Source organism: Paucibacter sp. B51 (assembly GCF_027863535.1).
In the GTDB taxonomy this organism is placed as follows: Bacteria; Pseudomonadota; Gammaproteobacteria; order Burkholderiales; family Burkholderiaceae_C; genus Paucibacter_A; species Paucibacter_A aquatilis.
Genome location: NZ_JAPIVN010000001.1, coordinates 3,231,955 through 3,286,370 on the forward strand (window position 1 = coordinate 3,231,955; position 54,416 = coordinate 3,286,370).

Annotated in this window: 56 protein-coding genes and 1 pseudogene (2 of these 57 only partly in view); 32 read left to right on the plus strand and 25 right to left on the minus strand. The window is 66.0% G+C overall.

All coding sequences use genetic code 11. The features are described from left to right. From glgX to OOB33_RS13900, 7 genes are all read left to right on the plus strand, one after another. On the plus strand, positions 1–711 hold the 3' end of the coding sequence (gene glgX, locus OOB33_RS13870; RefSeq protein WP_271009111.1) for a glycogen debranching protein GlgX. The gene continues 1,431 nt to the left of window position 1, outside the view; only the last 711 of its 2,142 coding nucleotides appear in the window; its start codon lies beyond the left edge, outside the window; its stop codon occupies positions 709–711. Between the two features lie 31 nt (positions 712–742). Then, positions 743–2,266 carry a 4-alpha-glucanotransferase gene (gene malQ, locus OOB33_RS13875; RefSeq protein WP_271009112.1) on the plus strand — a complete coding sequence of 508 codons (1,524 nt, stop codon included), beginning with the start codon at positions 743–745 and terminating at the stop codon, positions 2,264–2,266. A gap of 959 nt (positions 2,267–3,225) precedes the next feature. Next, positions 3,226–4,041, plus strand: a complete 816-nt coding sequence (locus OOB33_RS13880; protein WP_271009113.1) for a hypothetical protein — start codon at positions 3,226–3,228, stop codon at positions 4,039–4,041. 68 nt (positions 4,042–4,109) lie between these two features. Continuing rightward, complete coding sequence (locus tag OOB33_RS13885; RefSeq protein WP_207796053.1) at positions 4,110–4,601, plus strand: DUF7000 family protein; 492 nt, start codon at positions 4,110–4,112, stop codon at positions 4,599–4,601. 428 nt (positions 4,602–5,029) lie between these two features. Further along, on the plus strand, positions 5,030–5,230 hold the full coding sequence (locus OOB33_RS13890; protein WP_102770040.1) for a hypothetical protein: 201 nt from the start codon (positions 5,030–5,032) through the stop codon (positions 5,228–5,230). Between the two features lie 181 nt (positions 5,231–5,411). Further along, complete coding sequence (locus OOB33_RS13895) at positions 5,412–6,092, plus strand: PEP-CTERM sorting domain-containing protein (RefSeq protein WP_223696540.1); 681 nt, start codon at positions 5,412–5,414, stop codon at positions 6,090–6,092. 215 nt (positions 6,093–6,307) lie between these two features. Next, entirely contained in the window at positions 6,308–7,507 is a 1,200-nt protein-coding gene (locus OOB33_RS13900) for a cation:proton antiporter (protein ID WP_271009114.1), read from the plus strand. Between the two features lie 28 nt (positions 7,508–7,535). Here OOB33_RS13900 and OOB33_RS13905 read toward each other — a convergent pair whose 3' ends face one another. Both OOB33_RS13905 and OOB33_RS13910 read right to left on the minus strand, forming a co-directional pair. Beyond that, positions 7,536–9,395: a glycoside hydrolase family 13 protein gene (locus OOB33_RS13905; RefSeq protein ID WP_271009115.1), complete on the minus strand. Its 1,860-nt coding sequence runs from the start codon at positions 9,393–9,395 to the stop codon at positions 7,536–7,538. Next, positions 9,392–10,939 carry an alpha-amylase family glycosyl hydrolase gene (locus tag OOB33_RS13910; RefSeq protein ID WP_271009116.1) on the minus strand — a complete coding sequence of 516 codons (1,548 nt, stop codon included), beginning with the start codon at positions 10,937–10,939 and terminating at the stop codon, positions 9,392–9,394. Before OOB33_RS13910 ends, OOB33_RS13905 begins: the two co-directional genes overlap by 4 nt. Before the next feature lie 285 nt (positions 10,940–11,224). On the opposite strand from OOB33_RS13910, the gene OOB33_RS13915 reads away from it, so the two are divergent. Further along, positions 11,225–14,026, plus strand: a complete 2,802-nt coding sequence (locus OOB33_RS13915) for an alpha-1,6-glucosidase domain-containing protein (protein ID WP_271009117.1) — start codon at positions 11,225–11,227, stop codon at positions 14,024–14,026. A 12-nt stretch (positions 14,027–14,038) separates the two neighbouring features. Here OOB33_RS13915 and OOB33_RS13920 read toward each other — a convergent pair whose 3' ends face one another. Next, the gene (locus OOB33_RS13920) at positions 14,039–14,410 is read right to left on the minus strand and encodes a methylglyoxal synthase (RefSeq protein ID WP_102770422.1); all 372 of its coding nucleotides are present in this window, start codon (positions 14,408–14,410) and stop codon (positions 14,039–14,041) included. A gap of 77 nt (positions 14,411–14,487) precedes the next feature. On the opposite strand from OOB33_RS13920, the gene otnI reads away from it, so the two are divergent. Both otnI and OOB33_RS13930 read left to right on the plus strand, forming a co-directional pair. After that, complete coding sequence (otnI, locus tag OOB33_RS13925) at positions 14,488–15,285, plus strand: 2-oxo-tetronate isomerase (RefSeq protein ID WP_271009118.1); 798 nt, start codon at positions 14,488–14,490, stop codon at positions 15,283–15,285. Positions 15,286–15,399: 114 nt separating this feature from the next. Then, positions 15,400–16,581: a tetratricopeptide repeat protein gene (locus tag OOB33_RS13930; protein ID WP_271009119.1), complete on the plus strand. Its 1,182-nt coding sequence runs from the start codon at positions 15,400–15,402 to the stop codon at positions 16,579–16,581. 16 nt (positions 16,582–16,597) lie between these two features. Here OOB33_RS13930 and OOB33_RS13935 read toward each other — a convergent pair whose 3' ends face one another. The 3 genes from OOB33_RS13935 to OOB33_RS13945 form a co-directional block, all read right to left on the minus strand. Further along, entirely contained in the window at positions 16,598–16,978 is a 381-nt protein-coding gene (locus OOB33_RS13935; protein ID WP_171826027.1) for a YkgJ family cysteine cluster protein, read from the minus strand. Between the two features lie 52 nt (positions 16,979–17,030). Further along, entirely contained in the window at positions 17,031–18,506 is a 1,476-nt protein-coding gene (locus OOB33_RS13940; protein ID WP_333780330.1) for a bifunctional serine/threonine-protein kinase/universal stress protein, read from the minus strand. A gap of 79 nt (positions 18,507–18,585) precedes the next feature. Further along, positions 18,586–19,329, minus strand: a complete 744-nt coding sequence (locus tag OOB33_RS13945; protein WP_102770050.1) for a metallophosphoesterase family protein — start codon at positions 19,327–19,329, stop codon at positions 18,586–18,588. A gap of 365 nt (positions 19,330–19,694) precedes the next feature. Here OOB33_RS13945 and OOB33_RS13950 point away from each other — a divergent pair, with 365 nt between their 5' ends. Further along, on the plus strand, positions 19,695–20,489 hold the full coding sequence (locus OOB33_RS13950) for a substrate-binding periplasmic protein (protein WP_102770051.1): 795 nt from the start codon (positions 19,695–19,697) through the stop codon (positions 20,487–20,489). Between the two features lie 411 nt (positions 20,490–20,900). Here OOB33_RS13950 and argF read toward each other — a convergent pair whose 3' ends face one another. Next, a complete protein-coding gene (gene argF / locus OOB33_RS13955) occupies positions 20,901–21,863 on the minus strand; it encodes an ornithine carbamoyltransferase (RefSeq protein WP_171826031.1) in 963 nt (320 codons plus the stop codon). Beyond that, positions 21,860–23,080, minus strand: a complete 1,221-nt coding sequence (locus tag OOB33_RS13960; RefSeq protein ID WP_165794729.1) for an aspartate aminotransferase family protein — start codon at positions 23,078–23,080, stop codon at positions 21,860–21,862. Before OOB33_RS13960 ends, argF begins: the two co-directional genes overlap by 4 nt. A 246-nt stretch (positions 23,081–23,326) precedes the next feature. On the opposite strand from OOB33_RS13960, the gene OOB33_RS13965 reads away from it, so the two are divergent. Continuing rightward, entirely contained in the window at positions 23,327–23,686 is a 360-nt protein-coding gene (locus OOB33_RS13965) for a DUF3579 domain-containing protein (RefSeq protein WP_102770054.1), read from the plus strand. A 53-nt stretch (positions 23,687–23,739) separates the two neighbouring features. Here OOB33_RS13965 and OOB33_RS13970 read toward each other — a convergent pair whose 3' ends face one another. Continuing rightward, positions 23,740–23,898, minus strand: coding sequence for a hypothetical protein (locus OOB33_RS13970; RefSeq protein ID WP_165794730.1), 159 nt, complete (start codon positions 23,896–23,898; stop codon positions 23,740–23,742). 180 nt (positions 23,899–24,078) lie between these two features. Between OOB33_RS13970 and OOB33_RS13975 the strand changes: the two genes are divergently transcribed. Together OOB33_RS13975 and OOB33_RS13980 are read left to right on the plus strand one after the other, a co-directional pair. Beyond that, a complete protein-coding gene (locus OOB33_RS13975) occupies positions 24,079–25,149 on the plus strand; it encodes a M14 family zinc carboxypeptidase (protein ID WP_243392915.1) in 1,071 nt (356 codons plus the stop codon). Further along, positions 25,146–26,024: an alpha/beta fold hydrolase gene (locus tag OOB33_RS13980; protein ID WP_271009120.1), complete on the plus strand. Its 879-nt coding sequence runs from the start codon at positions 25,146–25,148 to the stop codon at positions 26,022–26,024. The genes OOB33_RS13975 and OOB33_RS13980 overlap by 4 nt, the downstream gene beginning before the upstream one ends. A gap of 123 nt (positions 26,025–26,147) precedes the next feature. Here the strand turns inward: OOB33_RS13980 and rpsT are convergent, their stop codons facing one another. Then, complete coding sequence (rpsT, locus tag OOB33_RS13985) at positions 26,148–26,441, minus strand: 30S ribosomal protein S20 (protein ID WP_102770057.1); 294 nt, start codon at positions 26,439–26,441, stop codon at positions 26,148–26,150. Positions 26,442–26,785: 344 nt separating this feature from the next. Between rpsT and murJ the strand changes: the two genes are divergently transcribed. The 7 genes from murJ (at position 26,786) to OOB33_RS14020 (ending at position 33,286) form a co-directional block, all read left to right on the plus strand. Further along, positions 26,786–28,348, plus strand: coding sequence for a murein biosynthesis integral membrane protein MurJ (gene murJ / locus OOB33_RS13990; RefSeq protein WP_271009121.1), 1,563 nt, complete (start codon positions 26,786–26,788; stop codon positions 28,346–28,348). 9 nt (positions 28,349–28,357) lie between these two features. Further along, the gene (locus OOB33_RS13995; RefSeq protein WP_271009122.1) at positions 28,358–29,227 is read left to right on the plus strand and encodes a SirB1 family protein; all 870 of its coding nucleotides are present in this window, start codon (positions 28,358–28,360) and stop codon (positions 29,225–29,227) included. Positions 29,228–29,400: 173 nt separating this feature from the next. Then, on the plus strand, positions 29,401–30,084 hold the full coding sequence (gene hda / locus OOB33_RS14000; RefSeq protein WP_102770060.1) for a DnaA regulatory inactivator Hda: 684 nt from the start codon (positions 29,401–29,403) through the stop codon (positions 30,082–30,084). Beyond that, the gene (locus tag OOB33_RS14005; RefSeq protein ID WP_271009123.1) at positions 30,081–30,767 is read left to right on the plus strand and encodes an HAD family hydrolase; all 687 of its coding nucleotides are present in this window, start codon (positions 30,081–30,083) and stop codon (positions 30,765–30,767) included. The genes hda and OOB33_RS14005 overlap by 4 nt, the downstream gene beginning before the upstream one ends. Continuing rightward, positions 30,764–32,395 (plus strand): polynucleotide adenylyltransferase PcnB, encoded by a 1,632-nt coding sequence (gene pcnB / locus OOB33_RS14010; protein WP_271009124.1) that lies wholly within the window; start codon positions 30,764–30,766, stop codon positions 32,393–32,395. Before OOB33_RS14005 ends, pcnB begins: the two co-directional genes overlap by 4 nt. A gap of 19 nt (positions 32,396–32,414) precedes the next feature. Beyond that, entirely contained in the window at positions 32,415–32,936 is a 522-nt protein-coding gene (folK, locus tag OOB33_RS14015) for a 2-amino-4-hydroxy-6-hydroxymethyldihydropteridine diphosphokinase (RefSeq protein WP_442953045.1), read from the plus strand. Continuing rightward, entirely contained in the window at positions 32,930–33,286 is a 357-nt protein-coding gene (locus OOB33_RS14020) for a DMT family protein (RefSeq protein WP_171826038.1), read from the plus strand. The genes folK and OOB33_RS14020 overlap by 7 nt, the downstream gene beginning before the upstream one ends. Positions 33,287–33,307: 21 nt before the next feature. Here the strand turns inward: OOB33_RS14020 and OOB33_RS14025 are convergent, their stop codons facing one another. Beyond that, positions 33,308–33,811 (minus strand): TM2 domain-containing protein, encoded by a 504-nt coding sequence (locus OOB33_RS14025; RefSeq protein WP_271009126.1) that lies wholly within the window; start codon positions 33,809–33,811, stop codon positions 33,308–33,310. Then, entirely contained in the window at positions 33,808–34,362 is a 555-nt protein-coding gene (locus tag OOB33_RS14030; RefSeq protein WP_271009127.1) for a GNAT family N-acetyltransferase, read from the minus strand. Before OOB33_RS14030 ends, OOB33_RS14025 begins: the two co-directional genes overlap by 4 nt. A 318-nt stretch (positions 34,363–34,680) precedes the next feature. Between OOB33_RS14030 and rpsP the strand changes: the two genes are divergently transcribed. The 7 genes from rpsP to OOB33_RS14065 all read left to right on the plus strand — a co-directional run bounded on the left by rpsP (position 34,681) and on the right by OOB33_RS14065 (position 39,865). Beyond that, complete coding sequence (rpsP, locus tag OOB33_RS14035) at positions 34,681–34,932, plus strand: 30S ribosomal protein S16 (protein ID WP_171826041.1); 252 nt, start codon at positions 34,681–34,683, stop codon at positions 34,930–34,932. Continuing rightward, entirely contained in the window at positions 34,933–35,559 is a 627-nt protein-coding gene (rimM, locus tag OOB33_RS14040) for a ribosome maturation factor RimM (protein ID WP_102770068.1), read from the plus strand. 89 nt (positions 35,560–35,648) lie between these two features. Then, complete coding sequence (gene trmD / locus OOB33_RS14045; RefSeq protein ID WP_271009128.1) at positions 35,649–36,446, plus strand: tRNA (guanosine(37)-N1)-methyltransferase TrmD; 798 nt, start codon at positions 35,649–35,651, stop codon at positions 36,444–36,446. 301 nt (positions 36,447–36,747) lie between these two features. Then, a complete protein-coding gene (gene rplS, locus OOB33_RS14050; protein WP_102770423.1) occupies positions 36,748–37,101 on the plus strand; it encodes a 50S ribosomal protein L19 in 354 nt (117 codons plus the stop codon). Between the two features lie 126 nt (positions 37,102–37,227). Next, on the plus strand, positions 37,228–37,920 hold the full coding sequence (locus OOB33_RS14055; RefSeq protein WP_271009129.1) for a CoA pyrophosphatase: 693 nt from the start codon (positions 37,228–37,230) through the stop codon (positions 37,918–37,920). A 28-nt stretch (positions 37,921–37,948) separates the two neighbouring features. Beyond that, on the plus strand, positions 37,949–38,938 hold the full coding sequence (locus OOB33_RS14060) for a CobD/CbiB family protein (protein WP_102770071.1): 990 nt from the start codon (positions 37,949–37,951) through the stop codon (positions 38,936–38,938). Positions 38,939–39,187: 249 nt separating this feature from the next. Beyond that, positions 39,188–39,865, plus strand: a complete 678-nt coding sequence (locus OOB33_RS14065; RefSeq protein WP_271009130.1) for a hypothetical protein — start codon at positions 39,188–39,190, stop codon at positions 39,863–39,865. 64 nt (positions 39,866–39,929) lie between these two features. Here OOB33_RS14065 and OOB33_RS14070 read toward each other — a convergent pair whose 3' ends face one another. From OOB33_RS14070 to OOB33_RS14095, 6 genes are read right to left on the minus strand one after another with little or no spacing between them, the layout of a single operon-like run. Next, positions 39,930–40,892: a Tim44 domain-containing protein gene (locus tag OOB33_RS14070; protein WP_271009131.1), complete on the minus strand. Its 963-nt coding sequence runs from the start codon at positions 40,890–40,892 to the stop codon at positions 39,930–39,932. A 59-nt stretch (positions 40,893–40,951) separates the two neighbouring features. Further along, positions 40,952–41,722: an SDR family NAD(P)-dependent oxidoreductase gene (locus OOB33_RS14075; protein ID WP_271009132.1), complete on the minus strand. Its 771-nt coding sequence runs from the start codon at positions 41,720–41,722 to the stop codon at positions 40,952–40,954. Positions 41,723–41,746: 24 nt separating this feature from the next. Then, positions 41,747–42,367 carry a DUF938 domain-containing protein gene (locus tag OOB33_RS14080; RefSeq protein ID WP_271009133.1) on the minus strand — a complete coding sequence of 207 codons (621 nt, stop codon included), beginning with the start codon at positions 42,365–42,367 and terminating at the stop codon, positions 41,747–41,749. Further along, positions 42,367–42,999, minus strand: coding sequence for a pseudouridine synthase (locus tag OOB33_RS14085; RefSeq protein WP_442953015.1), 633 nt, complete (start codon positions 42,997–42,999; stop codon positions 42,367–42,369). The genes OOB33_RS14080 and OOB33_RS14085 overlap by 1 nt, the downstream gene beginning before the upstream one ends. Before the next feature lie 2 nt (positions 43,000–43,001). After that, the gene (locus tag OOB33_RS14090) at positions 43,002–43,487 is read right to left on the minus strand and encodes a protein-tyrosine phosphatase family protein (RefSeq protein WP_102770075.1); all 486 of its coding nucleotides are present in this window, start codon (positions 43,485–43,487) and stop codon (positions 43,002–43,004) included. 12 nt (positions 43,488–43,499) lie between these two features. Continuing rightward, complete coding sequence (locus OOB33_RS14095) at positions 43,500–44,228, minus strand: creatininase family protein (RefSeq protein WP_271009134.1); 729 nt, start codon at positions 44,226–44,228, stop codon at positions 43,500–43,502. Positions 44,229–44,381: 153 nt separating this feature from the next. Between OOB33_RS14095 and OOB33_RS14100 the strand changes: the two genes are divergently transcribed. Further along, positions 44,382–45,662 (plus strand): MFS transporter, encoded by a 1,281-nt coding sequence (locus OOB33_RS14100; RefSeq protein ID WP_271009135.1) that lies wholly within the window; start codon positions 44,382–44,384, stop codon positions 45,660–45,662. Here OOB33_RS14100 and OOB33_RS14105 read toward each other — a convergent pair. The 7 genes from OOB33_RS14105 to OOB33_RS14135 all read right to left on the minus strand — a co-directional run bounded on the left by OOB33_RS14105 (position 45,647) and on the right by OOB33_RS14135 (position 52,273). Further along, the gene (locus tag OOB33_RS14105; protein ID WP_223696558.1) at positions 45,647–46,126 is read right to left on the minus strand and encodes a thioesterase family protein; all 480 of its coding nucleotides are present in this window, start codon (positions 46,124–46,126) and stop codon (positions 45,647–45,649) included. The genes OOB33_RS14100 and OOB33_RS14105 overlap by 16 nt on opposite strands. Before the next feature lie 39 nt (positions 46,127–46,165). After that, a complete protein-coding gene (locus OOB33_RS14110) occupies positions 46,166–46,711 on the minus strand; it encodes a PAS and helix-turn-helix domain-containing protein (RefSeq protein ID WP_271009136.1) in 546 nt (181 codons plus the stop codon). 87 nt (positions 46,712–46,798) lie between these two features. Next, entirely contained in the window at positions 46,799–48,034 is a 1,236-nt protein-coding gene (locus OOB33_RS14115; protein WP_271009137.1) for a substrate-binding periplasmic protein, read from the minus strand. Between the two features lie 12 nt (positions 48,035–48,046). Then, positions 48,047–49,372, minus strand: a complete 1,326-nt coding sequence (locus OOB33_RS14120) for a hypothetical protein (protein WP_133155327.1) — start codon at positions 49,370–49,372, stop codon at positions 48,047–48,049. Continuing rightward, complete coding sequence (locus OOB33_RS14125; RefSeq protein ID WP_102770082.1) at positions 49,369–49,803, minus strand: PaaI family thioesterase; 435 nt, start codon at positions 49,801–49,803, stop codon at positions 49,369–49,371. The genes OOB33_RS14120 and OOB33_RS14125 overlap by 4 nt, the downstream gene beginning before the upstream one ends. A gap of 9 nt (positions 49,804–49,812) precedes the next feature. Next, positions 49,813–50,982, minus strand: a complete 1,170-nt coding sequence (locus OOB33_RS14130; protein ID WP_271009138.1) for a substrate-binding periplasmic protein — start codon at positions 50,980–50,982, stop codon at positions 49,813–49,815. A gap of 13 nt (positions 50,983–50,995) precedes the next feature. Next, entirely contained in the window at positions 50,996–52,273 is a 1,278-nt protein-coding gene (locus tag OOB33_RS14135) for a hypothetical protein (protein ID WP_271009139.1), read from the minus strand. Between the two features lie 117 nt (positions 52,274–52,390). On the opposite strand from OOB33_RS14135, the gene OOB33_RS14140 reads away from it, so the two are divergent. From OOB33_RS14140 to OOB33_RS24565, 3 genes and pseudogenes are all read left to right on the plus strand, one after another. Further along, the gene (locus OOB33_RS14140; protein WP_102770085.1) at positions 52,391–53,095 is read left to right on the plus strand and encodes a CoA transferase subunit A; all 705 of its coding nucleotides are present in this window, start codon (positions 52,391–52,393) and stop codon (positions 53,093–53,095) included. Between the two features lie 2 nt (positions 53,096–53,097). Then, positions 53,098–53,736, plus strand: a complete 639-nt coding sequence (locus OOB33_RS14145) for a CoA transferase subunit B (protein WP_271009140.1) — start codon at positions 53,098–53,100, stop codon at positions 53,734–53,736. 444 nt (positions 53,737–54,180) lie between these two features. After that, positions 54,181–54,416: pseudogene (locus OOB33_RS24565) on the plus strand (YCF48-related protein); its annotated part runs 2,713 nt beyond the window's last position; the annotation flags it as partial.

Here is a 54,416-nt window from a genome sequence, read left to right on the forward strand (position 1 = left end):
TACACGCTCAACGATCTGGTCAGCTACTCGCGCAAGCACAACGAGGCCAATGGCGAGAACAACCGCGATGGCCGAGACGGCGAGCTCTGCGCCAACTTCGGCGTCGAAGGGCCGAGCGATGACCCCGCGGTGCGCCGCCGCCGCGAGCGCGCCCGCCGCGCCATGCTGGCCAGCTTGCTGCTGGCCCAGGGCACACCCATGCTCAATGCCGGCGACGAGATCGCCAACAGCCAGGGTGGCAACAACAACGCCTACTGCCAGGACAACGCCCTGAGCTGGCTGGACTGGCCGCAGGCCGACCGCAGCCTGGCGGCGTTTGTGGGCCGCCTCACCGCTTTGCGCCGCGCCCACCCGCTGCTGCGCCAGCCGCATTGGTTCGGCGAGGCCGCTTCTACTTCTGGCACATCCGGCGCGGCCAGCCTGCGCTGGCTGAGCCCGCACGGCCATGCCATGCAGGTGCAAGACTGGCACCATGGCGGCGAGCTGGCCTTTGCCGGCCTGCTGCAAGGTGAAGCATCTGAGCCCTTGCTGCTCCTGCTCTTCAACCCGGCCGATGCCTTGCAGGCTTTCGCCTTGCCGCCCGGGCCGTGGCGCTTGGCTCTGGACAGCAGCGGCGAGCTGGCCGAGCATGGCGAGCATCGCAGCACGCTGGCCGCGCCGGCCTGCAGCCTGCTGGTGTTGAGCCAGGCGCCAGAAGCTACGCGTTCCTAACCCCCTTTGTTTCCCCACGAGAACCCACCCCATGGACCTCACCCAACGCAGCGCCGGTGTGCTGCTGCACATCACCTCCTTGCCCGGCCCGCATGGCATGGGCGATTTCGGCCCCGATGCGTATGCCTACGTCGACTGGCTGGCCAGCGCCGGCCAGCGCCTCTGGCAGCTGCTGCCGACCACGCCCATCGGCCCCGGTGATTCGCCCTACCAAGGCGTGTCGGCATTTGCCGGCTGCCCCTGGATGGTGGCTTTCGAGCCCCTGGTGGCCAAGGGCTGGCTGGCCGCGCCGCAGCTGCCCGAGGGCGGCTTTGAGGCCCACAAGGTGGACTACGGCCGCGTCCTGCCCTGGCGCGAGCAGCAGCTGCGCCTGGCGGCCCAGGGCTTCTTCGCCCGCGCCAGCGCCGAGGACCGCGCCGCCTTTGCCGCCTGGTGCGCCGCCCCGGCCCAGGCCGACTGGCTGGACGACTACGCGCTCTTCATGGCCATCCGCTCGCCGCTGAACGGCCAGGCCTGGTGGACCTGGGCGCCGGCCCTGGCGCGCCGCGAACCGGCCGCGCTGGCGCAGGCGCGCGAGAGCCATGCCGAGGAGTTCCGCTTCTGGCAGTTCGTGCAATGGTGTTTCGACAGCCAGGTCAGCGGGCTCAAGGCTTACGCCAACAGCAAGGGCGTGCATCTGATGGGCGACCTGCCCATCTTCGTGGCCCACGACAGCGCCGACTGCTGGTCGCGCCCGGACCTGTACGAGCTGGACGAACACTTCCAGACCGCCGTGGTCGCCGGGGTGCCGCCCGACGCCATGTCGGCCGAGGGCCAGCGCTGGGGCAACCCGTTGTACCGCTGGGACCGCATGGCCGCCGAGAACTACGCCTGGTGGACGGCCCGCGTGCGCCGCGCGCTGAGCCAGGCCGATGTCTTCCGCATCGACCATTTCCGCGGCTTTGCCGGTTACTACGAAATCCCCGGCGACAGCCCCGACGCCCGCCGCGGCGAGTGGAAGACCGGCCCCGGCCAGGCCTTGTTCGACGCCATCGCCGCGGCCCTGGGCCCGCTGCCCATCGTGGCCGAGGACCTGGGCTTCATCACCGAGGACGTCCATGCCCTGCGCGAGGGTTGCGGTTTCCCGGGCATGAAGATCCTGCAGTTCGGCTTCGGCGGCGACGGCACGCATGAGTTCCTGCCCCAGAACTGGCCGCGTGCCAGCGTGGCCTACACCGGCACCCACGACAACGACACGGTGCACGGCTGGTGGCGCACGGCTTCAGCGCGCGAGCGCGCGTTTGCCGGCGCTTATCTGCCTTGCAACGAACACGATGTGCACTGGGCCATGATCCGCGCCTGCTGCAACTCGGTCGCCAATATCGCCGTCTTCCCCATGCAGGACGTGCTGGGCTTGGGCAGCGAGCACCGCATGAATGTGCCCGGCGTGCTGGGCGGCAACTGGGCCTGGCGCTTCAGCTGGGACATGGTCGGCGCAGAGCCCGGCCGCGTGCTGGGCCTGATCACGGCGGCCAGCGGCCGCGCCGATGTGGGCTTGATGCAGCTGCCGGCTTGATTGATTGAGTTGGGTCGCTTGGCACAGTCGGATTAGGACTAACCCGTCCACACTCCTGGGGGATGGACGGGCATGGTCGTGGCTGCGAAGCTTCGTCCCATTGCAGCGAGCAATCTTTCCAAGGACTGGACGAGATCTGAAGCCATCAAGAGCCGGGCTCCGCTGTCATGGCATTGAGCAGGGCAGGAGCAACCAGGGGAGCCGAAAGGCTCCCTTTGTTGTTGGGGCTTCACTTGTTCGTCCTGTCACTCATTAGGTCATTCGGTCGAGCTCGCAAGAATGCGAGGCACATCCGGGTTCCGGGCGCGAGTGCGCCTGAACGGCCATGAGTTCTCCGACGCTTCCTGACTGCCACATGTGCTGCCCAGCGGCATCCAATGCATACGCCACCACGGCGTATTGGCCCATCAGGCCTCAAATTGCGGCTAGGCACTTTGCGGGAATATCACGCGCGTCTGATTTTGGATGCCGAGCATAATCGGCGTCATGTCTGTCCCCATTGCGAACCAATTTCCATTGTTAGCAAGCCGGCGGTGTCCGGAATTTGGGGTCAAGTCTTAAATGCCAAGTTGCTCGGCGGGCCATCTACTTCTGCTTCTAAGGAACTCCGCGACAGGCGAAACTGATGGTGTTTGGTGTCATCTAAAAAGACCAGATCCATTTTGGTGTGAGGTCGCAAACTAGCAACTAAAACTGAGCAAGCCAAGTAGCTGAATGAAGAATCCAGCGGCTGGAGGCTTAATATTTAAGACTTGACCCCGAATCGCACTGTGGGGTGAGGTTGTTGAAGGCTTTCGAACGTTGGGCAGAGAACCGACGTGTGGTTGAGATCTGTTTTGGCGTTAATAGTGGAACTAGCCATATACCGGGTGGATTCCGATTTTGTGAAAAAATGGGATACCTTGGCACTGGGGTGAATTACTCAAAGCAACTCAACTGAGCAGGAGGTTATGTCAACAATGAATAAGGCAACTTGCTATTTAAGTGCAATTGACTTTCATTTGCATCGGGCTTGCAGAATTAATAATATCTCCATTGTCATTTGCTCTGCTTGCCGTGTGGGGCTGTTGCTTGTTTTTTTGGTTGGCTATGAACAAGCTCGGGCTGAATCACTTGTGAATTCCCGCATATTGCCTGAAGTCACTCAAAAAGAATGCCTTGACGGAAAGACAATATTTCGTTCACCTGTGTTGGTGGAGTGGTTTCAAATATCGACCGGAGGCAGGGCAAGTGCGGAGGCTTCCCTCAATCCAGGAACCAAGAAGTTGTTGGATGTGGTACTTAAGTCTGTATGTGTGGACGACTATTTCTTTCAAGAAAAATCTGCGATTCGTGAGCTGAACGGAAAAGTCGAAAAAAGAGAGTGGCGCGATCCAGGTAAAAAGACTGCTGGTTATATCAGTTTCATCATTCAATTGGATATTGCTGAGGAGAGTTCTAACTGGCGAGCTGAATTGGATGTGCGCGGCCATGAACAGAGCGGCGGTACGCATTGGTATGCGGGGCTGAAGCTAGCTCGAATTGCCGACTCATGCTTATCGATAGACGCTGTTCGAGGTTACCTTGGGTTACCACTTCTTAGTTTGTCGAGAATTGTCGTGCGAGAAGCTGAAGCATCGCCCCGGGCTGGTGGATTAAATGAAAAATTCACGTTTGGAAATTCAAATCGTCGGCGCGCAAACCTCGGAATTGAATTTAAGGGGCAATGCGTGGCGAGTATTTTGATTGATAATTCAGGTATCTATAAGGGGGGTGATGAAAATGAAATTTACTAAAGACTTCGAAAATCTGGGTTGAGTCTTAAATATTAAGTTGCCCTCGTTGTTTTTGGAGGAAATCTCTGGTGTCGAGTCAAAGTCTGAACGCCCGCATACCCGCCTACAAAAACGCATTTTCCAGCGGTGAACTTCAAAAAACCTACCAGGACTTGGTCGGTGTGGTTCAGAATTTAAGAACCGAATTCTCGAAGAGATACGAAACCGAGTTCTCGGTCGCGGCCATTCTGCATGGGTACATCGACTTCACCTACTTCTACCTGCAGAATGAGTATCTCAAGCGCAAGAAGCTCAAGCTGGCCTTGGTTTTCAATCATCAACACGCGAACTTTGAGTTGTGGCTTCTGGGGCAAACCAAGGATGTGCAGATCCAGTACTGGAACAAGCTGCGGGGCGCGAAGTGGGTGAACCCAGAGGCCATGCCGGCGTATTCGGTGTTTGAAGCGCCGCTGCTGGTTGCGCCAGATTTTGATGATGCGGTGAAACTGACCGAAACGGTTTGCAGTCAATTTGAGCTTCTGCTGCAGGAGATTTTGGAGTTGCTGGAGGCGAGCGAGTAACTGCATTGAACGAATGAATCGTTCCCCGGCGTGCCCTGATTCATTGATTGAAGCCGGGTTCAAGCCTTCGTGGAGCGGTCTGCCAACCGCCACAGCCCTTTCACCGACCGGGTGAAGAAGTTCCCGGGCTTTGACTGCCAAGTGTTCCGCCCGGCTGTGCTCAGTATGCTGTTGCGCATTCGGCTCCAGTGAGGCCGCGATGTCGACGCTGGTACGGCCACTTCGCTTTTGAGACGCGCAGGCGCTCCTCTGGCACTCCCACAGCTGCATCCCAAGTTACACCTCAGTTCTTTCTGCGCCCGCAGGGAGGCAGGCCCTAGGCAGAAGCGCTCGGGGGAGCGCCGACCATTCGCACGCTTTTCCATTCCGTTGTGCCTGGCAAGGAGAGCGATGTGCACCGGGTCTTGAGCCGCGCCTGCTGCAACTAGGTGGCCAATATCGCCGTCCTCTTCAAGCAGGAGGCGCTGGGGCTGGCCAGCGAGCAGCGCATGAACGTGCCCGGCGTGCTCGGCGGCAAATGGCTCTGGCGCTTCAGCTGGGACATGGTTGGTGGGCAGCGAGCCCGGCTGTGTGCTGGGCCTGATCATGGCGGCCGGGCCAGCATGGACCAGATGGCGCTGGCGGCTTGAGTCAGCTTTTTTGCAAAGTCAAGGGTTGCTTCGGATTGCATGGCTAACATTTCGTGACCAATTTCATGCTCGTTAGGGGTACGCAGTTCGGCTTTGAGCTGTCATGCTGCGCTGCAACATGTTCGGGCACCTCAGGTGCCCGGCTGTTTGTTGTAAACCCAACATCTATGCGAGGTACTGCATGAAACTCAAATCAACGGCTGTTGCCGTCTTCGGTCTGTTGGCGGCGCTGTCCGCCCAGGCGACTGAAGTCGACTACGGTTCATTCAAGGTCAATTACGACGCCAGCACCGTCTTCGGTTCGCCGACGCTGAGCTTCAGTTCGTCCGGTGATGTGGTCGGCTTCGGTTGGACCGTGCCCACCGACGTACAGGTGCTCAGTCTGGGTTCTTTGGTCACTGCCAGTTTCGACCTGCCTTCTTTCACCATCACGGCCAACAGCGGCTGGGCTCTGAGCGGCGGCGTCAATGGCTTCCTGGGCAATCTGGTCTACAACGAGCTCGGTGGCAGCACCGCAGCTTCGGTGACCGGTTCGGTGGTGGTGGACGGCTCGCCGGCCTTCCCCTTCGGCGGTGCCCTGGACAAAGTCGTCCTGAGCTCAACCAGCGGTCTGTCGACCGGCTACTACTCGGGTTCCTATTCGGCCCCGGTGGGCGCGTTCAACAGCTTCAGCTTCAGCGGTGGCAGCCTGTCCCTGCAGGCTTCGGGCGGCGTGTTTTCGTCCATCATCGGCCAGCCGCAGAACGAGCTGCGAGTCAGCTTGGTGGCGGTGCCGGTGCCTGAACCGGAAACCTATGCCTTGTTGCTGGCCGGTTTGGGCGTGATGGCCCTGCTGTTCAGCCGTCGTCGCCAGAGCAGCTGAACCCGTCAGACGCGATAACAGGTAGGAGCAGAGAAGGGAGCCGCAAGGCTCCCTTTTTTTGTGGGCGATTGGCGGCTGCTTCGCTCGCTGCTTCCAGTGCGTGCCAGGGCTGGCACCGAGATACGAAGAGACGCTGCAAACATACGATGGCGACATCGTTCTCCGGTGCGAGTGGTGTCCAGTTGCAGATGCCGCCGCACCATTTTTTTGCAGCCATGAACACGACCGAGATTTTCCTGATCGCCATGCTCATCATCCTGAGCGTGCCTTACCTGGTGTGGCGCTTGTTCAGGACCGACCATTTCGCGCCCCTGGTGGTGGTGCAGATCATTGCGGGCATCTTGCTGGGCCCGGGCGTGTTGGGGGCCGCGTTTCCCGAGTACTACCAGTTCGTTTTCAACCCGGCGGTGATCCAGTCGCTCAACGGCATCGCCTGGTGGGCGGTGATGCTGTTTGTGTGGATCGCCGGCATCGAGCTCGATCTCAAAGCCGCCTGGCAGCACCGGCGCGAGAGCGGCATCACGGCGGGCCTGGCGCTGGGCATGCCCTTGCTCTTCGGCTGTGGCGCGGCCCTGGTGATGCTGGCGGGCTCGGGCTGGATCGGCCCCAAGGCCCTGGACTGGCAGTTCGTGCTGGGCGTGGGCATGGCCTGCGCGGTCACGGCCCTGCCCATCCTGATCCTGCTGATGGAAAAAATGGACATCCTGCGCCAGCCTCTGGGCCAGCGCATCCTGCGCTACGCCAGCGTGGACGATGTGGCGATCTGGGGCGTGCTGGCCCTGATCCTGATGGACTGGTCCAGGGTCGGCAAGCAGCTGGCCTTTGTGCTGGCCTTCATCGTGATAGGCAGCTTGTTCCGCCGCCTGATGGCGCGCCTGAGCGCCAGCGACCGCTGGTTCGTCAGCCTGATCTGGCTGGCCCTGTGCGGCTTTGGCGCCGACTGGTCGGGCCTGCATTACATGGTCGGCGCCTTCCTGGCCGGCGCCATCATGGATGCCGATTGGTTCGATCAAAAGCAGCTCGACAGCCTGCGCCACCATGTGCTGCTGGTCATCATGCCGGTGTTCTTCCTGAGCACGGGCCTGCGCACCAACTGGGGCGTGGGCGGCAGCATGGTGTTCCTGGCGGCGGCCGGGCTCTTGCTCGCCTCGGTCGCGGGCAAGCTGATCGGCGTGCACATGGCCGGGCGCATCCTGCGCTGGCAGCCGGGCGAGGCTTCGCTGATCGGCTGGCTGCTGCAGACCAAAGCGCTGATCATGATCATCTTCGCCAACATCCTGCTGGACAAACAAATCATCACGCAGGAGAGCTTCACCGCGCTGCTGCTGATGGCGGTGGGCAGCACCATGCTGACCACGCCGGTGGTCAAGCCCAAGCTGGCGCGCATGGCGGCGCTGCTGGGGCGCAGCAGCTGAGGCCTGTTCCCCTCAGCGCCTCAGACCATCAGCGCAATTCCAGCAGCAGGGCCGAGCGGGCCGGCAGCTCCAGGCTCTCGCCCCAGCGCAACGTCTGGCCGCTGAGCACATCGCGGCCCTCGCTGTTGCCGCCCAAGGCTTCGCGGAAGCGCCTCATATCGACCCGGCGCGGCTCTTTGGCCTTGTTCAGCAGCAGCATCACCGTCTGCCCGCCGCCCTGGCGGAACAGGGCATAGACCTGGTCCATGGGGGCGTAGTGCGTGCTGCGGCCGCCGTGCAGGGCTTGGGCGCTCTTGCGCCAGTTGAAGAGCCGGCGCACCAGGGCTTGGGCCTCTTGCTGCTCGGCACTCAGGCCCTGGCCGGTGAAGCCACTGGCCGCATCACCGGCCCAGCCGCCGGGGAAGTCGGCGCGCACCCGGCCGTCGTCGCGCTGCGCGGGGCTGGTGAGCAGCAGCTCGTCGCCGTAGAAGAACTGTGGGATGCGTGGCGCCGTGGCCAGGTAGAGCAGGGCCATCTTCCACAGGGCCAGGTCTTGCCCTAGCGCGCTGAACAAGCGGGGTGTGTCGTGGTTGCCCTCGAACAGCACCAGGCGCTGCGGGTCGGGGTAGAGGAAATCGTGGGCCAGGGCTTCGTAGAGCTTGGTCAGGCCGCTGTCGTGTCCGTCGTCTTCCTTGAGGCCGGCGAGCAGGGCGCCGTGCAGAGGGAAGTCCATCATGCTGGGCATGTGGGAGACATAGCCGTCGTGCTTGCGCTTGCCGCGCTGCCAGTAGGCGACCACGGCCGGGTGCGGGCTCCATTCCTCGCCGACCAGGTTCAGGCGCGGGTACTCCTGCATCAGGCGCCGCGACCAGTCGGCGAGGAAGCCGCAGTCGGAGTAGGAGTAGGTGTCGGTGCGCAGGCCCGAGAGCCCGGCGTACTCCACCCACCAGATGCTCATCTGCGTCAGGTAGCGGGCGACGCGTGGGTTGCGCTGGTTCAGGTCGGGCATGCCGCGCGTGAACCAGCCGCTGACAAAGCGCTCGCGATCGCTGGCAGCGGCGTGCGGGTCGAGCAGGCTCAGGCGCGCATGGTGGGTCTCGGTGTAGCTGGGCCACTGATTGAGCCAGTCGGGCTCGGGCAGCTGGCGCAGCCAGCGGTGGCCGGCGCCGATGTGGTTGAGCACGATGTCCTGGATCACGCCCAGGCCTTTGTTCTGCGCCTCCGCGACCAGATCGCGGTAGTCCTCATTGCGGCCAAAGCGCGGGTCGATGCGGTAGAAATCGGTGGCCGCATAGCCGTGGTAGCTGTAGGTCGCGCTGTTGTTCTCGACCAGGGGCGTGGGCCAGATCTGGGTGAAGCCCAGGCCGGCGATGTAGTCCAGGTGCCGGCGCAGGCCGGCGAGGTTGCCGCCATGGCGGCCGCCGGGCTGACTGCGGTCTTCGGCCTCGAGCATCTCGGCGTTCGAGAGGCTCTCGCCGGCCTTGGCGAAACGATCGGGCACCAGCAAGTAGATCGCATCCTGCGGGCCAAAGCCCTGGCGCTGGGCCGAGCCGGGCGCGCGCGCCTGCAGGGCATAGCTCAGGCGCTGGGCGACGTGGCCGTCGGGCTTCAGCAGCTCGATCTGCAGCGTGCCCGGTTTGGCGGTGGCGGCGATGTGCAGGTTCAGGAAGAGGTAGTCCGGGCTGGCCACGCGCTCGGGCGGCAGCAGGCGCACTCCGGCATGGGGCGTGTGGAGCCGCGGGCGCAGGCTGCCGATCTGCGAGCCCTGCAGCATCAGCTGCAGGCGCGGCTCCTTCATGCCGGCCCACCAGCTGGGCGGCTCGATCTGGTCTACGGTTTGGGCCAGGCTGCGGCTGGCGGGCAACAGGGCGGTGGCGAGGATTAATGCCGCGAGCTGCAAGCGTTTCATGGCCGACCTTTCTTCGATACATCCAAACGCCAGACCTGCACGGACCGGGCCGGCGCCCGCAGCAGGGCCTGGCCTTGCTCGTCCGTGCCAAGGCTGACCTGGGCTGGGTAGGCCTGCTGCAGCAGGGCGCCCGCAGGCAGGCCGCTCACCGCCTGCGTGGTGGCCTGCTCGCCATAGTTGATCAGCACCAGGCTCAGCTCATTGCCGAGTCGCCGCTGGAAGCTCAAGACCTGAGCCTCGGCCCGGGCCTGGATGAAGCTGCCGCGCGCGATTGAGGGCAGCTGGCGGCGCAGGGCGATCATGGCTTTGTAGAAGTTCAGCAGCGAGCCGGGATCGCGCGCTTGCGCGGCGGCGTTGTGGCTGGCGGCATTGGGCGAGAGCGGGCGGTAGGGCGTGGCGCTGGAAGTGAAGCCACTGATGTCAGCCGTCCAGCTCATGGGGGTCCGCAGGGGCTCGTCACCCGGCAACTGGGAGACGCCGGCCATGCCGATCTCTTCGCCGTAGTAGATGAAGGGCGTGCCCGGCGCGAGCAGGTAGCTGGCGGCTGCCAGCTTGTAACGTGCCTCGTCGCCACCGAGCTGGTCCCAGACGCGCGCGCCGGCAAAGATGTCGTGGTTGGCCAGCACATTGGCCATGGTGCTCGGGGCCTGGCTCAGGATGCGGGCGATCTCGCCCACGGCAGCGGTCTCGCCCCGTGCGGCCTTGATCATCTGCGCCTCCAGGCCGAAGGCAAAGGCGCTGCCGCAGACCTCGGGGCTGGCGTACTGCTGTGGGTTGGCGGTGGCTTCGCAGACCACATGGCGGCGCGGGTACTGCTTGATCAGGGCTTGCAGCTCCCGAGTCAGGCGGCGGCTCTCGGGTTGGTCGTTCCAGTCGACGGCGTTGTTCTCGATCAGGTGCGGTACGGCGTCGAGCCGGAAGCCGTCCAGGCCGCGGTTCAGCCAGAAGCGCAGGCTGCTGCGGTGGTAGTCGAGCACGGCGGGGTGGCGCAGATTGAAATCCGGCATGTGCGGGCCGAAGGTGCCGAAGTAGGCACCCAGGCTGCTGCCGTCACTGGCCTTCGTGGCGGTGGTCCAGGGGTTTTTGCCCCAGATGTCCCAGCCTTCCGGCGCAGGGTCTTGCCAGACAAACCAGTCGCGGTAGGGGCTGCGGCGGTCTTTCAGCGCCTGCTGGAACAGCGGATGTTCGTGCGAGGCATGGTTGATCACATAGTCGATGATGACGCCGATGCCGCGCCGGTGGGCCTGGCGGATCAGCTCGTCGAAATCACGGAGGCTGCCGTACTGGGGCTCGATGCGGCGGAAATCGGTGGTGGCGTAGCCATGGTCGTGGTCGGCGCTGGCGGTGATGGGCATCAGCCAGATGCCGCTGATGCCCAAATCCTTGAGATAGTCCAGGCGCTGGATCAGGCCGCGCAGATCGCCGACGCCATCGCCATCGCTGTCCTGGTAGCCGCGCACGAAGATTTCCATGAAGGCGCCATGCTCCCAGCCCGGGGGCAGGGCGCTGGCCTTGGGGCGGGCGGGCACCTGCGACAGGTCCACCGGCGGGGCAGCGAGGCTGACGCCGCCGATCAGGGCAGTGCCAAGTGCCAGGCTGGGGAGCAGGCATCTCCAAGGTGCAAGGCGGCTTTCTGATTCTGTAATTGAGTTACTTTTCATGGGTCGCGCCTTGGCAGGATTTCAATGGTGAAAAGCTTAGATGCTTTGGGTGGTTCATGGTATCCGTGCTGTTGCTATTGATGTAGTTTTGCTACTATTTTGAGATTGAGGCTGCGAATCCAGTGGGCGCAGCGACTTCACACCTTGCACCGGATCGGATCGCTGTCGATGACTTCCCTTTCTTCCTCCCGGCTGGGCCTGATCCTTGCGCTGAACTTGCTGTCCAGTGCCACTTGGGCCGGATCAGTCACTGCTGCTTCAGCCGCCGAGCTGCGTGCCGCCTGTGACAGCGCCGATGCCGCCATCGTCTTGCAGCCGGCCGCCATGGCCGCGCCCGAGGCCCGTGCCTTTGCCCTGAGCCCGGCATTGCTGCAGTGGTCGGGCCAGAGCTTGGGTCCCGGCGAGCGCGTGGCCCTGCTGGCCAGCGCGCGCGGCGGCGTGCAGGTCAAAGTCGGTGCGGCGGCCCAGGGCGTGGAGCAGCGCGTCGAGCTGCTGCCCAGCGCGGCCTCGCTCGCTCCCGAGCTGGCTCAGCGCTTCAAGTACCTCGAATCCTTCGGCCCCGGCTTGCGCCTGGCCTTGAGTGCGGCCGATCAAGCCCGCTTGCCCCAGCTCTTGCGCGGCGAGCTGCTGCTGGTCAAGGAAGACGCAGCAGGTCAGGTGCTGGCGGTCACCGGGCTGCAGACGCCCGGTGCGCTCGATGCGCTGTATGCCGATGCAGCCGAAGCGGCCGGCGAGCTGGGCGCGGTGGTGAAAAAGGCGCGCCAGACAGAATTCAAGCTTTGGGCACCGACCGCGCAGCAGGTCCACCTATGCCGCTACGCCGGGCCCGAGAGCCCGGCGCAGGCCGTGGAAGCGCTGGCCTTCGACCCTCGCAGCGGCCTCTGGCAACAGCGCCTGCCCGCCAATTTGAGCGGCAGCTACTACCGCTATCTGGTCGAGGTCTGGGTGCCTGGCCTGGGTCGGGTGCGCAACCGGGTGACCGATCCCTACTCGTTGAGCCTCAGCGCAGATTCGGCGCGCAGCATGGTGGTTGATTGGGCCGATCCGCGCCTGCAGCCGCCCGGCTGGCAAGACCGCCGCGCGCATCGCCAGGCCTCGGCCCGGGTGCAGCAGTCCACCGATATGGTGATCTACGAGCTCCATGTGCGCGACTTCTCCATCGGCGACGCCACCGTGCCGCCGGCGCAGCGCGGCAAATACCTGGCCTTCACCCAGGCCGGCTCGCAAGGCATGCGCCACCTTCGCGCCCTGGCTCAGGCCGGCCTGACCGATGTGCACCTGCTGCCGGTGTTCGATCTGGCCAGCGTGCCCGAGCAAGGCTGCCTGACGCCTCAAGTGCCGGAGGCGGCCGCCGACAGCCCGGCCCAGCAGGCCGCGGTGATGAAGGTGGCCGGCCAGGATTGCTTCAATTGGGGCTACGACCCCTGGCACTACAGCGCGCCCGAGGGCAGCTACGCCAGCGATGCGCAGCGCGGCGAGCGCCGCATCCGCGAGTTCCGCCAGATGGTGCAGGCCCTGCACCGGGCGGGCCTGCGCGTGGGCATGGACGTGGTCTACAACCACACGGCCGCCAGCGGCCAAGGGCGCCATTCGGTGCTCGACCGCATCGTGCCCGGCTACTACCAGCGCCTCGATGCCAAGGGCCAGGTCGAGCGCTCGACCTGCTGCGACAACACGGCCACCGAGCAGCGCATGATGGCCAAGCTGATGATCGATTCGGTGGCGATGTGGGCGCGCGAGTACCGCATCGATTCCTTCCGCTTTGACCTCATGGCCCACCAGCCGCGCGCGGTGATGGAGGCGCTGCAGCAGCGCGTCAATGCGGCCGCTGGCCAGCCGGTGCAGCTGATCGGCGAGGGCTGGAACTTCGGCGAGGTGGCCAACGGCGCCCGTTTTGTTCAAGCCTCCCAGCTCTCGCTCAACGGCAGCGGCATCGGCACTTTCAGCGACCGCGCCCGTGACGCCGCCCGTGGCGGCAGCGCCGGCGACAACGGCCTCGAAGTGCTGAAGAACCAGGGCTGGCTCAATGGCCTGGGCTTTGCGCCCAAGCGCCACGCCGGCACGCCGGCAGCGGCCACGCAGCTGATGGCCAGCGCCGACCTGCTGCGCGTGGGCCTGGCCGGCTCGCTGCGCGACTTCGAGCTGGACACCTGGCGCGGCCCGCGCCTGCGTGCGGACCAGATCGCCTACGGCGACCAGCCGGCCGGCTATGTCTCGGAGCCCGGTGAGGTGGTCAATTACGTGGACAACCACGACAACCAGACCCTGTTCGACATCAATGTGCTCAAGCTGCCCCAGGACACGCCGCGCGCCGAGCGGGCGCGCGTCCAGCTGCTGGGTGCGGCGCTGACGGCCTTCAGCCAGGGCGTGGCCTACTTCCACGCCGGCATCGATGTGCTGCGCTCCAAATCGCTGGACCGCAACAGCTACGACTCGGGTGACTGGTTCAATCGTCTGGACTGGAGTTACCAGCGCAACTTCTTCGGCACCGGCCTGCCGCCGGCCGCCGACAACCAGGCCATGTACCCCTGGCTGGCGCCCTTGCTGGCCGACCCGGGCATCGCCCCCGGGCCGGCCGAGATCGCCTGGATGCGCGATGGCTTTCGGGACCTGCTGAAGATCCGCGCCAGCAGCCGCCTGCTGCGCCTGAGCAGCGCGGTCGAGATCCGCCAGCGCCTGCGTTTTCTCAACACCGGCCCGGCGCAGAACCCGATGGTGCTGGCCGCTGAAATCGACGGTCAGGGCCTGAAGGACGCGGGCTTTGCCCGCCTGGCCTATTTCCTCAACACCAGCCCTGAGGCTCAGGTGTTGAACTTGCCCGAGCTGGCCGGACGGCGCTATGTGCTGCACCCGGTGCATCTGGCGCCCGGGGCGGCGGACCCGCGGCCGAAGCGGGAGTTCGCCTTCGAGGCCGCCAGCGGCCAGATCAAAGTGCCGGGGCGCACGGCCCTGGTGCTGGTCGAGCGCTGAGTTGGCTCGGCTTCAGCGCAGCTGAGCCCAGCGCTCCAGCATCAGCCGGGCGCCGGCCGTGTTGGTGGCGCAGGGCACGTTGTGCACGTCGCAGGCGCGCACCAGGGCGTTGATGTCCGGTTCGTGCGGCTGCGGCGTCATCGGGTCGCGCAGAAAGATCACGGCATCCACCTCGCCGACGGCCAGGCGCGCGCCGATCTGCAAATCGCCACCATTCGGGCCGCTGAGCAGTCGCTCCACGCTCAGGCCCAGCTCGGCCACCAGGCGGCCGCCGGTGGTGCCGGTGGCCATCAGCTGACAACCCTGCAAAAAGGCCTTGAACTCGGCCGCCAGCGCGACCATCTCGTTTTTCTTGCCGTCGTGGGCGATCAGTGCGAGTTTCATGGCGGGCATCTTAGTGAGTCCGGCTCGGCGGGACACAATCAATCGAGTTACCAAATCGCTTGCTGCCCGGACCTGCCATGCCCCGCTTCGCTGCCAATCTGTCCATGCTTTACACCGAGCTGGATTTCCTCGACCGTTTTGCCGCCGCCGCGCGTGATGGTTTTCAGGCGGTCGAGTTCCTGTTTCCCTATGCCTTTGCGCCCGAGGCGCTGGCAGATCGGCTGCAAGAGCACCGGCTGCAGCAGGTGCTGTTCAACGCCCCGCCGGGCGATTGGGCGGCGGGCGAGCGTGGCCTGGCCTGTCTGCCCGGGCGCGATGCCGAGTTTCTGGCCGGCATCGAGTTGGCCCTGGGCTATGCCCGGGCGCTGCAATGTCCGCGGCTTCATGTGATGGCCGGCCTGATCCCTGCCGATGAGTCGCCTGCAACTGCCCAGGCCGTGTATGTTCGGCGCCTGCGCGAGGCTGCCGGCTTGGCAGCGGCCCAAGGCGTGAGCTTGATGATCGAGCCCATCAACCAGCGCGACATGCCAGGCTATTTCCTGCATCGCCAAGATCAGGCCCATGCCTTGCTCGACGAGATCGCCGCGCCCAATGTCCAGGTGCAAATGGATCTGTACCACCTGCAAATCAGCGAGGGCGACCTGAGCACCAAGCTGCGCCAGTACCTGCCTGGCGGCCGTGTCGGCCATCTGCAGATCGCTGGCGTGCCCGAGCGACATGAGCCGGATGTCGGCGAGATCAACTACCGCCACCTGTTCCGGCTCCTCGACGAACTGGGCTATGCAGGCTGGGTGGGCTGCGAGTACCGGCCGGCGCGCGGGGTGACACCGGGTGCCACATCGCAAGGCTTGGCTTGGTTGCGCGGGGGCTTCTGAATCCCAAAAGTCATGGGTGTTCATCTGGGCTCGCAAAAGGACGAGGGCTGCCTACACTTTGAGCATCACCGGCGATCCAGCCGGACGTGCTGAATTGCTGGAAAGGGGGCGACCATGAGCATCTTTTCGGTGTTGCGGAGTCTGTGCCTGTGGGCGGCCGTTGGCATGCTGTCCGCCTGTGCAACCGTGGCGCTTCCCAAGGGGCCGCCGCTCGAGCTGTTGCGTGACGATTTGTTCAAGCCCAGCAGCAGCCCGATCTCGGCTGAGGCGGTGTTCGCCTTGAGTCCGGCCATGCGGGACTATGTCGATCATGAGATCGCCTACCGCATCCGCAGCCGCGGGGCGCGCGAGGCCTTGCTCGATTCGCTCTACACCAAGGGTCAGTTGCAGCTGGATTACGACTCTGAAGTCACCCGCACGGCGGCCCAGGCCTTTGAGCAGCGGCGGGGCAATTGCCTGTCGCTGGTGATCATGACAGCAGCCTTCGCCAAGCATCTGAACTTGCCGGTGCGCTTTCACAGCGTGTTTGTGGACGAGTTCTGGAGTCGTCGCGGTGATATGTACTTCCAGACCGGCCATGTCAATATGGCTCTGGCAGCGCGCCGGTCTGAAATCAACGCCACGTCGCTCCAGGAACTGGAGATGATGACGGTTGATTTCCTGCCTGGTGTGGATCTGCGCGGGCAGCGGCGTCGTTTGATTGAAGAGCACACCGTGATCGCCATGTTCATGAACAACCGTGCGGCCGAAAGCTTGGCTCAGGGTGCGGTGGACGATGCCTATTGGTGGGTGCGAGCTTCGCTGCAGGCTGACCCGAGAATGCTGTCGGCCTACAACACGCTTGGCGTGGTCTATCGTCGCCGAGGGGAACTGGATTTGGCCAAGGCCAGCTTTCAGGCGGTCTTGAGTTTGGAGCCAGAGAATGTGCAGGCCATGTCCAATCTGGTGCTGGTGCTTGAAGCAAGCGGGCAGTCACAGGCCGCCGCGAGCCTGAGCGCGCGCTTGCGCGACTTGCAGCCTTACCCGCCTTACAAGTTTTTTGACGAAGGTGTGCTTGCCATGCAGCGGGGCGACTATCAGCAGGCCAAGGCCTTGTTTGAACGCGAGTTGGCGCGCTCTGCCTTTTTTCATGAGTTCCATTTCTGGGCGGCGCTGGCCAACTATGGCTTGGGCGATGTCAAAGCCGCCCACAAGCACATGGCCTTGGCCTTGGAGAACAGCAGCACCGAGCGCGAGAAGCAGCTTTACACCGCCAAAATGGATTCACTGCGCTCTCGCAAGCACATCTTCCATTGAGCGGCGTTGTTTGGGCTCAGGCGAGCGGCGGTAAGCCGTGCCTCGCCCGGGCTCGTGCACAAGCCTCATCCCCTATGCCCATGGGCGCGCGCAAGCCGAACTCCCGGCAAGGACCGGGGCGCCACTCGTAGATGCCGCAATGCGCGGCCTGGCCCACAGTGCCCACCAGGGCGGCGCAACGCGGGCGGGCATGGTCGGTGCCGCGCATGCGGGCCAGGCTGTCGTTGAGTTCCACGCTCAGACCATCGGGCACGCAGCCGCCCTCGCTTTGCAGCTCTTCGCGCGCGAAATCGACGCGGAAGCTGGCGCAGCACGCCCCGCATTGGATACAGGGGTTGGCAGCGGGCGCTGGAGCGGGGGCGGGGGAAGGTGCAGGGGATGGGGCGGCGGTGGACATCACGCCAGTGTAGTGAGCTGCGCTTGAGCGATGCGCTGCCCGCCGGACTCGCTCAGGCCTCGGCGCCCAGCGGTTCTCGCACCACGGTGACCGAGCATTCCGACTGCGTCACCACCTGAGCCGACACGCTGCCCAGATAGCGGCGCAGGGCCGAGGCGCCGCGCGCGCCCATGATGATGTGGTCGGCGCCGTTTTTGGCGGCGAACTCGATGATGGCGGTGGCCACGTCCGGTGCTTCCAGTACATGGAAGGTCAGGCGGCCGTCTTCCAGATTCAGCGCCTTGCTGATCGGCCGCGCCCAATGCTTGAGGGCAATCAGCTGCTTCACATGCACGCTCTTGCCATCCTTGTCGGTCAGCTCGTCCATGCCGATGCGGGCAATCTTCATCACGCTGACGCAGGCCAGGCGGGCGCCCGGCTCGGTCTGCACGATGCGGCGCACGGTCTCGCGCAGCTGTTCCAGCAGGGCCGGCGTGGCGTGCTGCGTGTCGACGGCGGCCATGATGATGGGGCTGCGCGTGACCTGGGTGGTGACGGTGGCCTGCGGCGCTGGCTCCGAGCCCAGTGCGAAGAACCAGCGCTTCAGGGTTTTGAGGCTGCTGCTGCCCGTCATCTTGTCGGCGCGCCGGGTCAGCGTCACGCCTTCGGGCTGCTGCAGATCCAGGGCCAGCTGGGCGGCACTTTGATAGCGGCGCTCGGGCTTGACCTCGAGGCAGTGCAGCACCACCTCCTGGAACCAGCGTGGCAGCTCGGGGTCGATGGCGCGCGGGGGCACCGGTTCAATATAGAGCCGACGGCGCAGGCCGCGCACCGAGCTGGGCTGGCCGAAAGGCCGCTCTCCCGTGGCCAGGTGGTAGAGCATGACGCCCAGGGCAAACAGATCGCTGCGCGGATCGTTGCGCACGAATTGCACCTGCTCGGGCGACATGTACGGCCCCGTGCCCATGGGCAGGGAGAACTCTTCCTCCAGCAGGTCGGGCAGGTGGTCGTGGCGCGACAGGCCGAAGTCCACCAGCACGGCCAGGCCGTCGGGCCGGAACATGATGTTGCTGGGCTTGATGTCCAGGTGCACCACATGCTGGCGGTGCAGGTCTTGCAGGGCGGTGGCCACGCGGATGCCAATGTCCACCACCTCGTCAAGTGGCAGCGGTGCCTCATCCAGGCGCGGCCGCAAGGACTGACCCTGCACCTGTTCCATCACGATATAGGCCTGGCGGGTCCAGTCGCCGCGGGCCACGAAACGCGGCACATGCGGGCCTTTGAGCGCCGGCATCAGCATCTGCTCGACCTCGAAGCCGACGATGGTGGCCGGGTCCTCGCCGCCCTTGATGCGCGGCACCTTCATGATCAGCGGAAAGTCTTCACCGGGCTTGGGCTGCACCCGCGTCACACGCCAGATATGGGCCATGCCGCCCTGGTGCATGCGTTCTTCCAGGCGGAACCCGTCCAGCTCCATGCCGGGCTCCAGCGGGCCCAGGGGCTGCGGGAGGTGCTGGACGCTGTGGGGGCCGGACGCGGAGCTGGGCATGGTGGTGAAGATCCTGTGCTGGGGCCAGTGCGGCCTCTGGCCGCGAGTATGGGGTCAGGTCTTGCCTTGACTCGGGATGCTACTCGCCTTGCAGCAGGCGCGCGGCCAGGCGCTCGGGCAAGCCGGCAGCGCGAATCTGGGCTGCCGCCGCTTCGGCGTCGTAGGCCACGCGCTGAAAGCTCAGCTCGCTCGCCGCGCTGTCGAAGATGGCGTAGCAGGCGGCAGGGTTGCCATCACGCGGCTGGCCGCAGGAGCCGGGGATGGTCAGCCACTGGCGATTGGGCAGCAAGGGGATGCTGACGCCCTCGGCCGGGGTGAACTCACCGGCCTTGCCGGTCAGGCTCAGGTGGTAGAGCATGGGCTCGTGCATGTGGCCGCAAAAGGTGTAGCGGCATTCGGTGGCGTGCAGGCTGCGCATGGCTTCCAGGCGGCCCTGGATGTATTCGTAGCCAGCCGGGTCGAAGGCATTGGCGTGGACATAGAGCCGGTCCTCGCGGGTGACGCTCAGCGGCAGCTTGGACAGGAACTCGAGCTGGGCTGGGTTCAGGCGGGAATGGGTCCATTCCACCGCCAGGCGGGCGTCTTCGCGCATGGTGCTGGAGCTGCCTTGCACCACGGCGGCATCGTGGTTGCCCATGACCGCCACGGCGCCCCGCGCCACCAGCTCGGCCACCTTGTCCACCACCCAGGCCGGGTCGCCGCCGTAGCCGACGAAATCGCCGAGCAAGGCGTAGTCGCTGACGCCCTGGGCCTGGGCATGCTCAAGCACCGCAGCGAAAGCCTGCGCATTGGAATGGATGTCGGAAATGAGGGCAATTTTCATGGCGATGCTGAGCTTGCCATGAGCGGCTGACGGCAGGCTGAAGGCAGGCAGAAGGCGGTGAAGCCCGGAGTTGGAGGAGGGGGGCGGGTGGCCGCGGCGTTGGATCGGGGGTGCCAGGTCTTGCGCAGCCCTGGCCTCCGGTGCAGCTTGCCGTTTGCGGGCACAAAGGGCAACAGGATTGACCCGCCCCTGCATTCGCGCGGCAGCGACACGCGAAAACGCCAGATCGCGTAAGCTGCGGGCGACTCGCAAGCGGGCCTTTCGTGTGCCTGCAATCCCCCGAAATTCTCAAAAGGTGCCTGATGTTGCGGTGGCCGTGGTGCGAAGGAGCGAACACTTGTCGGGCGGCCGGGTCCGCGGGTCTGATGGCCCTGGCCTTGGCGGCCCTGCCTGGCGCAGCGGCGGCGCAAGCCGGCTGTTCGCGCGAGCTGGTGGTGCCCGTGGCGCCGATTGGTCTCAGCGTCACGGTGACGGGCGAGGAGGTCGCGGGCGTTTACCCCGAGGTCTTGCGCAGCAGCCTGGCTCGTGAGGGCTGCCCGCTGAAGTTCTCGGTGGTGCCTCGGGCGCGGCAGGAGCTGATGTTCGAGACCGGCCGCGCCGATTTGCTGGTGCCCGCCACACGCACGCCCAAGCGCGATGAATCGGGCGTGTTCGTGCCCATGGTCAGCAGCCGGGCCATGGTGATCTCCATGATGCATGCGGAGCGCGCGCCGCTGCGCAACCTGGCCGATTTGCAGGCGCGCCGCGAGATCCGCGTGGTGCTGGTGCGGGGCTTTGATTACGGCGAGTCGTACCAGGCGCTGATCAAGGAGCTGGACCAGCAGGGGCGCCTGTTGCTGGCGGTGGATGCCGTGTCGGTGGCCCGCATGTTGGGCAATGGCATGGCCGAGGCTACGGTGATGGCACCCAGCATCCTGGTCGGTGCCATGCTGGGCGATGCCCGTGTGCGGCCTTTGCTGGAGCAGCTGCGCTACGAGCCGATGGACGAACTGCCCTGGGGTGAGAGCGGTGTCTACGTCTCCAAGACCGCCTTGTCCGAAGCAGACCGGCAGAGCCTGCTGGCGCTGCTGGAGCGCGCGGCCAAGTCGGGTCAGATCTGGCGCGAATTCGTCAAACACTACCCGCCGGGCAGCTTGACCGGCAGCGTGCGTCCGCGCTGAGCGGCTCGCACGCGGCGGCTGGTCAGCCGATGCGACCCAGCAGAAGGTACTCCATGAGTGCCAGCCCTTGCGGACAAGGGCTGGCCTTCGTCAGGCGTCAGACAGGCCGTGGGGCCTGTCTTCGGCCCTGACTCAGCCTTCTGCACGTGCATTCTGTTTGGGTGTGCACCCGCCGCTGACGCGGCTTCACTTGGCGGGCGCCAAGTGAGTGCACCCCGAATCGCATGCTGCCCTGACGGGCAGGGTTCACATCGGCTGGTCAGCCGATGCGACCTAGCAGTAGGTACTCCATGAGTGCCTTCTGCACATGCATGCGATTCTGGTCTTGGCCGCGCCTGACGGCGCTTCACTTTGCGATGCAAAGTGAGCCAAGCCCAAACAGAATGCGCCCCAGCGGGCGCGTCTCGGCTGTCAGCCGATCCGCCCGAGCAAAAGGTACTCCATGAGTGCCTTTTGCACGTGCATTCTGTTTTCAGCTTCGTCCCAGACGACGGATTGGGGACCGTCGATCACGTCGGCGGTCACCTCTTCGCCGCGGTGGGCGGGCAGGCAGTGCATGAAAAGGGCGTCGGGCTTGGCCACGCCCATCATCTCGGCATCGACGCACCAGTCGGCAAAGGCTTCGCGGCGCTTGTCGTTCTCGGCCTCATAGCCCATGCTGGTCCAGACATCGGTGGTCACGAGGTCGGCGCCGCGGCAGGCATCGAGCGGGTTCTTGAAGACCTTGTAGCAGTCGGTGTTCTGGATGCCTGCCACCTGCGCGTCCACCTCGTAGCCGCTGGGCGTGCTGACATGGACGGTGAAGCCCAGGATCTCGGCCGCCTGCAGCCAGGTGTTGGCCATGTTGTTGCCATCACCCACCCAGGCCACGACCCGGCCTTTGAGGCAGTCGGCATCGACGATGCCGCGCTGGTTCATGCCGCGGTTCTCGATGAAGGTGAACAGATCGGCCAGAATCTGGCAGGGGTGGTACTCGTTGGTCAGGCCGTTGATCACGGGCACGCGCGAGTGCGCCGCAAAGCGCTCGATCTTGGTCTGCTCGAAGGTGCGGATCATCACCAGGTCCACCATGCGGCTGATCACGCGGGCACTGTCCTCGATGGGCTCGGCGCGGCCCAGCTGGCTGTCGCCTGTGGTCAGGTGCACCACCGAGCCGCCCATCTGGTACATGCCGGCCTCGAAGCTGACGCGGGTGCGCGTGCTGGCCTTCTCGAAGATCATGGCCAGCGAGCGGTCGGCCAGGGGCTGGTAGCGCTCGTAGTTCTTGAAGCGGCGCTTGATGATGGCGGCGCGCTCGAACAGATAAGCGTACTCCTCAGCGCGGAAATCCTTGAACTGCAGGTAGTGGCGCATCAGTGCGTTGCCGGGCTTCATGCTTGCGGCTCCGACAGGAAGGTCTTGATCAAGGGCACCAGGATGGCGGCGATCTGGGCGGCTTCCTCGCGGCTCAGGATCAGGGCCGGCACCAGGCGCACCACGCGCTCGGCGGTGACGCTGATCATCAGGCCGGCATCGGCCGCGCGCTGCAGCAGGGCGCCGCAGGGGCGATCCAGGGCCACGCCCAGCATCAGGCCCTGGCCACGCACTTCCACCACGCCAGGCACGCCGTCCAGGCCCGCTTTCAGCGCTGCCTTGAGTTCGCTGCCAACCAAGGCGGCGTGCGCCAGCAGGCCGTCTTCTTCCATGATCTTCAGCGTCTCGACACCGGCACGCATGGCCAGCGGGTTGCCGCCGAAGGTGGTGCCGTGGTTGCCCGGCTGCATGATCTTGGCGGCGCGCGGGCCGCAGACCACGGCGCCGATGGGCACGCCCGAACCCAGGCCCTTGGCCAGAGGCATGACATCGGGCCGGATGCCGGCCCACTGGTGCGCGAACCACTTGCCGGTGCGGCCGATGCCGCACTGCACCTCGTCCAGCATCAGCAGCAGATCGCGCTGGTCGCAGATGCGGCGCAGGCCTTGCAGGAACTCGATGCGCGCTTCGTTGATGCCGCCTTCGCCCTGAATCGTTTCCAGGAAGACGGCGGTGATGTTGGGGTGGGCGTCCAGCGCGGCTTCGACCGCGGCCAGATTGTTCAGAGGCACGCGCACGAAACCGGGCACCAGCGGGCCGAAGCCGGCATGGATCTTGGGGTTGGCCGTGGCCGAAAGCGTGGCGATCGACCGCCCGTGGAAGGCGCCTTCAAACACCAGCACTTCCGGGTTGTGGTTGCCCCGGTCGTTGCCGAACTTGCGGGCGATCTTCAGCGCCGCTTCATTGGCCTCCAGGCCGCTGTTGCAGAAGAAGGCCACGTCCAGGCCGGACAGCTCGCACAGCTTGGCGGCCAGCTGCTCCTGCAGCGGCACGTGGTAGTAGTTGCTGCTGTGCATCAGCGTGGCCACCTGCTCCTGCAGGGCCGGCACCAGGCGCGGATGCGCATGGCCCAGGGTGTTGACGGCAATGCCGCCCAGCCCGTCCAGGTATCGTCGGCCGTTCACGTCCCAGACCCAGCAGCCTTCGCCACGCGCCAGGGCGATGGGCAGACGGCCATAGGTTTGCATCACGTGAGGTTCGGACGGCACAACAGCAGACGGGACAACGGGGGCGTTCATCAACTCTCCATGGGTTGGGGCATGCAAAAAAAGAAGACGTTTCGGCGGCCCGAAACGTCGGCGGATTCTAAAGGCCTGGTCTTTCTTCACGGCCTGACACCGGCCTGACGCGTGCGAATGTCCGGTCTTCCTGGACTGCCTGTGCTGCGGCGCAACACATCCAGGGCACAATAGCGCCTGTCGTAAAACCGTCTATTTTCGCGGCCGCGGGGTTGGCACCCAGCCCGGCGTCGAAGTCGCCCACCCATGAGCCAGTCCCCCAAATCGCGCGAAGTTTTCATCCAGGGCCTCACCCTGGAGGGCCGGACCTTCCGGCCCAGCGACTGGGCCGAGCGTCTGGCGGGCGCCATGTCCTGCTTCCGCCCGGGTGGCGCGCGCGGCGGGATTGGCGCCTACATCGGCTATTCGCCGCTGTGCGTGCCGCGGGTGATCAACGGCGTCAAATGCGTGATCGTCAACGAAGAATTGCGTCGCCTGGAGCCCATGGCCTGGGACTTCGTCATGAACTTCGCGCGTGACAACAATCTGCAGGTCGCCGAGGCCTGTTTGCTGCCCGAGGCTGGCTCTGCGGCCGCTTCGTCGCCCGCGCCCAAATCCACGGACTGAAGCGATGCGAGGTCGGGTGCCTGGGCGGGGTGGTTGCCGCTTCGGGCGTGGCTTCAGCGGCCGCGGCGTGCCCTCAGCAAGGCCAGCATTTCGATCCCGCCACCGAGCAGGCAGAGCAGCCAGCTGAGCTGTTGACGCAGGCGCTGGCCCAGGCTGGGCGTGTAGGTGTCGGCGCAGGTGTCGGTGTGTGGGGTTTGGGCCTGGATGTCCATGAGGAGGAGGCTAAACCGGCATTGTGAAGAATTGGTGACGGCTGACCTGAGCCCTTCGGCTGGTCAGATGCACCCTGGCTGCAGCAAGGTCTGGAGTCCGCCGCATTCAGCAGCTATGCTTGCCGCCTTCCGCGCGCCTGCGCGGGCGTCCAAACGTCTGGTCTCAGCGGATTCCGTCCGGTGCCTGGTTTTCACTCCTCTTCAGCGCAGCGCAGCCTGTCTTTGCCCGCACCGGCGCTGCCCGAGCTGGCGGAGCTGGAGCATTTGCTGCAGCAGGGTGGGGCGCTTTTGCAGCGTCATCACCTGGGTGATGTGGTGTTGCCGGGCGGCAGTCTGCCGGTGCTGGCCCTGACCTTGGGTAACCCCGATCCTGCGGTGCCTGCGGTCGGGTTTTTCGGCGGGGTTCACGGACTCGAGCGCATCGGCGCCGAGGTTGTGATGGCATTTTTGGCCAGCCTGATCTCGCGCCTGAAATGGGACAGCAGCCTGCATCGCATGCTCGAGTCTTTGCGCGTGGTGTTTCTGCCCCTGGTCAATCCGGGCGGCATCTGGCGTGGCACCCGGGCCAATCCTCAGGGCGTGGATTTGATGCGCAATGCCCCCGTGGATGCCGGTGCCGGCGCCTCGCCCTGGGTGGGTGGTCAGCGCCTCAGCGCCAAACTGCCGTGGTACCGCGGTATCGAGGCCGGGCCGATGGAGGCTGAAAGCCAGGCCTTGTGTGGTCTGGTGGAGCGTGAACTGCTCAGCCACGGGCAATCGCTGGCGGTCGATTGCCATTCGGGTTTTGGCCTGGTCGACCGGATCTGGTTTCCTTACGCCCATTCAGCGCGGCCGATCCCTCACCTGGCCGAGATGCACGCGCTGAGTCAGATCCTCGATCAGACCCACGCGCAACACCGTTATGTTTTTGAGCCGCAGAGCCGCCAGTACCTCACGCATGGCGACCTGTGGGACCATCTCTACCTGCAGGCCTGCAGCCGCCCGGCCTGCCTGCACCTGCCATTGACCCTGGAGATGGGTTCATGGCTGTGGATCAGGAAGAATCCTCGGCAATTGTTTTCCCGTCACGGCATGTTCAACCCCTTGGTCAGTCATCGTCAGCAGCGTGTGCTGCGCCGCCATATCGCATGGCTGGATTTCATTCTTCGGGCGGCGGCCGGCATGCCGCGCTGGTTGCCTTCGGGGCCGCAGCGGCTCTGGCATGAAGAGCAGGCCTTGAATCGCTGGTACCGGCGGGGAGCACGTGCATGAGCGGGGTGAAATCGTCGGCATTGGCGGACACCGTGCCCCAGGCTTTGCTGCCCTCAGAGCCCGCAGTTTCTGATGAGGCTGCGACCTGGGTGTTGTTGCGTGGCCTGTCCCGCGAGTCCCGGCATTGGGGGGAGTTCCCGCAGCAGCTCTTGCGCAAGATCCGTGAACAGCAGCCGGGCGCGCAGCTGATCATGTTGGATCTGCCGGGCAATGGCATGCTGCACCGCCAGTCCAGCCCGAGCGAGGTGCCGGCCATGGTGGAGGCTTGTCGTGCGCAGCTGGCGCGCTTTGGTGTGCAGGGTCCTGTCCATGTGCTGGCCATGTCGCTGGGTGCCATGGTGGCCAGCGACTGGATCGCCCGCTACCCCAGCGAGGTCTGCGCCGGAGTCTTGATCAACACCAGCTTGCGTCCTTTCAGCCCTTTTTACCGCCGCTTGCGGCCGCTGAACTACATGACCTTGCTGATGCTGAGCCTCAGCCGCCTGGGCTATCGCCAGCGCGAGGCCAAGGTGCTGCGCATGACCACGCGATTGCTCAAGCAGCCCGAGGCGGTGTTGGATCACTGGGTGGCCTTGCAACGCGAGCGGCCGGTGGGTGTGCGCAACACCGTGCGCCAGTTGCTGGCGGCCGCGCGCTATGAAGCCAGCCGGCGCCGCCCGGCGGCGCCCATCCTGCTCTTGTGCAGCAAGGCCGATCGCCTGGTCGACTGGCGCTGCTCACAGGCCATCAGCCGGGCCTGGGGTGCGCCTTTGCGCCTGCATGAGCATGCCGGGCATGATCTGCCGCTGGATGATGGCCCCTGGGTCGCGCAGGCCGTGGGTGACTGGCTCAAGATGCGTCGCATGCAGGGCCTGGATCACGGCGAGTGGCATTGATGGCGGAGGCGCGATGCGGCGCAGGCTGAGCGCTGCGCAGCAGGGTGCTTGCGACTTTGACGCGGTCCAGACGCAAAAAAGCCCGCTTGCGCGGGCTTTTCGACTTTGCACCAGAACTGGTTGTTAGGCGGCCAGCGCCTTGATCTTTGCCGACAGACGGCTCTTGTGACGAGCAGCCTTGTTCTTGTGGAAGATGCCCTTGTCAGCGACCGAGTCGATCACCGATTGAGCGGTCTTGAACAGTTCGGCGGCCTTGGGCTTGTCGCCAGCGATCACGGCCTTTTGCACGTTCTTGATGACCGTGCGGAAATGGGAGCGCAGAGCCGTGTTGGCTGCGTTGAGCTTGATGTCCTGGCGAGCGCGCTTGAGGCCCGATGCCGTACGGACAGTCTTCTTGACTTTGGAAGAGGATGCCATGCTGTAAATCTACCCAGTTGGTGCAAAGACCGCGAGTATAGCACTGAAATAACAGTGAAACAAAGGCCCATGCGGCGTTGGCCGCTCGAAAGCGACGAGGGCGCACATCATAATGCGTCGCCCGGCTCGCCATCAAGCGCGCTGTGGCCTGCTTCCGGTGTGACCTGTGCGGCTTGCTTGCGGCTTGGTTTCGCGCAGCTGAAGCGGTGGGCAAGGGCGGTTGTTCTCGCGCATGCCGCTGTGCCGCCGGCTTGGTTTGCCTCGGCCCCTGTTCTTTCTTTTTGTTTGAGCCCGCTGCGCACGGCGCAGCGGCCGTCTTGCTCTTGATTGAGTCTGTGTCGACCATGAATTTATTGCGCGCTGCGTCCCTGATTTCCGTCTTCACCCTGGTGTCGCGCATCACCGGGCTCATGCGCGAGCAGATGGTGGCAGCCATGTTCGGTGCGGGCGTGCTGTCGGATGCATTCCTGGTGGCCTTTCGCATTCCGAATATGTTGCGCCGCCTGTTTGCGGAAGGTGCCTTCTCGCAGGCCTTTGTGCCGGTGCTGGCGGCCACGCGCGCCAAGCATGGCGACGAGGCGACCCGTGATTTGATCGATGCGGTGGCCTCGGTGCTGGCCTGGGCCCTGGCGGCCACTTGCGTGATCGGCGTGCTGGCGGCGCCGGTGCTGGTCTGGATGCTGGGCTCTGGCATGCCGGACAAGGGGCAGGATGCGGCCGTGGTGATGACGCGCTGGATGTTCCCCTACATCGGCTGCATGTCCATGGTGGCCTTGGCGGCCGGCATTCTCAACACCTGGAAGCGTTTCATGGTGCCGGCGGTGACGCCGGTGATCCTCAACCTCTGTGTGCTGGCTTTTGGCTGGTGGATGACGCCGGTGGTGGCGGATTGGGGCTACCCGCCGATTTACTCGATGGCTGTCGGGGTGATGGTCGGTGGCGTCCTGCAATTGCTGATTCAATTCCCGGCGCTGAGCCGCATCGGCGTGCGCCCGCGCATTGCGCTTCGCCCCTCGGGCCTGCGTCGCGCCAGCACCCACCCCGGCGTGGGCACCATCTTGCGTCAGATGGGGCCGGCCCTGCTGGGCGTGGGCGTGGCCCAGCTGTCCTTGTTGATCAACACGCAGATCTCCAGCCACATCGCCGAGGGCGCCACCTCCTGGCTGAACTATGCCGACCGCCTGATGGAATTCCCCATGGCCTTGCTGGGCGTGGCCCTGGGTTCGGTGCTGACGCCTCAGCTCTCGGCTGCGCAGGCCAAGGACGACGGTCAGCAGTATTCCGATCTGCTGGATTGGGGCTTGCGCCTGGTGCTGCTTTTCGGTCTGCCGTGCGCCGTGGCGCTGCTGGTGTTTGCCGAGCCGCTGGTGGCGGTGCTCTACCACCGCAAGGCGTTTCTGGCGGTGGACGTCGTGAACACCGGCCACGCGGTCATGGGTTGGGGCGTGGGCTTGATGGGTTTGCTGGCCATCAAGGTGCTGGCGCCGGGTTTTTATGCCAAGCAGGACACGCGCACGCCGGTGCGCATCGCCATCGGCGTGCTGGCTTTGACGCAGCTGTTCAACCTGATTTTTGTGCCCCTGGTGGGCGTGGCGGGGCTGGCCTTGTCGATCGGCCTGGGCGCCATGGTCAATGCCTTCTGGTTGCTGCGTGGCCTGCGGCGGCAGGGCAGCTACCGTCCGGTGGCGGGCTGGTGGCTGTTTGCGCTCAAGGTGGCGCTGGCCAGCGCAGCCATGGGCGTGCTGCAGTGGCAGCTGGCGCAGCGCCTGGACTGGATCGCCCTGGGCAAGACCGAAGGTCTGCGGGCGCTCTGGATGGCGGGCAGCCTGGGCGCGTCGGCCTTGCTGTACTTCCTGCTGCTCACGGTCATGGGCTTGCGCCTGCGTCAGTTCATGCGCCGCGCCTAAACTGAGGCCATGAGCCATCCCCTGCGCCTGGAGGCGCCCACGCCGATCGAGTACTTTGCCGCGCTGGTGGCCGAAGATGCGGGCCTGAACCTGCTGGAGGCGGCCGCCTCGCTGGCGCAGGATGAGCACCCGGATCTGGATGTACAGGCCGTCTTGTCCGAGGTGGATGCGATGGGCTTGCGTCTGCGCCAGCGCCTGCCGGCCGATGCCTCGGCTCAGAGCAAGCTGCGCAGCCTGTGCCGTTACTTTTACGAAGAGCTGGGCTTTGCCGGCAACGTCAACAACTACTACGAGCGCGACAACAGCTTCATCCATCAGGTGCTGGCCACGCGGCGCGGCATCCCCATCAGCCTGGCGGTGGTCTTTCTGGAGCTGGCCACTCAGCTGGGGCTGCGTGCGCAGGGCTTGGCCTTTCCTGGGCATTTCCTGGTGCGTATCAGCATGGGCAATGGCGAGCTCATCCTGGATCCGTTCACCGGCCAATCGCTGTCGCGCAGCCGGCTGGATGAAATGCTGCAGGCTTTTCGCGGCAGCACCGGCCTGCAGGGTGAGGTGGATCTGCCGGTGGACTTGTTCTTGCAGCCCACGCCACCGCGCGACATCCTGGCCCGCATGCTGCGCAATCTGAAAGAAATTCACCGCGCCGCCCAGGACTGGACCCGTTTGCTGGCGGTGCAGCAGCGCCTGGTGATCCTGCTGCCGCATTCGGCCCTGGAGCGACGGGATCGTGGCCTGGTGCTGGAGTCACTCGGCCACTGGCCGGCGGCGGCGGAGGACCTGGAGGCCTACCTGGCCCAGGAGCCCAAGGCGCTCGACGGACCCATGTTGCAAGAGCGGCTGGCGCGTCTGCGCGAGCGTGGCGGGCCGGCGCTGCATTGAGGGCTGGCGATGAACTTCATGCCGGCGCACGCCTTTAGAATCGGGGCCGCCGCGAGCGAGCTGTTGGCTTGGGCTGACAGATTTTTGGCTTGCAGGGCACAGGCGTTTGCTGCCAGCTCGCATGGGGTGTGCATGAGGTACGAGGTGAACGTGGTCTTGGAGATGAACCGGTTTTGAAGCAGATCCCGCTTGCCATCGGCCCCGCGCCGATGTTCACCTTTGACAATTTCCTGCCCGGTGCCAACAGCGCGGCGTTGGCCCATCTGCAGTCGCTGCGCACGGGTTCGGTGGCGCCGCCGCCGGTCTTCCTCTGGGGTGTGCCCGGCTGCGGCAAGACCCATGTCCTGCGTGCCCTGGCCCACGCCTGGCAAGAGGCGGGCGCCCAGGTCGGCTGGTACGACGCCGACACGCCGCTGCCCTGGGAGCTGCCCAGCCAGCCCAGCCTTTTGCTGATGGACGATTGCGAGCGCTTCGATGCGGGCCAGCAGCATGCCGCTTTTGCCCTGTTTGTCGAGGCGGCCACCCATGGCCTGGCCGTGGTGGCCAGCGGCAGCGCGCCACCGGTCGATCTGGATTTGCGCGAGGACCTGCGCACCCGCCTCGGCTGGGGCCCCACCTTTGCCTTGCAACCGCTGAGCGAGCAGGAGATGCGCGCCGCCCTTCGCCGCGAGGCCGACCGGCGCGGCATTTTGCTGGCCGATGAGGTGATCGATTATTTGTTGACCCGCTTTGCCCGTGATCTCAAGCACCTGATGCGCTTGCTCGATCGTCTCGATGAATTTGCCCTGGCCGCCAAGCGCGCGGTCACGGTGCCCCTGCTGCGCCAGATGCTGGCCGATGAAGGAATGGCCGGATGAATGCGCCCGCCCCGCAAGCCCTGACCCTGTTTGATCTCGACGGTACCCTGATCCCGAACGATTCAGACCATGCCTTCGGCAGCTTCATGGTCCAGATCGGTTGGGCCGATGGTGCCGAATGGCTGGCGCGCAACGACGAGTTCTATGCCCAGTACCAGGCCGGCTGCCTTGATCTGAATGCCTACATCGAGTTCGCCACCTCGGTCTGGCGGCGCCGCCCGGTGGCCGAGGCCCTGGCTGCGCGTGAGCGCTTCATGGCCGAGGTGATGGCGCCCTTGATCGGTGACAATGCGCGGGCGCTGGTGCAGCGGCATGCCGACGCTGGTGACTTGCTGGCCATCGTCACCGCCACCAACGAGTTCGTCACGGCGCCGATTGCTGCGGCTTTTGGCGTGCCGCACCTGATCGCCGTGCGCCTGGAGCGCGACGGGCAGGGCCTGTGCACCGGGCGGATCGACGGCGTGCCGTCCTTCCAGGCCGGCAAGATCGAGCGCGTCCAGCAATGGCTGGCGGGCTTGGGACGACAATGGCAGGACTTCGAGCGTGTGAACTTCTACAGCGACTCGATCAACGATTTGCCGCTTCTGGAGCTGGTCAGCCACCCGGTGGCCACCAACCCGACGCCGGCCCTGGCGGACATCGCGTCCACCCGCGGCTGGCCCCAACTGAATCTGTTCGCATGATCAAAAAATTCATAGACAAGCTGCTGGGCAAGCCCTCCGCCGGCAAGGCCGCCAAGGCACCCAAGGAAGCGAAGACCGGCCATGGCTCGCTCGGCAAGCGGGTCGAGGTGGGCGTTGAGGATCACGGCATCGATCCCAGCCTGCTTGACGAACGCGCGGTGCGCGTGGTCGAGACTCTGGCCAATGCGGGCTTCGAGGCCTATATCGTCGGCGGCGCGGTGCGCGACCTGCTGCTGGGCATGCGGCCCAAGGATTTCGATGTGGCGACCAATGCCACGCCCGAGCAGGTCAAGGGCTTGTTTCGCCGTGCCTTCATCATCGGTCGGCGCTTTCGCATCGTCCATGTGGTCTACGGCCGGGGCCGTGAACATGAGGTGATCGAGGTGTCGACCTTCCGCGCCTTGCTGGGCCAGGAATCGGCCGAGCAGGTCAGCGGCAACGAGAAGACCTCCAAGGCCGAACTGGCTGGCAAGAGCCATGTGGTGGACGCCGAAGGCCGCGTGCTGCGTGACAACGTCTGGGGTCCGCAGATCGAGGATGCTGCCCGCCGCGACTTCACCGTCAACGCCCTCTACTACGACCCTCAGCGTCAGCTGGTGGTGGATTACCACGGCGGCCTGGCCGACGCGAAGCAGCGCGTGCTGCGCATGATTGGCGACCCGGAAGCCCGCTATCGTGAAGACCCGGTGCGCATCATCCGTGCCGTGCGTTTTGCCGCCAAGCTGGGCTTCGAGCTCGAACCCAAGACCCGTGCGCCCATCCAGGCCAGCGCGGCTTTGCTCAGCAATGTGCCGATTTCGCGCATGTTCGACGAGATGATCAAGCTGCTGCAGACCGGCCACTCCCTGGCCAGCCTGGAGTCGCTGCGCAAGCTGGGCCTGGCGCGCGGGGTGTTCCCGGTGCTGGATGCCATGCTGACCGAATCGGGCGAGCTGCCGGCCGGCATGCGCGGCGATTTTGTGCGCATGGGTTTTGAGGATACCGACCTGCGCGTACGCGAAGGCCGTGGTGTCTCGCCCAGCTTCATGCTGGCCTGCATGTTGTGGTTCGAGGTGCTGGAACGCTGGAATCGCCTGCGCGAAGCCGGCGAGCCGGTCGTGCCGGCCTTGCAGCAGGCCATCGACACGGTCTTCGACGCCCGTATCGGCGACATCTCTGGCCGCGGCAAGCTGGCCACCGATATGCGCGAGATCTGGATGATGCAGCCGCGCTTCGAGCGCCGCAGCGGCAGCGGGGTTTACACCTTGATCGAACAGCCGCGCTACCGCGCCGGCTTTGACTTCCTGCGCCTGCGCGCCGATGCCGGCGAGATCGAGCCGGCCCTGGCCGATTGGTGGGAAGATTTTGCCCTGGGCAGCGACGACGAGCGCGAGGCCCTTCTGGAAGACGTGCGCGAGCTGGAGAAACAGCAGCGCCGCGCCGCCAAGACCCATCAGCTGCCGCGCAAGGAGGGCATAGGCCCGGTGGGCGCGCCCGATGATGTGGCCGAGGCCTTGTCCGAAGGCAAAGCGCCGGCCAAGAAGCGCCGTCGCCGCCGCAAGCCGGCCTCGCAGCGCGGCGCCGCTGAGGGCGGAGCGACGGCATCGGGCGGCGAGGGCGGTGAGGGTGGCTCGGGCGGTGAGGCCTGAGTCTTTGGCCTCTGCGGGTGTGCAGGGCTCAGCCGCTGAGGTTTTCGTCGGCCTGGGTGCCAATCTCGGGGATCTGGCGGCCACGCTGAACGCCGCACTGGCGGAGTTGGCGGCCTTGCCGCAGACGCAGTTGCTGGCCGTGTCCAGCGCCTACCGCAGCGCGCCGGTGGAGGCGGGCGGGCCGGATTTCCTCAATGCCGTGGCTCGGCTGCAGACCGGGCTGGCGCCCTTGGAATTGCTGGATGCGCTGCAGGCCATCGAGCTGCGTCATGGCCGCGAGCGGCCTTTCGTCAATGCGCCGCGCACCTTGGATCTGGATGTGCTCAGCCATGGCAGCCAGAGCCTGGATCTGCCGCGCCTGCGCTTGCCGCACCCGCGCCTGCATCAGCGAGCGTTTGTCCTGCGGCCCTTGATCGAGCTGGCGCCCGAGCTGCGCCTGCCGGGCCTGCAGCGCTTGGATTCGTATCTGGCGGGCGTTCAGGGTCAGGTCATCGAATGTCTGGGTCCGATCCTGAGCGACCGGAAAGGCGTCACATGCTGAGCAGTCTTGCGGGTTGGCAGACCCTGGGTCTGCTGCTGCTGTCGAATCTCTTCATGACGGTGGCCTGGTACGGCCACCTCAAGAACATGGCGTCCAAGCCCTGGTGGATCGCGGCGTTGTTGAGCTGGGGCATTGCCCTGTTCGAGTACCTGTTGCAGGTGCCGGCCAACCGCATCGGCTACGGCGCCGGCTTCAGCCTGGCCCAGCTCAAGATCACGCAGGAGGTGATCACCTTGGCGGTCTTCGTGCCGTTTTCGGTGATCTACATGGGTCAGCCCTTCAAGACCGATTTCATCTGGGCCGGTCTGTGCTTGATGGGCGCGGTTTATTTCATCTTCCGCGGCCCCTGATCGGGCCGGTTTGATGGGCGCTCAGCGGCTGCTGCCGCTGCTGCTTGGGTCCTGGCTGATTTCCTGCGCCGCCTCGACCTGGGTTTCGAAATAGCGCTGGGCGCTGAAGGCGATGGTGGTCATCAGCGAAATGCCGCCAAGGAACACGCAAGCCACCACCCCGATGACTGCACCCCAGCCGCTGGGTCGGCTGGCCCGGCCGCCGTTGTGCTGGGCATCCCATTTCTCGTCCGAGCTCAGGCCATAGACGATGCCGCAAATCATGGCATTGACCAGCATCAGGCCCAGCAAGGGCATCAGCACCCAGCTCAGGCGGTCGTCCTGGCCCAGCAACTCCATGCGTTGCAGGCCGTAGAGGCCCAGCAAGGTCGGCCAGGGGTGCAACCAGGCCAGGCGATCGCCGAAGCCGTAGAGGTAGAAGCGGTGCAGGCCCAGGCTGCCCAGCACCAGGGCCAGCCAGGTGGCCACGGTCTTGGATTTGTGCGCGCCGCTCGGGCTTGCGTCGGTCGGCCTCAAATCGCTCATTCTGGGCTCCCGCTGTCGCCCAGGCCGAGCTGGCGTTGCATCAGGATGACGTCCAGCCAGCGGCCGAACTTCCAGCCCGCGCTCTTCAGCACTCCGGTGTCCTGAAAGCCCAGCGCCCGGTGCAGGCCGATGGAGCCCTGGTTCTCGGCATCGCCGATCACGGCCAACATCTGGCGCGCACCCAGCGCCTCGCAGCGAGCGATCAGCTCGGCCAGCAGCAAGCGGCCGATGCCTTGGCCCTGGCTGTCCGGGTGCAGGTAGATCGAGTCCTCCAGGCAGAAGCGGTAGGCCATGCGCGGGCGGAAATAGTTGGCGTAGGCATAGCCCAGGATCTGGCCTTCGCGCTCGGCCACCAACCAGGGCAGGCCGCGGCTCAGCACCTCGGCGCGGCGGCGGCTCATTTCGGCTGTGTCGGGGATCTCGGTCTCAAACGTGCCGGTGCCGTGCGCCACGGCATGGGCGTAAATGGCCTGAATGGCGGGGATGTCGGCGTCGCTGCTGGGGCGCAGCAGGGTCGCGCTGGCGGGATTCGTGTTTTTTTCTGTGCTCATATCTCTGTTGATCCTTGGCGCCGAGTTTATAATGCTGGGTTTTGGCCTTGGTCGAACTGGTTTGCTGGCGTGTGCGCCTGGGTGATGTTCATCACCGCAGGGCGTTCGCGAAGGCAGTTGGTGCGGCGTATCTACAGGGCCAGTCACGGCAGAAGGTGTTCAGCAGCAAAGCTGGCAGCGCATTGTGCAGTGCATTCCTCCGGGGTGCGCTCAAGGTGCGAGGCAAGGCTGGTGTTTGATGTAGCCCGAGGCCACCCCGATCTACTCGCCCTGAGTGTCTCCTGGTGCGATGGATGCAATAGATTCATAGGAAACATCATGGTTGTTATTCGTCTGGCTCGCGGCGGCTCCAAGAAGCGCCCCTTCTACAACATCGTCGTGGCCAACAGCCGCCAGCGTCGTGACGGCCGCTTCATCGAGAAGGTCGGCTTCTACAACCCGGTCGCTTCGGGTGCTGCTGAGTCCCTGCGCGTTGCGCTGGACCGCGTCAGCTACTGGACCGGCGTGGGCGCCCAGCTGTCGCCCACCGTCGAGCGTCTGGTGACCGAAGCCAAGAAGGCCGCGGTCTAAATGTCGAGAACACCCGCCTCCGATTCGCGCGCTCCCGCCAGCACCGGCTCCGAAGAGCTGGCCTGGCCTGAGGACGCGGTGGAAGTCGGGTGCATTCTGGACGCCTGGGGTGTCAAAGGCTGGTTCAAGGTGCAAGCCTATTCCAGCGATGCCCAGGCTCTGTTCTCCTCGCGGCGCTGGTTCCTCCGCGCGCCCGAGGGCAACGCGCCGGCGGTGGTCAAGGTCAACAAACCTTTGCCCCGTCTGCTCAAGATTCTTTCGATCCGCGAACATGGCGAGGGCCTGGTGGCCAACGCCCAGGACTGCGCGGATCGCAATGCGGCCGAAGCCTTGCGCGGCGCCCGCATCTTCATCTCCCGCTCAGCCTTCCCGGCGGCGGACCCGGATGAGTACTACTGGGTCGACCTGATCGGCCTGTCGGTGGTCAATCGCCAGGGCGAAACCCTGGGCGAGGTGCTCGGCCTGATCGATGCCGGCCCGCACAGCGTGCTGCGCATTGCACCGCCCGGCCTGAGCGCGCCGATCAAGCCGGATCAAGAGCGCCTGCTTCCCTTCGTTTCCGCCTACGTGGACGATGTCGATCTGGAGCAGCGCATCATCACCGTGGACTGGGGTCTGGACTACTGAGCCCAGGCGGCGCGCTTTGATGCTTCAGCCGCCTGCTTTGTGCCTCGGTTTTCCTCCCGGCCACCGTCTTTCTTTGCGCACCCTTCCTCATGCGCTTTGACATCCTGACCCTGTTCCCCGAGCTCTTTGGCCCGCATATGAGCCAGGGGGTGACGCGGCGCGCCTTCGAGAGCCGCCAGGTCGATGTCCATCTCTGGCAGCTGCGTGATTTCGCGAGCGACAACTACCGCCGAGTCGACGATCGTCCTTTTGGCGGTGGCCCAGGCATGGTGATGCTGGCGGAGCCGCTCGAACGTGCGCTGGCCGCGGCCAAGGCGGCGCGGGCGGAGGCGCTGGCGGATGGTGCGGCCGACACGCCGCCTGCCATCATTCATTTCAGCCCCACCGGCCGGCGCATGGATCAGGCCCTGGTGCAAGAGCTGGCGCGTGGGCCCGGCGCCGTGCTGCTGTGCGGTCGCTACGAAGGCATGGATCAGCGTTTTCTCGATCGCCATGTCACGCTGGAAATCAGCCTTGGCGATTTCGTGCTTTCGGGTGGTGAGTTGCCAGCCTTGGCCTTGCTCGACGCTGTCGCGCGCCTGCAGGACGGTGTGCTGGGCGATGCCCAGTCGCATGTGCAGGACAGTTTTTCCGATGGCCTGCTCGATTGCCCGCACTACAGCCGCCCCGAGGTCCTGAGCGGCCTGCCGGGCCAGACCGAAGACCTGCCGGTGCCGGCGGTGCTGATGTCCGGCCACCATGCCCAGATCGCGCGCTGGCGCCGCGAGCGCTCGCTCGAGCTGACCCAGCGCCGCCGCCCTGATTTGATCCTGGCCGCGCGTGCTGCAGGCCGTCTGAGCAAGGCGGACGAGCGCTTTCTGGCTCAGCTGCCTGCAGAAGGACGCTGAGCCGCGGCTTCGGGGAGGGCGTCGGCGTGGACCGGTGGCGCCATGGCGGCTGTCCTCTTGAGCGGTTCAAGCCGGCTGGTCCTTGGTGAATCGGCCCTGAGCGGGCTATAATGGCGGGCTGTCCGATCCTCTGGCGGGTCGAACGGGGGTAGAGCTGCTTGCCTTGGCCAGCAGCAACACTCTCACACAGCCGTGAAGCCCAGGTTGCAAGACCTGTTTTCATCGGCGCTATTTCAGCAGTCTTGGTGCGTCGAGTGACGTGTCCGAGCATCGTCGCCGCCACGATCATTTGGAGAACCTCATGGACTTGATCCAAACCCTTGAGCAAGAAGAAATTGCTCGCCTGAACAAGAACTTTCCGTCGTTCGCCCCTGGCGACACCGTGATCGTCAGCGTCAACGTCGTTGAAGGCACCCGCAAGCGCGTGCAGGCATTCGAAGGCGTCGTGATTGCCAAGCGCAACCGCGGCCTGAATTCCGGCTTCATCGTGCGCAAGATCTCCAACGGTGAGGGCGTGGAGCGTACGTTCCAGCTGTACAGCCCGCTGATCGCTTCGATCGAAGTGAAGCGTCGCGGTGATGTGCGCCGTGCCAAGCTGTACTACCTGCGTGATCGTTCGGGCAAGTCGGCTCGTATCAAGGAAAAGTTGGGCTGATCTGGCGCTTGCCAGGTTTCCCTGCGAGAAAGCCGCCTTCGGGCGGCTTTTTTTATGCCCCATCGGCTCAGCCACGAGCGAGCTGTACCCCGGGGCGGGGTGCTGCCAAAGCTATGCTTGCCCACCATGAGCCGACCTCCGATTCTTGACCCCCGCGCCGTGCCAGTCAGCGGCGTGGATGCCCACCTGCCGCCGGTCGATCCCTTGCGCCTTCAGGCCGAAGCCTTGCGCCAGCGCTTTGCCTCATCGCCGACGTGGCAGCCGGAGCATGCCGGAGATGGGGGCGCCCCGGGTTTCGCCGAGCGCAGCCCAGCGGCGGCGGCCGTGCTTCTGCCTCTGGTCGAGCGCCCGGACGGTTTGCAGTTGCTGTTGACGCGGCGCACCGACCATCTGCGCCACCACGCCGGCCAGATCAGCCTGCCGGGCGGCAAGACCGAACCCGACGATGCCGGTCCGGTGGCCACCGCCCTGCGCGAAGCCGAGGAGGAGATCGGGCTGCTCAGCGCTCACATCGAGGTGCTGGGCAGTTTGCCGATCTACACCACGGTCACTTCTTTTCAGGTGACGCCCGTGGTGGCCCTGGTGCAGCCCGGTTTTGATCTGCGTCTGGACCCCGGCGAAGTGGCCGAGGTGTTCGAGGTGCCGCTGCAGTTTCTGATGACGCCGGCGCACCATCGCCGGCATGTGTTCGTCTACGCCGGCGGGCAGCGCCAGTTCTTGTCCATGCCCTGGGGCGGGCATGCCGGCGAGCGCGATGACTTCATCTGGGGCGCCACCGCCGCGATCTTGCGCAACTTCTACCGCTTCCTCTCAGCCTGAGCGGTGGCGCCCGCTATCATCCCGGCCCATGAACTTCTTCGCGGTCCTCCTGGCATTGCTGTGTGAACAGCTCAAACCTCTCCGCCACGGCAATGGCATCCATCAAAGCGTGATCGCCTGGGTGCGCTGGACCGGTCGCAACTTCGATGCCGGCGACGAGCACCACGCCACCGTGGTCTGGTCCATCACCGCCCTGGGGCCGGCCCTGCTGACCACGGCAATCTACCTGGCCGTGCACCATTTCAGCGTCATCCTGGCGCTGGCCCTCGATGTGGTGGTGCTTTACCTGACCCTGGGCTTCCGCCAGTTCAGCCATTACTTCACCGACATCCGCGACGCTCTCGAGCGCGGCGATGACAACGAGGCCCGGCGCCTGCTGTCCGAATGGCGCCATCTGGACGCCAGTGAATTGCCGCGCACCGAGCTGGTCCGCCATGCCATCGAGCACTCGCTGCTGGCCGCGCATCGCCATGTGTTTGGCGTGTTCTTCTGGTTCGTCGTGCTGTCCACGGTCGGGCTGGGCCCGGCCGGCGCGGTGCTGTACCGCATGGCCGAATTCGCCAGCCGCTACTGGGCCTTCAAGAGCCGCACGCTGGATGCGCCGACCAATGAGCGCCTGATGTTGCTCTCGCGCCGCCTGTTCGGCTGGATCGATTATCTGCCGGCCCGCTTCACCGCCACCGGCTTCACCATTGTCGGCAATTTCGAAGAGGCGGTGAATGGCTGGCGCCGCGACGCCGGGCTGTGGCTGCATCCCAACGAAGGCATCATCCTGGCCTCGGCCGCCGGCGCGCTGGGCTTGCAGCTGGGCGGCGTGGCGGCACCTGGCGTGACGCCCGATCGCAGCAAGACTTTCGAAGCCGGCGTGGATGCCGACGCCACCCGCGCCGAGGGCAGCACGCCCGGGCAGCCGGCCCAGCTGGGCCATCTGCAAAGCGTGGTCGGCCTGATCTGGCGCTCGGTGGTCTTGTGGATGCTGCTGCTGGCCTTGCTGACCCTGGCCAATTTGGTCGGCTGACAGGCGCCTGCCGCAGTTCTAGCGCGGGTTTGGCCGGTGTTTCAGGCTTGATTTCGGCGATTGCCTTGTCGGCACGGCGAGATGATTGGGCAAGACCTCCGCTCACGCATTAAAGTGGAAGTATTCAAGTTGCGTGAAGGATTGGTCGAAATCCAATCCATGTACTGGTCGGCCAGTGGCTTTGCGGCGTGATGCCGCCTCCGCTGACAGTGGGCCAGCCCTGCAAAGTCTCTCTCGCGGAGGTTTGCCATGATCAACACAGTCACCAGCCAAAACGAAGTCGCCAGCGCTTCCATCGTTGCGCCCGCTCGTTTCAGTGCCAACACCAGCAGCAGCGCCGAGCTGCAATCACGCAAGGCCTTGCCCACCAAGCAAGCACCTCTGCCGGCTGAACCCGAATCGGCCGTGGTGGAAATCTCTAGCGAGGGCGCCCGTCGAGCCCAAGCGGCACCTGCGCAAGCGGCACCGATTCAGGCCACGGCTGTACCGGTTGCCCAGGTGCGCCCCGAGCCGCTGCCTGGCCCCCTGCCGCCAAGCAACTCGGGTGCCGACCCAACCGGCAGGAAGCCGCGCGTGGTGGAGGCCTCACCGGATCGCAGCGAAACCCCAATCAGCCTGCCCCCCGATACGCCGGCACCGGCTGCTCAGCTGGCAACATCGGCCACGGGCAACAGTGCGGCCGCAGTGCAGAGCAGCGGTGTCGCACCGACTGATCAAGGTCTGAGCAGCGCTCAGTTCGAAGATGCCGATACCAACCAGGACGGCACCATCGATGTGATGGAGCGCAAGATTTACGATTTCGCTTACCCGACCCTGGACGGCAAGGCCGCCAGCACGGCCGAGAGCAGCAGCGAGGCCAGCCGGCGTCAAAACCTCGCCGAGTTGCGCGCCTACGAGGCGGTGGCCCGCAGCGGGCGCAACGTCTGAAGCTGTTGCCCCCATGAAAAAGGCCCGCAGCTGCGGGCCTTTGCTTTTTGAGGGGCGCTCTGACTTATGCGGTCGCCTGGATGCCGGCAATCGCCCATTCGCGACTTTCGTCCAGCGGGCGCACCAGATGCCAGACTTCATCGAAGTTCTCGGCCGCGGCCTCGCTTTGCTCGCGGATCAGGCCCCAGAAACGCACGCTGACGATTTGCTGGCCGTTTTCCTGGGTGCGTTCGATCACACGGGCGTCCAGCTGCAGCACATCGGTGCGTTGGGTCGCGCCCTTGCGGTCCAGCAGCTCTTGCTGCACGGCGCCGTACATCTCGGGCGTGGTGAAGCGGCGCAGATCGGCCTGGTCACCGGCATCGTTGGCCGCTTGCAGACGGATGAACACGCGTTTGGCGATTTGCTCGAAGGCGGCGTCTTCAGCGCTCGGGCCGGCCGCGACCGGCGCCGCACTGGCGGCTACGGGCTGCGCTGGCTGGAAGGCCTGCGGCTGCAGCGCCGGGGCGGGCTGGGCCGGTTGTGCGGCTGGGGAGTAAGCCGGGTAAGACGCCGGGCCGGCCGAGGCGTATTGCAGGCCGCCAGCCTGGGCGTTCTTGTTGCCGGCGAAGCGGCGCATCAGGAAGGTGATCAGGAGCAGCGCAGCGCCGCCAATCAGCACCATGGTCATGATGTTGGCCAGGGCGCCGCCGAAGCCGAAGTGGCTGGCCAGGGCGGCGATGCCCAGGCCGGCGGCCAGGCCGGCAATCGGGCCCATCCAGCTGCGCTTGGGCGCCGCGGCAGCAGCAGCCGGCTGCGCGGCAGGGGCGGCCGGCGTGGCTTGCTGGGGTGAGGGCGTGGCCTGCTGGCCTTGGGCCGGCGCGCCGGGGGCGCTCTTGGCCGCATCATGGTTTTGCTGGGGCACGGCCCGTTTCATGCCCGCCGATCCCCCGCCACCGAGGCGCTTGGCCTCGGCGTCGAAGGAGGCCAGGCTCAGAACCGAGACGGCGCTCAGGGCAATCAGGGCAGACAACACAGCACGTTTCACAAAAACTCCTTGAAGGTCAGACGTGACCAGAGTGGCAGATGGGGGAGGCGCGGGGGATTTCAAGACTCACGAACGTCGGCCAGCACGGTGTTGCCGAAACCTGCGGAGGCCAGGAAGCGCAGCACCTTGCCCGCCGCTTCGGCCGGGCTCATCAGCTGGCCGCCGCTCTTGAAATCGGCAAAGACCTGGCGGTTTGGAAACTTGGCCGGGTCGGCGCTGCGCAGCTGCAGCTGCATCTCGGTGTCGATGATGCCGGGCGCCAGCGAGACGATGGCGGCGCCCTGGCCGGCGGGCTTGGCGGCTTCGTCCAGGGCCATGGCGCGCGAAAGGTTGTCCATGCCGGCCTTGGCGGCGCAGTAGGGCGCACTGCCGGCCATGGCGCGGCGGCCCAGGCCGGAGGAGATGTTGAGGATGCGCCGCTTGGACCCCAGCTCGGCCGTGCCGTTCAGGAAGGCGCTGCTCAGCAGCAGACAGGACTCCAGGCCCACACGCAAGGCCATGGACAGCTCGGCCAGTGGCACGCCGTCTACCGGGCCGGGCGTGCTGACCACGCCGGCGTTGTTGATCAAGGTGGCGCGGCGGAATCGGCTCAGGTCTTGTTGCGCCAGCCAGGCTGCCAGGCGCTCGGCGGCCGCCAGGGGCTCGGCCAGATCGGCCTGCCATTGCTCCAGCGCCAGGCTGCGTGTGTCGGCTTCGCGCTGCAAGGCTTCGCTGCGGCCGCGCGAGATGCCGATCACCTGATGCTCGGGTGCCAGCAGTTGCTGAGCGATGGCTTCGCCCATGCCGCGCGAGGCGCCGGTGATGATGAAAAGTTCGTGAGTGGCACTCATGGGTTCTCCTGCGCAAATCGAGGGTCAGGGCTGGCGTTCCAACACCAGCAGCAGGTTGTTGGCCGGCATGCCGATGCGCTCGCGCAGTCGCAGGCCGGCATCTTGCGCGCAGGCCAGCACCTGGTCCAGCTGACGCAGGCCCCAGGCTGGATTGCGGCTGCGCAGCTCGGCGTCAAAGGCCAGGTTGCTGGGCGCCGTCGGCTCGCCCGGCACGACAAAAGGGCCGTAAACCGTCAGCAGACCGGTCTTGGCCAGATGCCGGGACGCGCCCTGAAACAGACCTTTGGCGCTGGAGCTGGGGGCGATGTGCAACATGTTCGCGCAGTGGATGAGGTCCAGCAGCAGATGCTCGGCCGGCAGGCCCCAGTCGGGGTTCTGCACATCGAGGGCCAGGGCCGCCGGCCCTTGCGGCCACCAGGCGGCGATGGAGGCGCGGGCCTCGGGCGAGGGGTCGGAGGCCAGCCAATGCCAGCCGGGCAGGCCGGCGGCGAAGTGGGCGATGTGCTGGCCACTGCCGCTGGCGATCTCCAGCGCCCGGCCGCGGGGCGGCAGCAGGGCTTGCAAGGCCTCCAGGATGGGTTGTTTGTTGCGCTCGGCGGCCGGCGAGTGCCGGGCGCCAGGTGATTCGGGCAAGGCTGAGGACATCAAAACTCCGGCGGGCAATCGAAGGACCAGCCGTGTTCCGGCAGTCTCAGGTGGCAGGCGTGCAGCAGCAGGCGAGGTGCGGGGTGCTCGGGTGCGTACAAGGCATCGCCCACGATGGGGTGGCCCAGGGCCAGCATGTGCATTCGCAACTGGTGGGTGCGGCCGGTGATGGGCTCCAGCTCGACGCGGGTGCAAGCCTGGCCCTCGTGCAGCTCATGGCCGAGCACGCGGTAGCGGGTCTGCGAAGGCTTGCCTTGTTCGAAGCAGACCTTCTGGCGCGGGCGGTTCGGCCAGTCGGTGATCAGGGGCAGGTCGATCAGCTGCCAGTCCGCTCCCGCCGCCAGACTGCCGCGCACGACCGCGATATAACGCTTGTGCACGCGGCGCTCGGCAAAGTCCTGGCTCAGGCTGCGCTGCCACTCGGGGCCTCGTGCCAGCAGCAGCAGGCCGGAGGTGGCCATGTCCAGGCGGTGGACGATCAGGGCCTCGGGAAAGCGGGCTTGGGCGCGGTGGATGGCGCAGTCTTGCTTGTCCTCGCCGCGGCCGGGCACGGACAGCAGGCCGCTGGGCTTGTTCAGCAGCAGGATCTCCTCGCGCTCAGCCAGCAGGTTCAGGGCGGGCAGGGGCGCCACGTTCAGAACTGGTCCACCCAGCCCGACTGCAGGGCCGATTGCGGGTTGGAACCGGCCGCGCGCACGGCGGCCAGGGCTGCCTCGCGCGGCAGGCCTAGGCTTTTCAGCACACAGGCGGCCACGGTGCCGGTGCGGCCGATGCCGGCGGCGCAGTGCAGCAGCACCTGCTCGCCCAGGACCAGGCTGTGGGCGATCTGCTCCACGCCTTGGCGGAAGGCCAGCGGGTCGGCACCGAGGCCGAAGTCGCGCATGGGCAGGTGCTGCCAGCGGAAGGGCAGCCGGCCCTCGGCGATCGCCTTGTGATAGCCGGGCGAGAGCTGGGCCACCTCTTCGAGCGGGTTCAGGCAGACCACCAGATGCAGCTGGCGCAATCGCGCTTCGTCGAGGAAGGCGGGCCAGGATTCGAGGCGGCCGGGCATGGATTGCAGCCACAGGCGACCCGAGGAATGTGGATCCAGCGCAGGCAGGGAAACGGGGCGAAACGGCATGTTGTCAGGGCTTCAGGGAAGGCGGGCGGGCTCGGCGCTCAGCCAGGGGCCATCGAGGATATCGCGGGTTTCTTGCACGGCGATGGTCCAGAGCCGATCCATCACCTCGGGCGACTGCTGGTAGTGGCCGCCGTAGCAGCCATCGCCGAGGTAGGCGCGCTTGGCGACCGGGTCCATCAAGGCCATGCGGGCGTAATCGACCAGGGGCTTGGGTGCATCGGGCAGGGCGACGCCGGGCAGGCGGGTCAGGCCCTCGAAATTCTCCGTCCAACTGGCGTGCGAGGCCTGCGGGTCCTGCTCGCGCACAAAAGCCATGGTGCGCGGTGCCGCCCACCAGTTGTGCCATTTGAGCTGGATGCCCGGCAGCTCGGCGCCCAAGGCCTGCAAGAGCGCGGAGGCGCCGTTGTTACCGCCATGGCCGTTGACGATGACGATGCGGCGAAAACCATGCTGGTGCAGCGAGCCGATCAGGTCGCGCAAGACCTGCAGCAAGGTCTCCAGACGCAAGCTCATGGTGCCAGGGTAGGCCATGTAAGTGGGTGTGACGCCGTAGGCCTGGGCCGGAAAAACGGGGACCCCCAGCGGCTCGGCTGCAGCCGCCGCCACCTCTTCGGCCAGGATGGCATCCACGGCCAGGGACAGAAACGCGTGCTGCTCGACGCTGCCCAGGGGCAGCACGGCGCGGTCGTCCTGGCGCAGGTAGCGTTCGACCATGGACCAGTTGCAGTCTTTGATGCGCATGAGCTGAGAAGAAGGGGGTGGACAGGCTTTGAAGGGCGGGGCGAAAGGCGTCGCGATTGTGCCCTGCAAGCGGCTTCTCATGCAGCCAAGCTGCCATGATGGCGGCCGCCTTGTTTTGCATGGCGAACACATTCTTTTCATGCCCTGTCCCCAATGAGTCCAGCTTCCGCCGCGCCCGCCATCCGCCACCCCCGCTGGGTGCTGCTGGCCATCTGCGCCCTGTCCCTGATGAGCACGGTGGGCATGGCCTTGCCCTATCCCATCCTGGCGCCGATTTTTGTCGGCGGGCCGGTCGATGATTTCACCCATTTCGCCGGCCTGGACCCGCGCCTGCTGATGGGGCTGGCGCTTGCGGCCAACCCGCTCGGCATCCTGATCGGCAATCTCTTCATCGGCCCGCTGTCCGATCGCCATGGCCGGCGCCGTGTGCTGGCCGTGACCATCACCGCGACTTTGCTCAGCTACGGGCTCACGGCCTTTGCCCTCGGCCAGCGCTGGTACCTGCTGTTTGTGTTGGCGCGTTTCATCACCGGTTTGACCGAAGGCAATGTGGCGGTGGCGCGCGCCCTGCTGGCTGATATGCATGAGCAGATCGACCGCACCCAGGCTTTTGCCTGGCTCAATGCCTGCCTCTACATGGGCTGGCTGCTGGGCCCCCTGGTCGGTGGCCTGACCCTGCCGCTGGGCGAGAGCGTGCCGTTCTTGCTGGCCGGCCTGGCCATGCTGCCCTGCCTGCTGGTGTTGACGCTGTGGGTGCCCGATTGGCGGCCTGCTTCAGCGGCCGGTAGTGCCCCTCAGCCGGGCTTCTCGGGTTTCTGGCGCCAGTTGCGTGAGCAGCAGGTGTTGGGGCTGCTGAGGGCCGACCCGGTGCTGGCGGCCTTGTTTGCGCTGCAGCTGATGTACTGCCTGGGCGTCAATGCGCTGTACGAATTCGCGCCGCTGTGGATGCTGGAGAACATGGGCCTGGGCAGCGCCGGCATCGCCTGGGTGACGGCGGCGCAATGCGCGGCCATGACCACGGCCAGTGTGGTGGCCGGCCGCCTGCCGGCCAGCCGCCGGCCGCTGCGGCGGGCGGCCTTGCTGGCGTTGTGCGCGGCTCTGGGCCTGAGCAGCCTGGTGCTGCTGCCCGGGCCGCTGGGCCTGGCGGCCATCGTCGGCCTGGGCTTGCCGCTGGCGCTTTACAACGCGGTGCTGCCGGCCTGGATGTCCGAGCGTTTTGCCGGCCATGGCCAGGGCCGGGTGATGGGCCTGCTGTCCACGGTGTTCTGCCTGTCGAATGTCTTGATGGCGCTGATCGGCGGTGGCCTGGCCCTGCTGTCCACACGCTGGATCATGGGCCTGGGCGGTGTCTGCTGCGTGGCCGCGTCCTTGCTGCTGCTGCGCCTGGCGCGGCGCGAAGCAGCCCGGCCTGAGCCGGTTCAGGACACGATGTAGGCGCCGGCGCCGCAGCTGATCAATCGGTCCTGCGCGTCGAAGAACTCCATGCGGGTGGAGGCCACGCGGCTGCCCAGGCGCAGCACCTGGGCGGTGGCGCGAAAGGCGGGCCCGTTGCCCGGGCGCAGGTAGTCGATGCGCAGGTCGATGGTGCCCAGCTTGCCGAAGCGCTGCAGGCGGGCCTCGGCGCTTTCGTCGAGGTGCCGCGCGCCGATGGCCGCCATCACCGCCAGGCCGCCCATGGCATCGAGCGTGGCACTGATGACGCCGCCGTGCAGGCGCTGGTGCGTGAAATGGCCGATCAGCTCGGGCCGCATCTGCAGGCGGGCGCTGGCGGCATCGGCGGCCAGCGATTCGATCTGCAGGCCCAGCACCTGGTTGAAGCAGATCTGGCGCTCGAACATCTCGCACAGGCGCTCGGTGAACTCCGTGTCGAAGATGCTGTTCACAGGGGCGTGGTTCATGGGAGGCATGTCGCAGGAGAGAAGAAGAGAGCAGCCGGCTCAGACCACCAGCAGTTTGTGGATCAGATCGGGCGTGGAGGCGGCGCCGTATTTCTTCATCAGCCGGGCCCGGTAGACGTCCACCGTGCGCGGGCTGATGGTCAGGCGGCGGCCGATCAGCTTGCTGGTCAGGCCCTCGATCAGCAGGGCGGCGATTTCGCGCTCGCGCGGGGTCAGCTCGGCCTTGAGGCGGCGGTGCGGCGAGAGGTCGACAAAGCTCCAGATGCCTTCCGCATGCGGATCGCTGGGCTTGAGCGCGCGGCCCGAGACATGGCACCAGAACAGCTGGCCGTTGCCGAGGCGGCGCATCAGGCGGTCGTCGGCATAGCAGCCCTGGGCATCGAGGCTGGCGATGATGCGCTCGCCGGTGCGTTCGAACTCGACCACGCTGGGGTAGAGGATCTCCAGGCTCTGGCCGACCAGGTCTTCGCGCCGCGCCTGGAACATGGCCAGCAGTTGCTGGTTGCAGTCCTGGATCAGGCGCTGCGCCGACAGCACCAGGCCCATGGGCGCGAGGTCGAAGGCGGTGCGGTAGTCGAGCGGCATGGGCAGTCGGCAGGCAAGCGATGGCGGGGCGCAATTGTGGGGCGCGATTGTGGCTCAGGCGGATCGCTTCAGGGCGCTGCGCAGCGTTCAGGGCGGGCTGACCGGCGGCATGTAGACGATTTTGAGCGAGGGATCCAGGCCGCTGCTGTCCATGAAGGCCAGGGCATTGGGTGTGTTCAACAACCAGGCGCGCAGCGCTGCGCTCTGCCCGAACTCGCGCGGCGCGCGGCCACGGCCGCTGAAGGTCATGCGTGACCAGATGGCCTTGACCTGGGCCGCATCCTTCTCAAGCACCCGGTTGTAGAACTCGTGCTTGAGCTCACCGCTCTGGCTGCCCAGCACCGGCCGGCCGCCGCCGGGCAGCTCCAGCGTTTCACCCAGGAACAAGGCCGCCACCTGCTGCTGGCTCAGCAGCTTGACCGAACTCTGGGCCGACATCACCAGCACCGGCTGGGGCGGGCTGTAGTTCCTGATGATCTGCTCGATGCGACCGCTGGCCTGCAGCCGCTCCAGTCCGGCCAGCAGCATGGCGGCATCAAGCCGGCCGTTGCGCGGCACGGCGCAGCGGAACTCGGTGCGCGTGATGGGAAGCCGCCAGTTGGCGAACTGGTGGCCGGGGGTGTTGCGCATATGCCATTCGATCTCACGCGTGTCGGACACGATGTAGGGCGAGCGGATCAGCTTGAGCTTTTGCAGATTGCGATCGACGGCAAAGGTGTCGTCCCGGCGCAGCCGCCCATCATTGAAGCGCTCCTCCAGCCCGGGGTAGACAAAGCCCAGCACCGTACCGATGGTCTGGCCACGGTGCAGCTGATCGAGTGCTGTGATGGGCACAGCCGATTCATGACCGGCCAGCACCGTGGCCAGTTCGAACAGCGGCGGACCCCAGTGGTAAGCCTCGGGGTTGCGCACCCAGTCGCGGCTCAGGTGGCAGCGCAGATCCACATCACCGGCCAGCACCGCCGCATCGACCCGGGTGCGCGGCAGTACCTGGGTTTGCACCGTCAGACCCAGTTGCTCGGCCAGGGTTTGGACGATGTCGTGGTTGATGCCTGCCACCAGTGCCCCATCGCGGTAAAAGGCATAGGGCGCCGACCACGACTGCACGGCCGAGACTCGGAGTGCTTTGCCGGCCTCCGATCTGGCGGGCGCCGAAGCCAGCGTTTGAAGCGGCGCCTGAACCGACGGCTGGGCCAGGGCCGGTGTCGCCAGCATCGCCGAGGCCGCCAGCAGCAAAGCTGGCAGGCAGGCGCGCCCGGCCCGGCCCGGCACCGGGCGGAGCCGCAGGCTGTCGCAGGTGCAGGGGCGGGCGCGTGCGTTCATGGGTGCTTCACCTCAGAACACAAAATCCAGATTCAGGCTGAGCACGCGCAACTGGCCGTCCCAGCTTGGGCCGCGGTAGCTGCCGATGGGCGGAGGCGCCGGGTAGCTCACGCTGCCGGTCTGGCCCAGGCGGATCTCCTGGGTGTTCTTCAGCCATTCGTAGTGGAGCTTGAGTGCCAGGTTCTCTGCAAAGTCCCAGCGCAGGCCGGCCTGCCAGCTGCGCCGTCCGTTGGCGCTTTGCAGGAAGCGATCAAACGCAGCGTTGGCCGCCTGCGCGGCCGGCGGCGCTCCGGCAGCGCTTTGAAATCCCAGCGCTGCCTCGACGAAGCGGGTCTGGCCAATGCCTAGGAAAGGCGTGAAGGCGCCCATGCGGCGAGACAGCTGGGCATACCAAGCATTGGCGTCGGCCACCAGGATGGAGTCGGAGCGGCGCCGCATCCATTCGCCACTCAGGGTCCAGGCGCCTTGCTCCAGATTGAACCCCCCGGTATCGATGACTGCGCGTACCTGAGCCGGCGCTCGTGCACTCAGGACACTGGCGCAGTTGGCGCAGCCTGTGGCGCCCGAGGCCAGCACTTGCAACTGGGCCAAGGTGGCGGGCAGCTGGGCGTCGATCTGATACTCCGAGCGCCCCAGGCGCAAGCTCCAGTTCCCTTGGCGCCATTGGGCTGCCAGGGCCGTGATGGCGCGAGCCTTGATGCGTCCGGTGGTCAGGTCCACTTTGGCGCGGCCGTGGACCGCGTCCAGGCTCAGCTCGCCCGGGCCCAAGGTGTGGCGCCAGATGGCGCCCAGGCCATCAACCTTGGTGATGGGGTTGAGGTGGTAGAGCGAGCTGTAGGGCCGCACATTGGTCAGGGCGTAGGCCACATTGCGTGTCTCAGACAACATGAACACCGGCAGCGCCAGGCGACCGGCCCGCAGGCTCAGCGGGGTCGAGGTCTCCCAGCCGAGGTAGAGCCATTCGGTGCGGGGCCGGAAACGCAGCACGATATCGTCCTTGGCCAGCACCTGCCACACCAGGCGCAGCGGCCCATTGGGGTTGAGGGTGAGCTGCCCGGAGAGCTGGCTGTCGCCGTCGAAGCGCCAGTCGCGCAGCGAGGCATTGGCATTGCGCGCATCGGGCCGCATGCTGGCCACGGCGTCGTTGGAGCGGTAGGCGCCCAGAGTGCCGAAACCATCGAGCTTGACCCATTCGGCCAGCTCGCCGGCGGCCGGTGCGGCGCCGATTTCCGCGTTCGGCATAGGCTCCGGTTCGGCACGCACAGCCATGGCGCCCGCGGCCAGCAGCAGGGCCGACAGCACCGATGGTCGCCAGCCGTGGCGTGCCGCGTCCTTCATAGCAGGGCGTAGGTGGTGGTGGCCTGGGCGGCCAGGCGTTCATCGGGGTTGAGGATGTCGATGCTGCCAAAAGCCAGGCTCTTGCCCCGTCGCAGCACCGTGGCGCGAATCAGGCAGAAGGGCCCCGAGACCGGACGCAAAAAGCTGGTTTGCAACTGCACGGTGGTCATGGGTTTGAATTCACCCAGCTCGGTCATCATGGCCAGCACCATGGCCGTATCGGCCGCGGCCATGGCCACCTGGCCGCACATCACGCCGCCGACATGGACAAACGCGGGCTTGACCGGCAGGCGCAGGCTCACTTCACCGGGGCTGCAGCTCAGCACCTCCAGACCCATGTCGACGATCCAGGGCGCGAAGATGCGGGGCAGGGCGGCTTGCAGGTCCGAGGCCTGGAGGCCGGACGCTGGCGGAGGGGTGTGGGTGCTCATGGCTGGTTCTCAAGGCATGTAGACAATGCGCAGGCTCGCATCCACCAGGGCCAGGGGCAAAAAACCCACGGCTTCCGCGTGACGCTGCAGGAAGAGCTTGGTGGTTTCGGCCGAACTCAATTCTGCGGGGGCTTTACGGCGACCTCCGAACTGTTGCGCCGCCCAGGAGGCTCGAAACTGGGCGGGCTCTCGCTTGAGTATCGACGCAAAAAATTGTTGACGCTCGGGGCCGTTGCTCATCACCGGCAGAGCCGGCAGATCGTCTTGCAGACTGTGGCGCAAGCCCAGGAACAGCTCGGCCAGTGCGTTGCGACTGACTTGCCGCAGACGGCTGCGTACGGACACCACCACCGCCAACGCGGGTGCGCTGCGCGCGGTGACGATGGCTTCGATGCGGCCGCTGCTGAGCAGTTGCTCCATACCCGCCAGCATGTGCTTGACCTCGTAGCGGCCACGCGGCGAAAACCAGCAGCGGTAGGCCCGTGTGCCCAGCAGCAGGCGCCAGGACGCCAGCCCTGCCGGTCCTTCGCTGCCGCTCTGGCTGGTGAACCAGCTCAGTGTCTGTCGGCTGCCAACGGCATACGGGTGGCGATCCAGGGCGAGCTTGCGCAGCATGCGCTCCTCGTCCAGTGCGTCGTCGCGCTTGAGGTGGCCCTGCGCAACCAGGGTGTCGAGCACGGGGTATGCCTGGGCTTGCAAGGCGCCGATGGCGCTGCCGAGAGGCACTTGTTCCAGCGAGTCCACCGCCGCTGCGTCGGGGTGGGCTGCCAACAGGTCCTGAACATCGAACAGACCCGGGCTTTGCGGCAGCGGCTCCGGTCGAGGGGCCTGCAAGGGGCTGAGATTGCAGGCCATGTCGGCCTCGCCGTTCAGCAAGGCCGTTTCGATGCGCAGCCGTGGCAGGGCCTGCCATTCGAAGCGTGCATGAAGCAGTGCCGCCAAAGCCTGGCCAATCTCGACATCGATGCCGGCGCTGACCTGCTGCTCTCGCCAGATCACAAAGGGCGGGCTGTTGGCCCGGGAGACCGCGACCCGCAGGGCCGGCGGCTCCTCTGCGCAGCGGGCGGGCAGGGGCAGGCCACTGCACAGGACCAAGGCCGAGCACAGGGCCCGCCCTCCCGCGAGCCATTTGCCCGGCCTGCGGGACCTGCGGCGCTCGGTGTCTTGAGTGAGGCGCATGCTCGCGGCCGGTTCAGAACACAAAATCTGCGCTGACCGTCAGCAGGTTCAAGCGCCCATCCCAGGGGGCGCTGTTGGGCAGCAGGCGGATCTCGCCATCGCGCGGCGTGCTGCGGTCGCGCGTGGCGGTCCAGCGCTCGAGCTGCAGCTTGAGGGCCAGCTTCTCAAAGCAATCCCAGCGCAGGCCCAGCAGTTCGATGCGGCGGTCCCAGGGGCGCTGCAGGCTGCGGTCCAGGTCGGCCAGGCTTTGCGCGCTCGCTTCGGGGCTGCCGGGTGCTGCTTGCAAGCCCAGCGGCGCTTCGGTGTGGGCGGAACGACCGACCGCGGCATAAGGCGTCCAGCGCCCGAAACGGCGCGACAGCAGGGCGTACCAGGCCTGGACCTTGGCGTTAAAGACCGAGTTGCCGCCGCGCTGCATGGCCTCGGCGGTCAGCGTCCAGTCTTCATGCTCCCAGACCAGGGCGAGGTTGATCACATGGCCTTGGACGCCCCGGGTGCGCGCGCGTTGCGGCAGGACCTCGCTGCAATTGAGGCGGAGCTGCGGCGAGTTGCTCAGCGTCTGCAACTGCGCCTCCAGGCCGGGAGAGATCAAGTCAAAGCGAAATGCGGCCCCGCCCAGGCGCAAGGCCAGGCCTTCGCGCTGCCAGCGCAGGGCGCTGGCCAGCAGGGCCTGGGTGTCCACCCGTCCGCGCGGCACGGTCAGGCTGTTGCGCCCGGCGCCCAGGTCCCAGCTCAGGGTGCCACCCAAGGCCGCGCCGGTCCAGCTGGCGTTGATGCCGTCGACCGGCTCGCTGCTGTTCAGGCCGTACACGGATGACATGGGGCGAACGGGGGTGTGGGCAAAACCCACCCGGCTGCTCTCCGAGCTCAGAAAGATCGGCAGCGGCTGGCGCCCGATGCGCAAGGACCAATCCGGCGCGAATTGCCAGCCCAGATAGGCCCATTCGGTGTTCGGTCGGTAGCCGCGGGACAGTTCGTCCCGAGCTTGCACCTGCCAGACCCATTCCACCGTGTCGCTGCTGGACCATCGCAGTTGCAGGCCCAGCACGGTGTCGCCATCGGCGCGCCATTGCCCCGCTTGCGAGGCCAGCCGCACCCGCTCGCCGGGCCGGGCCGCCACTACGGCATCGTCATTGCGGTAGGCCGACAGGGTGCCGAAGCCTTCCAGCTGCAGGCCCTGCGCGCCGGGAGCGCCCTCAGCGAGCGCAGGGCTGGACAGGTTGCCTAGCAGGCACCCGAGCCCCATCAGCCGCGCGACCCAGGTGGGTCGAGGCTTTTGCCATCCCTTCATGCGGTTCTCCTGGAGTGAGCGCGTGTGCGCATTCCGACCGTCGAGTGTTAGGCGATTCTACGTAATGGAGTAAGTAGTAAGCTGCGAATCTTCCGGTGGATTGATGGAGAAGCATCGATGAACAAGGTTTTTGCGAGCGCGGCTGAGGCGCTGTCCGGCCTGGTCCGAGACGGCCAGCTGCTGGCCGTGGGCGGCTTCGGCCTCTGCGGCATCCCCGAGGCTTTGATTGCCGCGCTGCGCGACAGCGCCGTCAAGGACTTGACGGTCATTTCCAACAACGCCGGCGTCGACGGCTTCGGCCTCGGCCAGCTGCTGGAAACGCGCCAGATCAAGAAGATGATCTCCAGCTATGTGGGCGAGAACAAGGAGTTCGAGCGCCAGTACCTGGCCGGCGAGCTGCAGCTGGAGTTCACCCCGCAAGGCACGCTGGCCGAGAAGCTGCGCGCTGGTGGCGCCGGCATCCCGGCCTTCTACACCCGCACCGGCGTGGGCACCATCGTGGCCGAAGGCAAGGAGTTGCGCGAGTTCGACGGCCAGACCTATGTGCTGGAGCACGCGCTGCTGCCCGATGTGGCCCTGGTCAAGGCCTGGAAGGCCGACAAGAGCGGCAATCTGGTCTTCCGCCGCACGGCGCGCAACTTCAACCCGGCCGTGGCCATGGCCGGCAAGGTGACCGTGGTCGAGGTGGAGCAGCTGGTCGAGGTCGGCGAGATCGACCCTGATGCGGTGCACCTGCCCGGCATCTACGTCCAGCGCATCGTGGTCAATGCCACGCCCGAAAAGCGCATTGAGAAACGCACACTGACTGTGAAGGAAGCCTGATCATGGCCTGGACCCAAGACCAAATGGCCGCCCGCGCGGCCCAGGAATTGCAAGACGGTTTCTACGTCAACCTCGGCATCGGCATCCCCACCCTGGTGGCCAATTTCGTGCCCAAGGACATCGAAGTCTGGCTGCAGAGCGAGAACGGCATGCTGGGCATTGGCCCCTTCCCGACCGAGGACGAGGTCGACGCCGACCTGATCAACGCCGGCAAGCAGACCGTCACCACCATCCCCGGCTCCAGCATCTTCGGCAGCCATGAGAGCTTCGCCATGATCCGCGGCGGCAAGATCAATCTGTCCATCCTCGGCGCCATGCAGGTCAGCGAGAAGGGCGATCTGGCCAACTGGATGATTCCGGGCAAGATGGTCAAGGGCATGGGCGGCGCCATGGACCTGGTGGCCGGCGTCAAGCGCGTGATCGTGCTGATGGAGCATGTGGCGCGCAAGAAGGACGGCAGCACCGACCTCAAGATCCTGCCTCAGTGCACCCTGCCGCTGACCGGCTTGGGCGTGGTCAATCGCATCATCACCGACCTGGCCGTCATGGACGTGACGCCCGAGGGCCTCAAGCTCGTCGAGCTGGCCGAAGGCGTGACGCGCGAAGAGGTGCAGAGCAAGACCGGCGTGCCCCTGCTCTGAGCCAGGACTGAGATTCACGGCGCCCGCTCGGGCGTCTAGCCCCGCCGCCATCGTGCATGGTCGCGGGGCTTTTTGTTGGCCTGTGTTTCATGGGGGGCTGGGATCGGCCCCCGCATTAACCAGAATTTCAAGCGGCAGGGTGCTGGCTAGAGTGAGGCCTTCCACGACAACCGGCGTGAGCAGCGCCGCAGCTGTATGGCATCCGCTAGTGCGAGCCGCGAGTCTCAGGAGACTGGCGCCGATGGTGCCGCCGAAGCGCGTCTGCGCTGGCGGGCCGCCCTGTTCTTTCTGAGCATGCTGGCCCTGCTGCTGATTCCGGCGGCCTATTTTTTTCAGGCGCGCTTCGAGCCCTGTGGCAACCCGCTGGAGCCCGGCCCGGCAGCCTGGAGCCGCGACTGGTGGGCCTGTCCGATCGAGCGCAACCGCGCCGAGCGCCGTCATGGCATGGACTTGCTGGCCGAGCTGCGCGCCGTCCACACCCATGCGGACGGGCAGCGCGGCTGGGCCGTCGGCAGCCGTGGCGCCCTGCTGCGCACCGAGGACGGCGGCCGCTCCTGGGATCTGGTGGATCTGCCTGCAGAGCTGAAGTCGTCCATCCTGAACGCCCTGGTGTTCGCGGCCGATGGCTTGCGTGGCTGGGCGGCGGTTGAAGACGGCGAGATCCTGGCCACGCTCGATGG

What these genes read in the sequence shown, in the direction of transcription:
- OOB33_RS13915 (WP_271009117.1), top strand. Translation starts at nt 11,225, where the DNA reads ATGACTTCCCTTTCTTCCTCCCGGCTGGGCCTGATCCTTGCGCTGAAC.
- OOB33_RS14080 (WP_271009133.1), bottom strand. Translation starts at nt 42,367, where the DNA reads ATGTCCTCAGCCTTGCCCGAATCACCTGGCGCCCGGCACTCGCCGGCC.
- murJ (WP_271009121.1), top strand. Translation starts at nt 26,786, where the DNA reads ATGAATTTATTGCGCGCTGCGTCCCTGATTTCCGTCTTCACCCTGGTG.
- OOB33_RS14135 (WP_271009139.1), bottom strand. Translation starts at nt 52,273, where the DNA reads ATGAAGGGATGGCAAAAGCCTCGACCCACCTGGGTCGCGCGGCTGATG.
- pcnB (WP_271009124.1), top strand. Translation starts at nt 30,764, where the DNA reads ATGATCAAAAAATTCATAGACAAGCTGCTGGGCAAGCCCTCCGCCGGC.
- OOB33_RS14090 (WP_102770075.1), bottom strand. Translation starts at nt 43,487, where the DNA reads ATGCCGTTTCGCCCCGTTTCCCTGCCTGCGCTGGATCCACATTCCTCG.
- OOB33_RS14120 (WP_133155327.1), bottom strand. Translation starts at nt 49,372, where the DNA reads ATGAAGGACGCGGCACGCCACGGCTGGCGACCATCGGTGCTGTCGGCC.
- OOB33_RS14030 (WP_271009127.1), bottom strand. Translation starts at nt 34,362, where the DNA reads ATGAGCACAGAAAAAAACACGAATCCCGCCAGCGCGACCCTGCTGCGC.
- OOB33_RS13960 (WP_165794729.1), bottom strand. Translation starts at nt 23,080, where the DNA reads ATGAACGCCCCCGTTGTCCCGTCTGCTGTTGTGCCGTCCGAACCTCAC.
- OOB33_RS13900 (WP_271009114.1), top strand. Translation starts at nt 6,308, where the DNA reads ATGAACACGACCGAGATTTTCCTGATCGCCATGCTCATCATCCTGAGC.
- OOB33_RS14075 (WP_271009132.1), bottom strand. Translation starts at nt 41,722, where the DNA reads ATGAGTGCCACTCACGAACTTTTCATCATCACCGGCGCCTCGCGCGGC.
- OOB33_RS13940 (WP_333780330.1), bottom strand. Translation starts at nt 18,506, where the DNA reads ATGCCCAGCTCCGCGTCCGGCCCCCACAGCGTCCAGCACCTCCCGCAG.
- OOB33_RS14130 (WP_271009138.1), bottom strand. Translation starts at nt 50,982, where the DNA reads ATGCGCCTCACTCAAGACACCGAGCGCCGCAGGTCCCGCAGGCCGGGC.
- rpsP (WP_171826041.1), top strand. Translation starts at nt 34,681, where the DNA reads ATGGTTGTTATTCGTCTGGCTCGCGGCGGCTCCAAGAAGCGCCCCTTC.
- OOB33_RS14110 (WP_271009136.1), bottom strand. Translation starts at nt 46,711, where the DNA reads ATGCCGCTCGACTACCGCACCGCCTTCGACCTCGCGCCCATGGGCCTG.
- OOB33_RS14025 (WP_271009126.1), bottom strand. Translation starts at nt 33,811, where the DNA reads ATGAGCGATTTGAGGCCGACCGACGCAAGCCCGAGCGGCGCGCACAAA.
- OOB33_RS13880 (WP_271009113.1), top strand. Translation starts at nt 3,226, where the DNA reads ATGAATAAGGCAACTTGCTATTTAAGTGCAATTGACTTTCATTTGCAT.
- OOB33_RS14055 (WP_271009129.1), top strand. Translation starts at nt 37,228, where the DNA reads ATGAGCCGACCTCCGATTCTTGACCCCCGCGCCGTGCCAGTCAGCGGC.
- otnI (WP_271009118.1), top strand. Translation starts at nt 14,488, where the DNA reads ATGCCCCGCTTCGCTGCCAATCTGTCCATGCTTTACACCGAGCTGGAT.
- OOB33_RS14105 (WP_223696558.1), bottom strand. Translation starts at nt 46,126, where the DNA reads ATGAACCACGCCCCTGTGAACAGCATCTTCGACACGGAGTTCACCGAG.
- OOB33_RS13920 (WP_102770422.1), bottom strand. Translation starts at nt 14,410, where the DNA reads ATGAAACTCGCACTGATCGCCCACGACGGCAAGAAAAACGAGATGGTC.
- rimM (WP_102770068.1), top strand. Translation starts at nt 34,933, where the DNA reads ATGTCGAGAACACCCGCCTCCGATTCGCGCGCTCCCGCCAGCACCGGC.
- rplS (WP_102770423.1), top strand. Translation starts at nt 36,748, where the DNA reads ATGGACTTGATCCAAACCCTTGAGCAAGAAGAAATTGCTCGCCTGAAC.
- OOB33_RS14020 (WP_171826038.1), top strand. Translation starts at nt 32,930, where the DNA reads ATGCTGAGCAGTCTTGCGGGTTGGCAGACCCTGGGTCTGCTGCTGCTG.
- OOB33_RS13895 (WP_223696540.1), top strand. Translation starts at nt 5,412, where the DNA reads ATGAAACTCAAATCAACGGCTGTTGCCGTCTTCGGTCTGTTGGCGGCG.
- OOB33_RS14125 (WP_102770082.1), bottom strand. Translation starts at nt 49,803, where the DNA reads ATGAGCACCCACACCCCTCCGCCAGCGTCCGGCCTCCAGGCCTCGGAC.
- OOB33_RS14095 (WP_271009134.1), bottom strand. Translation starts at nt 44,228, where the DNA reads ATGCGCATCAAAGACTGCAACTGGTCCATGGTCGAACGCTACCTGCGC.
- rpsT (WP_102770057.1), bottom strand. Translation starts at nt 26,441, where the DNA reads ATGGCATCCTCTTCCAAAGTCAAGAAGACTGTCCGTACGGCATCGGGC.
- OOB33_RS13980 (WP_271009120.1), top strand. Translation starts at nt 25,146, where the DNA reads ATGAGCGGGGTGAAATCGTCGGCATTGGCGGACACCGTGCCCCAGGCT.
- OOB33_RS14115 (WP_271009137.1), bottom strand. Translation starts at nt 48,034, where the DNA reads ATGAACGCACGCGCCCGCCCCTGCACCTGCGACAGCCTGCGGCTCCGC.
- OOB33_RS13965 (WP_102770054.1), top strand. Translation starts at nt 23,327, where the DNA reads ATGAGCCAGTCCCCCAAATCGCGCGAAGTTTTCATCCAGGGCCTCACC.
- OOB33_RS13995 (WP_271009122.1), top strand. Translation starts at nt 28,358, where the DNA reads ATGAGCCATCCCCTGCGCCTGGAGGCGCCCACGCCGATCGAGTACTTT.
- OOB33_RS13905 (WP_271009115.1), bottom strand. Translation starts at nt 9,395, where the DNA reads ATGAAACGCTTGCAGCTCGCGGCATTAATCCTCGCCACCGCCCTGTTG.
- OOB33_RS13930 (WP_271009119.1), top strand. Translation starts at nt 15,400, where the DNA reads ATGAGCATCTTTTCGGTGTTGCGGAGTCTGTGCCTGTGGGCGGCCGTT.
- OOB33_RS14060 (WP_102770071.1), top strand. Translation starts at nt 37,949, where the DNA reads ATGAACTTCTTCGCGGTCCTCCTGGCATTGCTGTGTGAACAGCTCAAA.
- OOB33_RS14005 (WP_271009123.1), top strand. Translation starts at nt 30,081, where the DNA reads ATGAATGCGCCCGCCCCGCAAGCCCTGACCCTGTTTGATCTCGACGGT.
- OOB33_RS13970 (WP_165794730.1), bottom strand. Translation starts at nt 23,898, where the DNA reads ATGGACATCCAGGCCCAAACCCCACACACCGACACCTGCGCCGACACC.
- OOB33_RS13945 (WP_102770050.1), bottom strand. Translation starts at nt 19,329, where the DNA reads ATGAAAATTGCCCTCATTTCCGACATCCATTCCAATGCGCAGGCTTTC.
- OOB33_RS14100 (WP_271009135.1), top strand. Translation starts at nt 44,382, where the DNA reads ATGAGTCCAGCTTCCGCCGCGCCCGCCATCCGCCACCCCCGCTGGGTG.
- malQ (WP_271009112.1), top strand. Translation starts at nt 743, where the DNA reads ATGGACCTCACCCAACGCAGCGCCGGTGTGCTGCTGCACATCACCTCC.
- OOB33_RS13950 (WP_102770051.1), top strand. Translation starts at nt 19,695, where the DNA reads ATGGCCCTGGCCTTGGCGGCCCTGCCTGGCGCAGCGGCGGCGCAAGCC.
- OOB33_RS14140 (WP_102770085.1), top strand. Translation starts at nt 52,391, where the DNA reads ATGAACAAGGTTTTTGCGAGCGCGGCTGAGGCGCTGTCCGGCCTGGTC.
- OOB33_RS14065 (WP_271009130.1), top strand. Translation starts at nt 39,188, where the DNA reads ATGATCAACACAGTCACCAGCCAAAACGAAGTCGCCAGCGCTTCCATC.
- trmD (WP_271009128.1), top strand. Translation starts at nt 35,649, where the DNA reads ATGCGCTTTGACATCCTGACCCTGTTCCCCGAGCTCTTTGGCCCGCAT.
- argF (WP_171826031.1), bottom strand. Translation starts at nt 21,863, where the DNA reads ATGAAGCCCGGCAACGCACTGATGCGCCACTACCTGCAGTTCAAGGAT.
- OOB33_RS14145 (WP_271009140.1), top strand. Translation starts at nt 53,098, where the DNA reads ATGGCCTGGACCCAAGACCAAATGGCCGCCCGCGCGGCCCAGGAATTG.
- OOB33_RS13935 (WP_171826027.1), bottom strand. Translation starts at nt 16,978, where the DNA reads ATGTCCACCGCCGCCCCATCCCCTGCACCTTCCCCCGCCCCCGCTCCA.